The 57,671-nt window shown below is 30.2% G+C and carries 53 protein-coding genes, 3 tRNA genes and 3 rRNA genes (2 of these 59 only partly in view); 27 read left to right on the forward strand and 32 right to left on the reverse strand.

Features of this window, described 5'->3' with window-relative positions:
* On the reverse strand, nt 1-450 hold the 5' portion of the coding sequence (locus ACNI3D_RS16380; RefSeq protein WP_419767748.1) for a FlgO family outer membrane protein. It extends 132 nt beyond the left edge of the window; only the first 450 of its 582 coding nucleotides appear in the window; the start codon lies at nt 448-450; its stop codon lies beyond the left edge, outside the window.
* A 6-nt stretch (nt 451-456) separates the two neighbouring features.
* Nucleotides 457-1,125, reverse strand: a complete 669-nt coding sequence (locus ACNI3D_RS16385) for a FlgO family outer membrane protein (RefSeq protein ID WP_419767749.1) — start codon at nt 1,123-1,125, stop codon at nt 457-459.
* Nucleotides 1,126-1,319: 194 nt separating this feature from the next.
* On the opposite strand from ACNI3D_RS16385, the gene ACNI3D_RS16390 reads away from it, so the two are divergent.
* On the forward strand, nt 1,320-1,871 hold the full coding sequence (locus ACNI3D_RS16390) for a DJ-1 family glyoxalase III (protein ID WP_419767750.1): 552 nt from the start codon (nt 1,320-1,322) through the stop codon (nt 1,869-1,871).
* Between the two features lie 9 nt (nt 1,872-1,880).
* On the opposite strand, the gene ACNI3D_RS16395 is transcribed toward ACNI3D_RS16390, so the two are convergent.
* Nucleotides 1,881-2,453: a FecR family protein gene (locus ACNI3D_RS16395; protein WP_419767751.1), complete on the reverse strand. Its 573-nt coding sequence runs from the start codon at nt 2,451-2,453 to the stop codon at nt 1,881-1,883.
* Between the two features lie 47 nt (nt 2,454-2,500).
* Between ACNI3D_RS16395 and ACNI3D_RS16400 the strand changes: the two genes are divergently transcribed.
* Nucleotides 2,501-4,618 carry a CHASE2 domain-containing protein gene (locus ACNI3D_RS16400; RefSeq protein WP_419767752.1) on the forward strand — a complete coding sequence of 706 codons (2,118 nt, stop codon included), beginning with the start codon at nt 2,501-2,503 and terminating at the stop codon, nt 4,616-4,618.
* Here the strand turns inward: ACNI3D_RS16400 and ACNI3D_RS16405 are convergent.
* The gene (locus tag ACNI3D_RS16405) at nt 4,540-5,757 is read right to left on the reverse strand and encodes a glycosyltransferase (protein WP_419767753.1); all 1,218 of its coding nucleotides are present in this window, start codon (nt 5,755-5,757) and stop codon (nt 4,540-4,542) included. The two genes, ACNI3D_RS16400 and ACNI3D_RS16405, sit on opposite strands and share 79 nt — an antisense overlap.
* Nucleotides 5,758-5,839: 82 nt before the next feature.
* Between ACNI3D_RS16405 and ACNI3D_RS16410 the strand changes: the two genes are divergently transcribed.
* From ACNI3D_RS16410 to ACNI3D_RS16430, 5 genes are read left to right on the forward strand one after another with little or no spacing between them, the layout of a single operon-like run.
* Nucleotides 5,840-6,568, forward strand: coding sequence for a UDP-2,3-diacylglucosamine diphosphatase (locus ACNI3D_RS16410; RefSeq protein ID WP_013136829.1), 729 nt, complete (start codon nt 5,840-5,842; stop codon nt 6,566-6,568).
* Between the two features lie 5 nt (nt 6,569-6,573).
* A complete protein-coding gene (locus ACNI3D_RS16415; protein WP_419767754.1) occupies nt 6,574-7,329 on the forward strand; it encodes a patatin-like phospholipase family protein in 756 nt (251 codons plus the stop codon).
* A 51-nt stretch (nt 7,330-7,380) separates the two neighbouring features.
* The gene (gene dnaE / locus ACNI3D_RS16420; RefSeq protein WP_419767755.1) at nt 7,381-10,923 is read left to right on the forward strand and encodes a DNA polymerase III subunit alpha; all 3,543 of its coding nucleotides are present in this window, start codon (nt 7,381-7,383) and stop codon (nt 10,921-10,923) included.
* Entirely contained in the window at nt 10,923-11,711 is a 789-nt protein-coding gene (gene surE / locus ACNI3D_RS16425) for a 5'/3'-nucleotidase SurE (RefSeq protein ID WP_129100752.1), read from the forward strand. Before dnaE ends, surE begins: the two co-directional genes overlap by 1 nt.
* Before the next feature lie 5 nt (nt 11,712-11,716).
* Nucleotides 11,717-11,977, forward strand: a complete 261-nt coding sequence (locus ACNI3D_RS16430; RefSeq protein ID WP_013136833.1) for a hypothetical protein — start codon at nt 11,717-11,719, stop codon at nt 11,975-11,977.
* Nucleotides 11,978-11,981: 4 nt separating this feature from the next.
* On the opposite strand, the gene ACNI3D_RS16435 is transcribed toward ACNI3D_RS16430, so the two are convergent.
* Genes ACNI3D_RS16435 through moaC form a run of 4 tightly spaced genes read right to left on the reverse strand, consistent with a single transcriptional unit; the run spans nt 11,982 to nt 14,898 of the window.
* Nucleotides 11,982-13,346: a M99 family carboxypeptidase catalytic domain-containing protein gene (locus ACNI3D_RS16435; RefSeq protein ID WP_419767756.1), complete on the reverse strand. Its 1,365-nt coding sequence runs from the start codon at nt 13,344-13,346 to the stop codon at nt 11,982-11,984.
* Complete coding sequence (locus tag ACNI3D_RS16440; protein ID WP_129100750.1) at nt 13,330-14,157, reverse strand: M15 family metallopeptidase; 828 nt, start codon at nt 14,155-14,157, stop codon at nt 13,330-13,332. Before ACNI3D_RS16440 ends, ACNI3D_RS16435 begins: the two co-directional genes overlap by 17 nt.
* Before the next feature lie 10 nt (nt 14,158-14,167).
* Complete coding sequence (locus ACNI3D_RS16445) at nt 14,168-14,431, reverse strand: HP0495 family protein (protein WP_129100749.1); 264 nt, start codon at nt 14,429-14,431, stop codon at nt 14,168-14,170.
* Entirely contained in the window at nt 14,428-14,898 is a 471-nt protein-coding gene (moaC, locus tag ACNI3D_RS16450; protein ID WP_129100748.1) for a cyclic pyranopterin monophosphate synthase MoaC, read from the reverse strand. Before moaC ends, ACNI3D_RS16445 begins: the two co-directional genes overlap by 4 nt.
* A 115-nt stretch (nt 14,899-15,013) precedes the next feature.
* On the opposite strand from moaC, the gene rpsU reads away from it, so the two are divergent.
* The 4 genes from rpsU to ACNI3D_RS16470 all read left to right on the forward strand — a co-directional run bounded on the left by rpsU (nt 15,014) and on the right by ACNI3D_RS16470 (nt 17,851).
* Nucleotides 15,014-15,226 (forward strand): 30S ribosomal protein S21, encoded by a 213-nt coding sequence (rpsU, locus tag ACNI3D_RS16455; RefSeq protein ID WP_013136837.1) that lies wholly within the window; start codon nt 15,014-15,016, stop codon nt 15,224-15,226.
* 225 nt (nt 15,227-15,451) lie between these two features.
* Nucleotides 15,452-16,918 carry a cytochrome-c oxidase, cbb3-type subunit I gene (gene ccoN, locus ACNI3D_RS16460; protein ID WP_419767757.1) on the forward strand — a complete coding sequence of 489 codons (1,467 nt, stop codon included), beginning with the start codon at nt 15,452-15,454 and terminating at the stop codon, nt 16,916-16,918.
* Between the two features lie 15 nt (nt 16,919-16,933).
* Complete coding sequence (gene ccoO, locus ACNI3D_RS16465) at nt 16,934-17,617, forward strand: cytochrome-c oxidase, cbb3-type subunit II (RefSeq protein ID WP_129102122.1); 684 nt, start codon at nt 16,934-16,936, stop codon at nt 17,615-17,617.
* A 9-nt stretch (nt 17,618-17,626) separates the two neighbouring features.
* Entirely contained in the window at nt 17,627-17,851 is a 225-nt protein-coding gene (locus ACNI3D_RS16470; RefSeq protein ID WP_129102124.1) for a CcoQ/FixQ family Cbb3-type cytochrome c oxidase assembly chaperone, read from the forward strand.
* Between the two features lie 133 nt (nt 17,852-17,984).
* Here ACNI3D_RS16470 and ACNI3D_RS16475 read toward each other — a convergent pair.
* The 6 genes from ACNI3D_RS16475 to ACNI3D_RS16500 all read right to left on the reverse strand — a co-directional run bounded on the left by ACNI3D_RS16475 (nt 17,985) and on the right by ACNI3D_RS16500 (nt 23,503).
* Nucleotides 17,985-18,060, reverse strand: a tRNA-Thr gene (locus tag ACNI3D_RS16475).
* A 198-nt stretch (nt 18,061-18,258) separates the two neighbouring features.
* Nucleotides 18,259-18,374, reverse strand: a 5S ribosomal RNA gene (gene rrf, locus ACNI3D_RS16480).
* 132 nt (nt 18,375-18,506) lie between these two features.
* Nucleotides 18,507-21,423, reverse strand: a 23S ribosomal RNA gene (locus tag ACNI3D_RS16485).
* Between the two features lie 277 nt (nt 21,424-21,700).
* Nucleotides 21,701-21,776 (reverse strand) — tRNA-Ala (locus ACNI3D_RS16490).
* 22 nt (nt 21,777-21,798) lie between these two features.
* A tRNA-Ile gene (locus tag ACNI3D_RS16495) sits at nt 21,799-21,875 on the reverse strand.
* 111 nt (nt 21,876-21,986) lie between these two features.
* A 16S ribosomal RNA gene (locus ACNI3D_RS16500) occupies nt 21,987-23,503 on the reverse strand.
* The 16S, 23S and 5S rRNA genes sit together here with 3 tRNA genes alongside, the layout of an rRNA operon.
* A 461-nt stretch (nt 23,504-23,964) precedes the next feature.
* Between ACNI3D_RS16500 and ACNI3D_RS16505 the strand changes: the two genes are divergently transcribed.
* Together ACNI3D_RS16505 and ACNI3D_RS16510 are read left to right on the forward strand one after the other, a co-directional pair.
* Nucleotides 23,965-24,663, forward strand: a complete 699-nt coding sequence (locus ACNI3D_RS16505; protein WP_129101543.1) for a Bax inhibitor-1/YccA family protein — start codon at nt 23,965-23,967, stop codon at nt 24,661-24,663.
* A 37-nt stretch (nt 24,664-24,700) separates the two neighbouring features.
* Nucleotides 24,701-25,096: a thiamine-phosphate pyrophosphorylase gene (locus tag ACNI3D_RS16510; protein ID WP_419767758.1), complete on the forward strand. Its 396-nt coding sequence runs from the start codon at nt 24,701-24,703 to the stop codon at nt 25,094-25,096.
* Between the two features lie 252 nt (nt 25,097-25,348).
* Here the strand turns inward: ACNI3D_RS16510 and ACNI3D_RS16515 are convergent, their stop codons facing one another.
* A complete protein-coding gene (locus ACNI3D_RS16515) occupies nt 25,349-26,041 on the reverse strand; it encodes a methyltransferase domain-containing protein (protein ID WP_419767759.1) in 693 nt (230 codons plus the stop codon).
* A 70-nt stretch (nt 26,042-26,111) separates the two neighbouring features.
* Between ACNI3D_RS16515 and secG the strand changes: the two genes are divergently transcribed.
* The 6 genes from secG (at nt 26,112) to ACNI3D_RS16545 (ending at nt 32,023) form a co-directional block, all read left to right on the forward strand.
* A complete protein-coding gene (secG, locus tag ACNI3D_RS16520; protein ID WP_419767760.1) occupies nt 26,112-26,480 on the forward strand; it encodes a preprotein translocase subunit SecG in 369 nt (122 codons plus the stop codon).
* A gap of 187 nt (nt 26,481-26,667) precedes the next feature.
* The gene (frr, locus tag ACNI3D_RS16525; RefSeq protein WP_419767761.1) at nt 26,668-27,225 is read left to right on the forward strand and encodes a ribosome recycling factor; all 558 of its coding nucleotides are present in this window, start codon (nt 26,668-26,670) and stop codon (nt 27,223-27,225) included.
* Between the two features lie 2 nt (nt 27,226-27,227).
* Nucleotides 27,228-27,836 carry an orotate phosphoribosyltransferase gene (pyrE, locus tag ACNI3D_RS16530; RefSeq protein ID WP_129101538.1) on the forward strand — a complete coding sequence of 203 codons (609 nt, stop codon included), beginning with the start codon at nt 27,228-27,230 and terminating at the stop codon, nt 27,834-27,836.
* Nucleotides 27,837-27,842: 6 nt separating this feature from the next.
* Nucleotides 27,843-28,328, forward strand: a complete 486-nt coding sequence (locus ACNI3D_RS16535; RefSeq protein WP_419767762.1) for an RDD family protein — start codon at nt 27,843-27,845, stop codon at nt 28,326-28,328.
* Entirely contained in the window at nt 28,329-29,417 is a 1,089-nt protein-coding gene (locus ACNI3D_RS16540) for an MFS transporter (protein WP_129101536.1), read from the forward strand.
* Nucleotides 29,418-29,482: 65 nt separating this feature from the next.
* Nucleotides 29,483-32,023, forward strand: a complete 2,541-nt coding sequence (locus ACNI3D_RS16545) for a putative bifunctional diguanylate cyclase/phosphodiesterase (protein ID WP_419767763.1) — start codon at nt 29,483-29,485, stop codon at nt 32,021-32,023.
* Nucleotides 32,024-32,033: 10 nt separating this feature from the next.
* Here the strand turns inward: ACNI3D_RS16545 and ACNI3D_RS16550 are convergent, their stop codons facing one another.
* The 3 genes from ACNI3D_RS16550 to ACNI3D_RS16560 are packed head-to-tail and all read right to left on the reverse strand — an operon-like array spanning nt 32,034 to nt 33,579.
* On the reverse strand, nt 32,034-32,771 hold the full coding sequence (locus ACNI3D_RS16550) for a YaaA family protein (protein WP_419767764.1): 738 nt from the start codon (nt 32,769-32,771) through the stop codon (nt 32,034-32,036).
* Nucleotides 32,772-32,778: 7 nt separating this feature from the next.
* Nucleotides 32,779-33,195, reverse strand: a complete 417-nt coding sequence (locus tag ACNI3D_RS16555) for a YchJ family protein (protein WP_129101533.1) — start codon at nt 33,193-33,195, stop codon at nt 32,779-32,781.
* Between the two features lie 18 nt (nt 33,196-33,213).
* Nucleotides 33,214-33,579: a hypothetical protein gene (locus ACNI3D_RS16560; RefSeq protein WP_419767765.1), complete on the reverse strand. Its 366-nt coding sequence runs from the start codon at nt 33,577-33,579 to the stop codon at nt 33,214-33,216.
* A gap of 111 nt (nt 33,580-33,690) precedes the next feature.
* Here ACNI3D_RS16560 and ACNI3D_RS16565 point away from each other — a divergent pair, with 111 nt between their 5' ends.
* Nucleotides 33,691-34,083: a hypothetical protein gene (locus ACNI3D_RS16565; protein ID WP_419767766.1), complete on the forward strand. Its 393-nt coding sequence runs from the start codon at nt 33,691-33,693 to the stop codon at nt 34,081-34,083.
* The gene (locus ACNI3D_RS16570; RefSeq protein WP_419767767.1) at nt 34,080-35,252 is read left to right on the forward strand and encodes a YbfB/YjiJ family MFS transporter; all 1,173 of its coding nucleotides are present in this window, start codon (nt 34,080-34,082) and stop codon (nt 35,250-35,252) included. The genes ACNI3D_RS16565 and ACNI3D_RS16570 overlap by 4 nt, the downstream gene beginning before the upstream one ends.
* Before the next feature lie 61 nt (nt 35,253-35,313).
* Here the strand turns inward: ACNI3D_RS16570 and ACNI3D_RS16575 are convergent, their stop codons facing one another.
* From ACNI3D_RS16575 to ACNI3D_RS16610, 8 genes are all read right to left on the reverse strand, one after another.
* Nucleotides 35,314-36,708 (reverse strand): aldehyde dehydrogenase family protein, encoded by a 1,395-nt coding sequence (locus ACNI3D_RS16575; RefSeq protein ID WP_419767768.1) that lies wholly within the window; start codon nt 36,706-36,708, stop codon nt 35,314-35,316.
* 48 nt (nt 36,709-36,756) lie between these two features.
* Nucleotides 36,757-37,185: a universal stress protein gene (locus tag ACNI3D_RS16580; RefSeq protein WP_129101530.1), complete on the reverse strand. Its 429-nt coding sequence runs from the start codon at nt 37,183-37,185 to the stop codon at nt 36,757-36,759.
* A gap of 12 nt (nt 37,186-37,197) precedes the next feature.
* Nucleotides 37,198-38,520, reverse strand: a complete 1,323-nt coding sequence (locus ACNI3D_RS16585) for a TRAP transporter large permease (protein ID WP_129101529.1) — start codon at nt 38,518-38,520, stop codon at nt 37,198-37,200.
* Nucleotides 38,510-39,052, reverse strand: a complete 543-nt coding sequence (locus ACNI3D_RS16590) for a TRAP transporter small permease subunit (RefSeq protein ID WP_129101528.1) — start codon at nt 39,050-39,052, stop codon at nt 38,510-38,512. Before ACNI3D_RS16590 ends, ACNI3D_RS16585 begins: the two co-directional genes overlap by 11 nt.
* Nucleotides 39,053-39,078: 26 nt before the next feature.
* Complete coding sequence (locus tag ACNI3D_RS16595) at nt 39,079-40,095, reverse strand: TRAP transporter substrate-binding protein (protein ID WP_129101527.1); 1,017 nt, start codon at nt 40,093-40,095, stop codon at nt 39,079-39,081.
* A 146-nt stretch (nt 40,096-40,241) separates the two neighbouring features.
* Nucleotides 40,242-41,522 (reverse strand): 4-aminobutyrate--2-oxoglutarate transaminase, encoded by a 1,281-nt coding sequence (gabT, locus tag ACNI3D_RS16600; RefSeq protein ID WP_129101526.1) that lies wholly within the window; start codon nt 41,520-41,522, stop codon nt 40,242-40,244.
* A gap of 148 nt (nt 41,523-41,670) precedes the next feature.
* Nucleotides 41,671-44,184 (reverse strand): transporter substrate-binding domain-containing protein, encoded by a 2,514-nt coding sequence (locus ACNI3D_RS16605; RefSeq protein WP_419767769.1) that lies wholly within the window; start codon nt 44,182-44,184, stop codon nt 41,671-41,673.
* A gap of 26 nt (nt 44,185-44,210) precedes the next feature.
* Complete coding sequence (locus ACNI3D_RS16610; RefSeq protein WP_375725027.1) at nt 44,211-45,404, reverse strand: response regulator; 1,194 nt, start codon at nt 45,402-45,404, stop codon at nt 44,211-44,213.
* A 170-nt stretch (nt 45,405-45,574) separates the two neighbouring features.
* Here ACNI3D_RS16610 and ACNI3D_RS16615 point away from each other — a divergent pair, with 170 nt between their 5' ends.
* Nucleotides 45,575-46,306 (forward strand): response regulator transcription factor, encoded by a 732-nt coding sequence (locus tag ACNI3D_RS16615; RefSeq protein ID WP_419767770.1) that lies wholly within the window; start codon nt 45,575-45,577, stop codon nt 46,304-46,306.
* A 75-nt stretch (nt 46,307-46,381) separates the two neighbouring features.
* Here the strand turns inward: ACNI3D_RS16615 and ACNI3D_RS16620 are convergent, their stop codons facing one another.
* Both ACNI3D_RS16620 and ACNI3D_RS16625 read right to left on the reverse strand, forming a co-directional pair.
* Nucleotides 46,382-47,776: an aldehyde dehydrogenase family protein gene (locus ACNI3D_RS16620; protein WP_419767768.1), complete on the reverse strand. Its 1,395-nt coding sequence runs from the start codon at nt 47,774-47,776 to the stop codon at nt 46,382-46,384.
* The gene (locus ACNI3D_RS16625) at nt 47,769-49,433 is read right to left on the reverse strand and encodes an acetolactate synthase large subunit (protein ID WP_129101521.1); all 1,665 of its coding nucleotides are present in this window, start codon (nt 49,431-49,433) and stop codon (nt 47,769-47,771) included. The genes ACNI3D_RS16620 and ACNI3D_RS16625 overlap by 8 nt, the downstream gene beginning before the upstream one ends.
* A 295-nt stretch (nt 49,434-49,728) precedes the next feature.
* Here ACNI3D_RS16625 and ACNI3D_RS16630 point away from each other — a divergent pair, with 295 nt between their 5' ends.
* A complete protein-coding gene (locus ACNI3D_RS16630; protein WP_419767771.1) occupies nt 49,729-50,379 on the forward strand; it encodes an HAD family hydrolase in 651 nt (216 codons plus the stop codon).
* A 15-nt stretch (nt 50,380-50,394) separates the two neighbouring features.
* Here ACNI3D_RS16630 and ACNI3D_RS16635 read toward each other — a convergent pair whose 3' ends face one another.
* Nucleotides 50,395-50,778 (reverse strand): hypothetical protein, encoded by a 384-nt coding sequence (locus tag ACNI3D_RS16635; RefSeq protein ID WP_419767772.1) that lies wholly within the window; start codon nt 50,776-50,778, stop codon nt 50,395-50,397.
* Nucleotides 50,779-50,894: 116 nt separating this feature from the next.
* Between ACNI3D_RS16635 and ACNI3D_RS16640 the strand changes: the two genes are divergently transcribed.
* From ACNI3D_RS16640 to ACNI3D_RS16650, 3 genes are read left to right on the forward strand one after another with little or no spacing between them, the layout of a single operon-like run.
* Nucleotides 50,895-53,039 carry a transporter substrate-binding domain-containing diguanylate cyclase gene (locus tag ACNI3D_RS16640; RefSeq protein WP_419767773.1) on the forward strand — a complete coding sequence of 715 codons (2,145 nt, stop codon included), beginning with the start codon at nt 50,895-50,897 and terminating at the stop codon, nt 53,037-53,039.
* A 12-nt stretch (nt 53,040-53,051) separates the two neighbouring features.
* On the forward strand, nt 53,052-53,396 hold the full coding sequence (locus tag ACNI3D_RS16645; RefSeq protein WP_013136861.1) for an antibiotic biosynthesis monooxygenase family protein: 345 nt from the start codon (nt 53,052-53,054) through the stop codon (nt 53,394-53,396).
* Nucleotides 53,393-53,581, forward strand: coding sequence for a hypothetical protein (locus tag ACNI3D_RS16650; protein ID WP_419767774.1), 189 nt, complete (start codon nt 53,393-53,395; stop codon nt 53,579-53,581). The genes ACNI3D_RS16645 and ACNI3D_RS16650 overlap by 4 nt, the downstream gene beginning before the upstream one ends.
* On the opposite strand, the gene ACNI3D_RS16655 is transcribed toward ACNI3D_RS16650, so the two are convergent.
* From ACNI3D_RS16655 to ACNI3D_RS16665, 3 genes are all read right to left on the reverse strand, one after another.
* Entirely contained in the window at nt 53,578-54,264 is a 687-nt protein-coding gene (locus ACNI3D_RS16655) for a lysophospholipid acyltransferase family protein (RefSeq protein ID WP_419767775.1), read from the reverse strand. The two genes, ACNI3D_RS16650 and ACNI3D_RS16655, sit on opposite strands and share 4 nt — an antisense overlap.
* A gap of 376 nt (nt 54,265-54,640) precedes the next feature.
* Nucleotides 54,641-55,678 carry a hypothetical protein gene (locus ACNI3D_RS16660; RefSeq protein WP_419767776.1) on the reverse strand — a complete coding sequence of 346 codons (1,038 nt, stop codon included), beginning with the start codon at nt 55,676-55,678 and terminating at the stop codon, nt 54,641-54,643.
* Between the two features lie 137 nt (nt 55,679-55,815).
* Nucleotides 55,816-57,045 carry a BaiN/RdsA family NAD(P)/FAD-dependent oxidoreductase gene (locus tag ACNI3D_RS16665; protein WP_419767777.1) on the reverse strand — a complete coding sequence of 410 codons (1,230 nt, stop codon included), beginning with the start codon at nt 57,043-57,045 and terminating at the stop codon, nt 55,816-55,818.
* A gap of 263 nt (nt 57,046-57,308) precedes the next feature.
* Between ACNI3D_RS16665 and ACNI3D_RS16670 the strand changes: the two genes are divergently transcribed.
* A protein-coding gene (locus ACNI3D_RS16670; RefSeq protein ID WP_419767778.1) for an efflux RND transporter periplasmic adaptor subunit crosses the window boundary here: on the forward strand, nt 57,309-57,671 show its 5' portion. Its footprint extends 804 nt past the window's final position; the window shows 363 of its 1,167 coding nt (coding positions 1-363); the start codon lies at nt 57,309-57,311; the stop codon falls past the right edge of the window.

The raw sequence follows: 57,671 nt of genomic DNA on the forward strand, positions 1-57,671 counted from the left end.
AAAAACTATTAGTCTTTTTGTTGTAACACTATATGTACCTACAACTGCAAAATTTTCATCAATGACTTGATTATTGATTTTATTAGAATTTCGACTTAATACATTAAATCCACGCTTTCCAATTTGGAAATTATTACCTAATTCAACTTCTCGTACTAAAATATTTTTACTTAATAATGAATTTTTAAGAGTATCTGATAATAAAAAGCCTAATTTTGAGTGATTTTGAAGATTATCAAGATTTACAAAATCTGAAACTAAAACTGTTTCATCTTTAGAAATATTTTTATCAAGTTTAGTATATGAGTTTTCAACTAAAGCTCTTAACATAGCTTGAAAGTTATTGGCACCATCAATGTCTTTATATACACAAGAAGTGAAAAGAAGGGGAAGTAAAAGAGATGTTAAAAAGAGTTTTATCATCCCTTTACTAAAGAAGTTTAATTTCATAAATTATTATTCTTCTCTCATTATTTTAATAGTTCTTGGAGGTTTACAATCTTTAAAAATAACACAATCGTTTCTTAAGCCATGTTCATATGTAGATCTTGCACTTGTAATTATTTGACCATTTGCATTATCTATAACTCTAGCATTTAACATAATCTTCCCATATTGTCTTGAATAAGTACCAACTACTATAAAACTATTTTGAACATTTTCTTTCATTTTACTTGTATTTCTAGTAATAAAGTATTCACCTTGTGCATTTACAGAAACGCCTAACTGACCTCTAAACTCAATGATATTAAACCCTCTATTAGATAGTTCATTAATCAAACTCTCACTAATAACTCTTCCAAACTCAGTAGTCTTTTTGAAGTTATCTAATCTAACAAAAGATGTGATTAACACTGATTTGTTTGTATGCATCTTGTTATTTTGCATCATTTGAGTTGCAAGCGAAGAAATCGTAGCTTCTAAAGAATTTTGCGTAGTGACATTTTGTTGCATGTCTTCGGCAATTTTCATATGTTCTTTTGTAACTTGAACTTTTTCATTAGCTTTATCAATTCCTGCTTTTTCACTTGGATTCATAGTTACTTTCATAGCTGAATCTGAAGCACACGAAATTGTTAGTGTTGATAAAAGAATCAAACAAGAGTTTCTCAATAGCTTAAGCATGTATTACCCCTTTTTATAATTGATAAATTTTATTTAAACTTTACTTATATGTACTTGAATAGTTACCATTTTATCTCTTTGTAAGCATTGATTAAACTAATATTAATAAATGTAAATCAATGTATATTTTAGTAATGTAATTATTCACTTTTACATAAGAAATATGTTAAGATTAAACTAAAAAGGATTTCACAATGGCAAAACTATTAGTACCCATTTCGAATGGATTTGAAGAGATTGAAGCAGTAAGTATAATTGATATTTGTAGAAGAGGAAATATTGATGTAACGATAGCTTCTATTGAAGGAATAAATGTCCTAGGTGCCCATCAAATATCAATAAAAGCTGATAAATTATTATCTGACATTGATGAAAAAGATTTTGATATGATTGCATTGCCTGGTGGATTACCAAATGCTTTTAACCTAGCAGAAAACGAGCTTTTACAAAAAATACTTAAGCAATTTAAAGAAAATAACAAAAATATTGCTGCAATTTGTGCAGCTCCATTTGCTTTACATGTGGCTGGAGTATTAAATAAAAATTATACTTGTTATCCTGGCTTTGAAACTAAAATCAAAGAAGATGGATATATCCAAAATGAAAATATAGTAAGTGATGGAAAAGTATTGACTTCAAGGGGACCAGCTAGTGCTAAAGTTTTTGCTTTGGAAATTGTAAAGATTTTAAAAGGCAAAGAAGAGTACGAAATAGTAAAAGAAGGACTATTAGCAACTAATTGCTAATAGCTTTTACTACTTATCAAAGGGAGGAATTCTTCCTACCATTGATTCAAGTTCCCTAAGCTCATCATCATTATGATCTCTTAATTTTTTTGCAGGTTTTATTGTGCCATCTGCTAATACCCAAGCCATATTATGGTGTTTTGCTTCATATGACTTATGAGCTTTTGCTGTATTTAACTCTGTTTCTCCATAACATGTACAAAAATAAGACTTTCCATCAATATGCTCTACATAAACACCCGTACCTCTAATACCTGCTGTCATATTTTCTGTTTTAACTTCATGTTTACTACCACCTTTGCCAAAAACTGCTAGAACTCCACCTGTTACTACATTAAGAGTTTTTAAACCACCCTTTTCTTCTATTGAAAATTTTGTGTCAGCATTCGCTAAAAAAGCATCTTTTCCTATATTAAATTTTACTTTTGAGTTTTTACCTGTTTTTATAAAATCACCAAGTTTTACAACACTAGTTTTTGTAGCTTTTTGTCCATTTATATATACATCTCCACTACTTATTACACTATCTGCAAATATATTTAAAACAAAAAGAAAACAAAGTCCAATTATAATTTTTTTCATGTTTGCCTCTCAAACAATAATTTAGTACATTTATTATATCATAAGCGATGAAAATTTTTATTAAGCATAAGATATTATTCTTTTTCATATCTTTTATATTATTAACCTTTTGCTATTTAAATTTTAATAAAATAACTAGTAATTTTGATGAAAGAATTAGAGAAATATTTTTTGAAATAAGAGGAGAAATCCCCACTACAAATAAAGTAGTAATAATCGATATTGATGAAAAATCTATAAATGCACTTGGACAATGGCCTTTTAGTAGAGACTATATGGCTCAAGTTTTAGCAAACCTTACAAATGCAGGAGCTGGAATTATAGGTATTGATATTATATTTTCAGAATCAGATAGAAGTTCTCCTTCATATATGGCAAAAAAATTAAATATTCAAGGGGAGTTTAGAGATAATGATCAACTTTTAGCCGCTGTTATTTCCCAAACACCTACAGTTTTAGGATATTATTTTACAAAAGATTTATCAAAAAATACTAAGCCAGTTCCTGTTACAAAATTTACGCCTACAGCATCACCTCATCTTTTAAACTTTGAAAATGTAGTTACAAATATCTCTCCAATACAAGAAAATGCTTATTCATCTGGCTTTTTTAATGCTTTTAATGATCAACAAGGCAAGATTATAAAAATGCCCTTATTATTGCAATACAAAAACAAAACCTATCCCTCTTTGGTTTTTGAAATGATTAGTATTGCAAGTAATACTTCAAGTGTAAAGATAGTTCAAGATAACTATGCTATTTCTGGTGTAAAACTTTCAAATATTGATATACCAACAGATAATAGTGGTTTTATGAGAATAAATTTTAGAGGGGCAAAAGGAAGTTTTAAATATATCTCCTTTTTAGATATTTTAAATGGTGATTTTGATCCAAAAGATATAAATGGAAAATTTATTTTAATAGGAAGTTCGATTACAACTTTAGCAGATTTGCGTTCAACAGTATACGATTTAGCCCTACCAGGAGTTGAAATACATGCAAATATGATTGACAATATTTTAAAAGGTGACTTTTTATATGAACCAACATTTGGAAAAGCTATTGATATTTTAGTTATATTTCTTTTAACTGTAGTTTTAGGAACACTTTTACTTTTTCTATCATCTACTAACATTATTATTGTTATTCTTTTATTATCTACTATTCTTTATTCACTCTATTATTATTTGCTCTTCTCCCAAGGTCTTATTTTAAATCTTTTTTATCCAATAGTCTCAATTATTTTAACAAGCCTAAGTGCTTTTTATATCAATTATCAAAAAGAGCAAAAACAAAAAGAGTTTATAAAAGATAAATTTGCAAAAAAAGTCTCATTGGAAGTTGCCAATGATTTGTTATCAAATGATAATAATGATTTTAAAGCTAAAGAAAAAGAGCTAACTATTTTCTTTAGTGATATAAGAGGGTTTACAAATATCTCTGAAGAGTTTGAATCTCCACAAAAACTAATTGAAGTACTTAATAAGTATTTTGAACCAATGAGCGAAGTAATTATTCAGAGACATGGAACAATTGATAAGTTTATAGGTGATGCGATTATGGCATATTGGAATGCTCCCTGTGATGTGGAAAATCATGCGGATAAAGCAGTTCAAAGTGCCTTGAGTCAACTTGAAAAGTTAGAAGTACTTAATAATGAACTTAAAAAAGATTTTAATTTATCTATTCAAATAGGTATAGGAATTCACACAGGACTTGCAGTTGTTGGGGAGATGGGTTCATCTGGAAGAAGTGATTATACGATTATTGGAGACAATGTAAATCTATGCTCAAGAATTGAAGGACTTAGTAAATATTTTGCAGTTGAGTTACTAATCTCTGAATCTACAAAAATATTATTAAAAGACAATTACCATTTGAAATATTTAGCAAGTGTTATTGTAAAAGGGAAAAGTACCTCAATAAAACTTTATCAAGTCCTATTACCTAAAGAGTTTGAAGAGTTTGAGAATGTCCAAGAAGATTATGAAAAAGCTATTAAATGCTATCAAAATAAAAACTTCACTGATAGTAAAACTATTTTTGAGGAAATTGAAGATACTCATCCTTCTAAAATAAATAGGCTTTATATAAATAGATGTAAAGAGTATATAAGTTCAAAAGAAAACAACATTGTTTTAGATTTTGTTATGGAAGAGAAATAAGAGTTTTCACAGATTAATTTATTTTTATCACAAAAATCTTCAAAACTATTTTTTATATCTTTATCTTTCATAAATAAAACAGAATTTTGTGAGTATCTTTTATATAAATTTTTATTTTCATAAAGTATTTCAATAGTGTTAATCCACTCTTTATCATCATTGATATCCAAAATAAATCCACTATTGGAAGCCTTTACAATCTCTTTTGGTCCCCCTTTATTTGTAACAATCACAGGAAGAGCAGAACTCATACCTTCCATAACAACTTGTCCTAAAGTATCTGTAGTAGAAGGGAAAATAAAAACATCAGAACTAGCATATATATTTGATAACTCTTTTTCAAGTTTCATTCCTAAAAAATGAATATTATATTTCTTCAACTGTTCTTTATATTTTAAAAAATGTCCATTTCCCACAATGATTAAATCTATGTTTAATTTTAAAGAATATACCTTTTTAAAAAGTTCAATTAAAAACTCTATATTTTTCTCTTTTGTTGCTCTTCCCACATATAAGAACTTCATACTATTCATTCTTATTTTATAATCATCCCAGATATTTACATCTCTAAAAGAAAAAGAAAAGTTTTCTGTATTAATTCCTGATTTTAAAATAAATATTTTTGATTCATCTATTTTCAAATCATTCATTACAATACTTTTATACTCTTGGGTTCTAACAAAAATTGCCTCAAAATTACTATAAAAGAATCTTAAATAATATTTTGAGATATATCTAAAGATTTTTGAATTTGTATTTTTATATATGTATGCAGGAAAGTCAGTATGATATATTCCAGCTTTTGGTATTTTGTAAAGTCTGGCTAATATTGAGCCTATTATTCCAACTGGTCCAGGAGTGGAAATATGCACAAGATGAGGAGAGAATTTTTTTAATAATTTTGCCATTTTAAATGGATTGGGGAATACCAAATCTAACTCCTTATAAAAAGGCATAGATATTCTAAAAAAAGGTTTAACATTATAAATAGATTTTTTCTTAGGAAAAGAACTTTTTTTAGTAGATGTTATTATTTTAAATTCATCTTTTGAGATATTTGCAAAATCATTTAAAAATCTAGATACTCCATTTAAGTCATAAACTGTATCACTAAATAAAACTATATTTACATTCTTCATTCAAATATATTATCAAGTAATGGTTACAAAAATATTACTAAATTGATGCCATAATGTAACCATATATAATTAAAATCTATTTATGAAATACAAAACAATATTTATATCAGATATACATTTAGGTACAAGATTTTCTCAAGCAGAAAAACTAATTGACTTCTTAAAAGATAATGAAAGTGAAAATCTTTTTTTAGTGGGTGATATTATTGATGGTTGGTCAATAAGAAGAAAATTTATTTGGCCTCAAGCCCATTCTGATGTTATACAAAAAGTTCTAAGAAAAGCTAGAAAAGGTACAAATGTATACCTTATAACTGGCAATCATGATGAGTTTTTAAGACCTTTCGTTCCACTTGTTTTAGGAGATAATCTAGAAGTTTCCAATGAGTTTGAGTATATTTCTATTACAGGGAAAAGTTATTATGTTACACATGGTGATTTTTTTGATTCTATTACTATGACAAAAAAATGGTTAGCTATTTTAGGAGATTACGGATATGATTTTTTACTTTATATAAACTTTATATTAAATAGAATAAGAAAAACTTTTAAAATCAATTCAAAATGGTCACTATCAAAATATATAAAAGATAATGTAAAAAGTTCTGTTAATTTTATAAATGATTTTGAAAAAGTTTTAACTAACCATGCAAAACACAAAGGTTATGATGGTATCATTTGTGGACATATTCATAAAGCAGAACAAAGAAAGATTGAAGGAATTGAATATAAAAACTGTGGTGACTGGGTAGAATCATGCACTGCACTGGTGGAGACGTATGAAGGTAAATTTGAAATTATTACTTGGTAATATAAATGATTAACTTTGCACTTTGCCTAAGTGGTGGAGCAGCAAGAGGTGCTTTTCATTTAGGCGCATTAGCTTTTTTTGATGAACAAAATATTAAATTTGAAGCTTTTAGTGGAAGTTCAATTGGTTCAATAATTGCAGCTTCATATGCAAGTGGAGTCTCTCCTTTAGAACAATTAAAAATATTCAAATCAAAAGAACTAAGAAAATGTATAAAATTCAATCCTTATTTAAATGGTTTGCTTAAAATCGATACAACAAACCCCTTGATAAAAGAGTTATTACCAATACACAAAATCGAAGATATTCCAAAACCTTTATATATTTGTGTTTATGATTATAAAAATAAAGAGTTGGTCTATTATGATAAAGGTGATGTGATTAACTTATGTATAGCTTCTTCTGCTTTAATTCCACTATTTAAGCCTTTAAAATTTGAAAATAGAAAATTATTTGATGGGGGATTATTAAATAATATACCAATTGAACCATTATTAAACAAAAATTATAAAATATGTGCCATTGATCTTCTACCTAGAAAAGAGAGAACTCTACAAAAAAATTACAACCCAATAAATTTAGTAAAAAAAAGAATCTTTAAAACTTGGCATCAAAATATTGATTATGCTATTAAACATACAGATATTTATATAACAACCAATGAATTAAGAGAAACAAAAATGTTTACTTTTAATGGATTGGATGAACTATTTAAGCTAGGATATAAAGAAGCAAGTAATCATTTAAATTCATTTAGATAATAGATTCTTTAAGTTATAATCCCCTAATAAATATCCAAGAAAAGAATCATTATGTCACAAATACCAGAATTCACGCACTTACACCTACACACAGAATATTCGCTCTTAGATGGCGCTAATAAAATAAAAGATTTAGCAAAAAAAATCAAAGCTTTAGGAATGAAAAGTGTTGCCATGACAGACCATGGTAATATGTTTGGAGCTATTGATTTTTATAAAGCAATGAGAGCTGAAGGCATTAAACCAATTATTGGTATGGAAGCTTATATTCACAATTCTGAAGAATTAGATGATAAATCACATAGAAAAAGATTTCACCTATGCTTATATGCAAAAAATGAAAAAGGCTACAAAAACTTGATGTTTTTGACTAGTCAAGCTTATATGCATGGGTTCTATTATTACCCTAGAATTAATAAAAAAATATTAAGAGAAAATAGTGAAGGACTTGTGTGTAGTGCAGCTTGTTTACAAGGTGAAGTAAACTGGCACCTAAATACTCAAAGTGAGAGAAATGTAAAAAATGGTGCAAAAGGTTATGAAGAAGCAAAAAAAATTGCTTTAGAGTATAAAGAGATATTTGGTGATGATTTTTACTTAGAAATTATGAGACATGGTATTTCTGACCAACATTTTATTGATGACCAAATTTTAAGAATATCAAAAGAAACAGGTATAAAAGTTGTTGCCACAAATGATACTCATTACTTAAAACAAAAAGATGCCCAAGCACATGAAGCTTTTATGTGTATTGCTATGAATAAACTTTATGATGATCCAAATAGACTAAGACATAGTGTTCATGAGTTTTATTTAAAATCATCAGAGCAAATTTCAAAACTATATGCAGATATTCCAGAAACAATAGCTGCAACCCAAGAGATAGTTGAAAAATGTAACTTAGAGATAAAACTAGGAGACCCAACTCCTCCTAACTTCAAATTTACAAGGGAAAAATCACTTGAACAAGGCTTAACTTTACCCGAACCAGAATTAGAATACTCATTAGAAAATGATAAAATATTATTTGTACATGAGTGTTGGAAAGGTCTAGAAAAAAGACTTGAAATAGTCCCACAAGAGCGACATCAAGAGTATAAAGATAGATTACAAGTAGAAATAGACATTATCAATAGTATGAAGTTTCCAGGATACATGCTTATCGTTTGGGACTTCGTAATTGCTGCAAAACAAATGAGAATACCAGTTGGTCCAGGAAGAGGTTCTGCTGCTGGAAGTTTAGTGGCTTTTTCCCTTGCTATTACGGATATTGACCCTTTACCTTATGGTTTACTTTTTGAGAGATTTTTAAATCCAGAAAGGGTATCGATGCCAGATATCGATATGGATTTCTGCCAAGCTAGACGACAAGAGATTCTTGATTATGTAATTGAAAAATATGGAAGAGCCAATGTTGCACAAATCATTACCTTTGGTAAACTACTTGCAAAAGGGGTTATTAGAGATGTTGCTAGGGTTCTTGATATGCCCTATTCTCAAGCTGATGCAATGGCAAAACTTATTCCAGATGAACTTGGAATCAACTTAACATCTTCATATGAAAAAGAACCAAAGATAAAAGAACTTTGTGATTCAAATCCTCAAGCAAAAAGAGTTTGGGATTTTGCACTAGCTCTTGAAGGACTAAATAGAAATGCTGGAACTCACGCAGCGGGAGTTGTTATTTCAAATGAACCACTTTGGAATAAAACACCTCTTTTCAAACCCTCAGGAATGGAAACTCTAGCTACCCAATATAATGGTAAATATGTAGAAGATGTGGATTTGATTAAATTCGACTTCTTGGGTCTAAAGACCCTAACTGTTATTGAAGAGGCAAATAAACTAATAGAGCAAAGACATGGTAAAAGAGTAAATTTCTTAACCGTGGATGTAAATGACAAAGGTGTTTACGACTTAATTCAAACAGGAAATACAATTGGATTATTTCAAATAGAGTCAGATGGTATGCAAGATTTATGTAAAAGATTAAAACCATCAAACTTTGAGGATATTATCGCCGTTCTTGCACTTTATAGACCAGGACCAATGGAGTCAGGTATGCTTGATGACTTTATTGATAGGAAACATGGTCGTGAAGAGATTAACTATTTCTATGATGAGTTTGATGCGCCATTAAGACCAATACTTGAAACAACCTATGGGGTTATTGTTTATCAAGAGCAAGTTATGCAAATCGTACAATCAATTGGTGGATTTAGCCTTGGTGGTGCCGATTTAGTTAGACGGGCAATGGGTAAAAAGATTAAAGAAGAGATGGATAGACTAAAGGGTGAGTTTGCTATTGGTGGAGTAAAAAAAGGCTTTGTTAAAGAACATTGTGAAGAACTGTTCGACCTGATTGTAAAATTTGCCGGATATGGATTTAATAAATCTCACTCAGCGGCTTATGCACTTGTGACATTTTATACTTCTTATTTGAAAAAATATTATCCATCAGAATTTATGGCTGCACTTTTAACACTAGAAAAAGATAATACAGATAAAGTTGTAAAATATGTGGATGAAGTAAAAAGATTAAAACTAGACCTTTTCCCACCAGATATCAATAAATCAGACCTAGTATTTGCTCCTAAAAAGATTGATGGACAAGAAGTAGTAATGTTTGGAATGGGTGCCATTAAAGGTGCTGGAGATGTTGCTATTAAATCTATTTTAAAAGAGCGGAATGAAAATGGAAACTTTGAGGATTTTGCAGATTTCATCTCAAGAGTTGATGGAAGTAAAGTAAATAAAAGAGTATTTGAATCTTTAGCAAAAGCTGGTGGATTTGATACGTTTGGATATTCTAGACGATCAATTTTAGAACAAATTGAGACCATAAATGAAACTGTTGGAAAAGCAATGGCTGCTAAGAAAATGGCAACAGGGTCACTTTTTGGAGATTCTAAAGAACTTACAAAAGTTGAAGTTCAATTAGAAAAATTTGAAGAGTATGAATTAAAAGATCTTTTAGAATTAGAAAAACAATCTTTAGGATTTTATGTATCAGGGCATCCACTTGATGAATATAGGGAACAATTAGATGGAATAAACTATACCCTCTCTTCTGAAATAGAAGATTTAGGAGATGGAAGTGAAGCCCTTTTTATAGGAAAAGTTGAAACAATTAATGAAAGAATCTCTAAAAAAGGTAATAAATTTGCCATTTTAAACCTTATGGATTTACATGGAAATATAGAATTAATGCTATTTGAAGATAGATTAAAAGAGTTAAGAGAAGATTTTGACTTAACTGAACCTATTGCTTTTAAAGTACGAATTTCAAAAGATGATCAATTTACTAGAATCAGTTTAAGAAAAATAGAGACCTTAAAAGAAGCAAGAAAAGAAAAAATTAAAAGAAAACAAAAAGCAATAGAAGAGCCCCCAATAACAGTAGCAGTTAACTTTACAGATGATGATAAAATCATGTATGACCTTTTTGAAATTATTGCACATAATCAAGGTAAACGAGAATTAAAACTATTGGTAAAATCAAAACTAGCCGATATTGAACTTGATACTGGATTTAAAGTAACTTCAAACATAGAAGGTTTAATAAAATCACTAGATGGAGTTTTTATAGCATAATGAAACAAATACTTTTAACAAATGATGATGGATTTGATGCAGTAGGATTAAAAGCATTAATAAAAGCACTAAGTCCTTTAGCCAAACTAACTGTAGTTGCCCCTGCAAAAAATAAATCAGCTTGTGGTCACTCACTTACTCTTGATAGACCACTTAGAATGATTAATGTGGATGATGATTATTACAAAATTGATGATGGAACACCAACAGATTGTGTATTTATTTCTCTAAATAACTTATTTAAAGAAGGCTATAAACCTGATTTAGTAATAAGTGGAATAAACATTGGCTCTAACATGGGAGAAGATATTACATATAGTGGAACTGCAGCTGCTGCAATGGAAGCTACTTTGCAAGGGATTCCAGCAATTGCAATATCACAAGTATTTAATGACTTGCCAGGTGGTATTGATCCAAAAGAAGATTTTAACTTAGCAAAAAAAGCAATCGCTACAATTGTTAAAAAAATATTTAAGAAGGAATTTCCTTTAGAAGATAGAAAATTTTTAAATATTAATATTCCTCCAATACATGAGGATGATTGTCAAGGCTTTAAAATAACAAAAGCTGGATATAGAATATATGGGAATGACACCCACAGGCACCTTAGTCCAAGAGGTGAAGAGTTTTATTGGATAGGGCTTCATCCTTTGATTTGGGAAGAGAGTGAAAAATTAAATTGTGATTTTGAAGCCATAAAAGCAAATTTTATCTCTATTTCTCCTATAATGTTAGATATGACTTCATACGATGACATAACAAATTTAAATGATTGGATAAAGGAATAAAGTAAATGAATTTTAAGAAGGCTCTAATCTGCAATATAGAGAAACTTGTTGGAGAATTAAAAGATGAAACAGAGTTAAAAGAAATTTTAAAAAGAAAATTTACAAAAAAAGAGTATAAAGTTTTTGTAGCTTCCGAAGAAGGACAAGATTTTGAACAAATTTGTGAATTAATTGATGAGAAGATAGATAGAGTTGAAGAACTTTACAAATCTGCCATCAAAAAAATAAATCAAGAGAAAATAAAAAAAGAGCTAGTTGATCTATAATATTTTATAATGAAGCTGGTTTTACGCCAGCCTCATTTAAAACTACCTCTTCATAAAGCTTTTTTGGGAACTTCACCAATACCATTCCTGCGAACTTATTATCATCTTTATTATAGAATTCTACTCTATATATTTGACCTTTTACATCTAATGAAAATCTTTGTAAAATTTCATCTTTTTCAATTTCAAGGCCAGATTCATTTTTATGAGCTTTGTTAACATATCCAATAACATTTACCCTATAATCATTTGGATAAACTAAAAAACTATTTGAAACATCAACTAAAGAACCAATTTTTACTTGTTTTTCTTTACCATCAATTTTAAATTTTATATCTTCTTTTTTTTCACTTACATCCAAATAGTCTGGTTCTAAAATAGATAATCTTCTATTTCCATAATGTATTGAATAAGTAGAATTGCCATTTTTTATTACAGTCATTACGGGACTACTTGGTTTAAAATCTATCTTTCCATCTTTTTTTGTCGGGAAATAACTTATATAATTTCTTACATCTGATAAAGGTATTTTTATTTTATCATCGTAAAATGAGATATAAATATCATTATCTATTACATCTCTTAGGGCAAGTGGTTGTAAATCAAATTTTCTTTTAAACTCTATTCCCATAATATCCATATACTTTTCAAGAGCCAAAAGATGATAATAAGTTCGTTCATGAACAGGTAATTCTTTACTTGCTTCATTCCCAAAAGCTGCTTTACCATTGTTTATCGCATAATAAGTTAATGTTTTCTCCATTTCCTTATCACCAAGTTTTGTTTTTGTATTGTGAGTATGATAAATGTCTTCTTTTCTAATCAAATGTCCATTTACTTTTTCACAAACTTCTTTACTGATTTCAGCAAGATTTCCATATACTGGAACATTTACCTTAGATTGATCAATAATTGAACTTTGACCCCATCTATAAGGAGAATGATAATTATCTATAAATTTTTTTCTAAAATATCCACTTCCATCATGTAAATTTACTATTAGTTTTACTTCAGGCTTTTTTATTAACTCTTTTATTCTTTCCACATCAACATAATCAGGGTCTTCTTTAGAAATATATGCAAATTTTCTATTCATATCTCCAAAAGGACCTCGTGATCTTTCAATAATAGATGTAAAATTTAAATTAGGAACAATCCAAACAGAACCTTTTGTTATCTCATAATGTGTTGCGATTAAAGATGCAGCCATAAAACCACCAGGCTCATCACCTTGAATACCACCTACTATTAAAAGTGTATTATCATCTTGTACACCTTTTTTAATAAATTTAAAATTTAAATCGCTACTATGCGCATATAAATTCTGCAAAAATAAAAAAACTAATAAAACTCTAAATAACTTTAACATGCCAAGGTTCATACCTTACCCCATCCTTATTTCCAATTGTATATCTCATATCAATATATTTTAATGTTTTCATTTGTGAAAATTCACTTGTATATGAAAACTTTTCTGTAAAGTTTGCTGCTCCTAGACCTTTTTTTCCAACATCAAAATCTCCAACTGAGTGATATGTAAAGGCAGGTGGGGCAATTGATCGTGAAGCCATAGATAAATTAAGGTCCACAGAATCTAATTTATCCAAAAATAGTTTCATTTGTTTAACAACTGATCGTACTCCTGAAGTTAAATAAATAGTTGGTCCAATATCATTTTTCATTTTTAAATATGCTTCTTTAGGTTTTCCTTTGAAGATATAATGACCTGTATATGGGATTTTTTCTATCTCTTTTTTATTAATTGATGCAGTTAAGTCATTAGTTGTTCTATCGCCATAAAAACCATGATATGTTGGTTCATAATAAAAAATATGTTCAATAAAAGCTAACTCTTCTTTTGTAAAAATTGTATAATCTTTAGAATATCTCAAAATATTTATAGCTTCATCAAAAGATATTATATTAAAATTTCCATATCCAACATAGTGTTGAATATAATTAATCTTTTTTTGAACATTTCTAAAAGGTACATGGTATTTTTCTTCTAGAAAAACATCTTTTGATATATTATTAATACTATTAGTTATAGGTATCATATCTTTGGGAGAAAAGCTTTTCTCTTCAAAAATGTCAGTAGAATCTGCACTACCAATTATTGGATATATTGTTGAACAAATTGCTAAATTTTTTGCTTTGTCTAAGAACTCTCTTCTATTCATTTTTTCTTCTTTATAAAACCATTTTTACATCACTGTGATTGCCTAATAATTCATAAATCATCTTTCTATCATCTTCATTATGAACAAGTAAATCTAAAGTGTAACTTTTAAATTTTCCCTTTGAGCTAACTTTTGACTCAGTTAATTTATGTTCTCTTTCTGTTATAACTTCTTTTACAACTTTTTTTATATTAACAGTTTCAACAACAACAACTTTGTATATCCAATTGCATGGATAATCAAGTTCTAATTTATGTTCATTTAAATCAATCATCGCTTAAAATCCCCACTTTTCCCACCAGATTTACTCTCTAATTGAATATTTGAAATAACCATTGATTTATCAATAGCCTTTACCATATCATATATGGTAAGTAAACCTATACTTGTACCCGTTAGAGCTTCCATTTCTACACCAGTTTGTCCATTTAGTTTAGCAGTTACAATTAATTTGAAACCAGGTAAGCTAGGCAATTCTTCTACATCACAATTTATTCCACTTAATAATAAGGGATGACACATAGGAATTAATTCACTTGTCTTTTTTACACCCATAATTGAAGCAATAACAGCTGTTTGAAGAACTGGACCTTTTTTAGTATTATTACTTATAATTGCATTATAAGCTTCTTGGGACATAGATATTTGTCCAGAAGCAATTGCTACTCTTGTACTATCTTTTTTATCAGATACATCTACCATTTTAGGTCTATTATTTTCATCTAAATGTGTTAAATCCAAGGTTCTTCCTCATATTCTTTAATTAAGTGATTATATCAAAATATGGTTAAATTGAAATTAAGTATTATTTAAATATAATGCAACCCTAAATTTTAAAAGAAAGAGGGTGATTATAGTGCCAGGTATTAAAGTTAAAGATAGCGAATCATTCGACGAAGCTTATAGAAGATTTAAAAAGCAATGTGACAGAAACCTAATCGTTACTGAAACAAGAGCAAGAAGATTTTTTGAACCTATGACTGAAAAGAGAAAGAAACAAAAAATTAATGCTAAGAAAAAAATGCTTAAAAGATTGTATATGCTTAGAAGATACGAATCTAGACTGTAATAGTTCACTATTACCTAAAAGGGTCTCTATTTTAGAGACCCTTTTTTTATGTCCAAAATATCTCAATATAGTTAAATTATCAAAAAAAAATCATTATGCCACCAAATTGACACTAAATATATGTATAAGAAATTAAATACTTGGTGAATTCCAAATTTTGATTTACTATTCAAATAATAAGATTTCACAAATTAGAACTTGTATATTAATAAAAGGAGTAACTTGATGCAAAAGAATGCACGAGTTGAGTACGATTACTCAGTTGCAAAAGCCTTTACCTTTACCGCAATTTTATTTGGTATTTTAGGTATGATAGTTGGTGTTACCTTAGCCTTTCAAATGGCTTTCCCCCATTTAAGTAATTTAGCTGGAGAATATGGTACTTTTAGTAGATTAAGACCTTTACACACAAATACTGTTATATTTGGCTTTACCTTAAGCGGTATTTTTGCTGGATGGTATTATATGGCTCAAAGAATTTTAAAAGTTTCTTTGAGGGAATCACCATTTTTAATGTTTATTGGTAAATTACATTTTGTTCTTTACTTCATCACAATTCTTTTAGCAGTTGTTACACTAGTAGCTGGATACACAACTTCAAAAGAGTATGCTGAATTAGAGTGGCCTATAGATATAATTATAGTACTTTGGTGGGTATTATGGGGTGTTAGTATTTTTGGATTAATTGGTATTAGAAGGGAGAGAACACTATATGTTTCAATCTGGTATTTTATAGCTACTTTTATGGGTATTGCCATGTTATATTTATTTAATAACATGGAAATACCTACTGCTTTATATTCTGGTTATGGTTCATGGATGCACTCAGTATCTATGTATTCAGGTACAAATGATGCATTAGTGCAATGGTGGTATGGGCATAATGCAGTTGCATTTGTATTTACTGTTCCAATTATTGCTTTAATTTACTACTTTTTACCAAAAGAGTCAGGACAAAATGTTTATTCATATAAGTTGTCTATATTAGCTTTCTGGGGATTAATGTTTGTTTATTTATGGGCTGGTGGACACCACCTTATTTATGCAACTGTTCCAGATTGGCTCCAAACTATGGGTTCTGTAATGTCTATTGTTTTAATTTTACCATCATGGGGATCAGCTATTAATATGCTTTTAACAATGAAGGGTGAATGGCAACAATTACAATCTAATACATTAATTAAATTTATGATTTTAGCATCGACTTTTTATATGTTATCAACAATTGAAGGTCCAATCCAAGCAATTAAATCAGTTAATGCGATTGCTCACTTTACAGACTGGGTTCCAGGACATGTACATGATGGTACATTGGGTTGGGTTACATTTATGATTATGGCAGCTTTATATCATATGGCTCCAAGAATGTACGGTAGAGAGATTTATTCTAAATCGTTAATGGATACACAATTTTGGTTACAAACTACAGGTATCGTATTGTACTTTACATCTATGTGGATAGCTGGTATTACACAAGGTATGATGTGGAGAGCATATGATGAATATGGTTCATTAGTTTACTCTTTCATAGATACAGTAAATGTATTAAAACCATACTATACAATTAGAGCTGTTGGTGGATTATTGTACTTAATTGGTTTCTTTATGTTTGCATATAATATGTATAAAACGGCAACTGCAGGAAGAGTTCTTGATAAAGAACCAATCAACGCAACGCCAGTAGCTGCATAAGAAGGAGGAATTATTATGTTTCATTGGTTCGAACAAAGACCGTTTTTCTTTGCGGTATTAGTATTTATATTTATAGCATTTGCAGGTATAATAGAAGTTATACCAGACTTTGCAAAACAAAGTAGACCAACAGTTGGTACAAAACCATATTCAATTTTAGAGTTAACAGGTAGAAATGTTTATATTAAAGATTCATGTAATGCTTGTCACTCACAATTAATTAGACCATTTAAATCAGAGACAGATAGATATGGTATGTATTCACTGTCAGGTGAGTATGTATATGATAGACCATTTTTATGGGGATCAAAAAGAACTGGACCAGATTTAATGAGAGTTGGGAATTATAGAACAACAGATTGGCATGAGAATCATATGATGGATCCAGCATCAGTAGTACCAGGTTCAATAATGCCATCATATGCACATCAGTTTACAAATATGGCAGATGTAGAGACTGCATATGGAGAAGCTGTAACAGTAAAAGGTGTGTTTAATACTCCTTATGATGTAGATTTAGATGGAGATGGGAAAGTTGATGTTCCATTAGGGACTTTTGAAGAAGCGAAAGCAGAGGCTTTAAAAGAAGCGAAAGCTATTGCTGCTGATATGAAAAATCAAGCTGTAAAAGATGCCGTAGCAAACGGTCAGATTCCTGAGATTGTAGCGCTTATTGCGTATTTGAATTCTTTAAAATAAGAGGTTATTATGAGTTATCAAGAAATAGTTGACTTACAAGGTTATACAAAAATAATATTAATGTTTATTGCAGTAATAGTATTTTACTTTTGTGCTTATTCAATATATAAAAGAGATAAAAAAGGAGAAAGAAATTACGAAGAATATTCAAACTTAGTACATGATGATTCAATAAATTCTAAACCTCTTGAAGATAGAAATAAAAACACTGACAAAAACCAGAAAAATATTTAAAATATCCATCTTAAAAAAAAGGGAAAAGTTAATTCTTTTCCCTTTTTTTATGTCTTAATTATAATATTTAATGAAAAAGTTTTATTTTATGAAATATTATATATTAAATTGATTTGTTTTTATAAAAGATAAATGGTGCTCACAGTGGGAATCGAACCTACAACCTCTTGCTTACCATGCAATTGCTCTACCGTTGGAGCTATGCGAGCTAATTATAGTGAATAATTATACCTGACCGAAGGTAATAAATCGTGCTACAGGTAATAGTGAATAATATTGGCACCTAAAAGTAGAAAATAAATTTTAGCACGAATAATATTATAATATTCAGTAAAAAAGGTGCAAAAAAAAAGCTCAGTGCTAAAAAGACGATGTCTAAATAGAACTAAGCTTAAAAATTACTCAAGAGTTGGCGACGACTTACGTTTCCACAAGGGGACCCTGCAGTATTATCAGCGATGAAGTGCTTGACTTCCGGGTTCGGAATGGAGCCGGGTATTTCCACTTCTCAATAATCACCAACAAAGTTGAGTATTAAAAGCAAAGAATGCTCTTAATACTCAACTCAATTGTCTTGAGTGTATATTAATGTTAAAGTCTTTTACACAACTTTTATTAAGTATGTACTTAATAAGATAGTAAACCAAGAAATATATAAAATAAGCCAAACGATCTATTAGTACTAGTCAGCTAAATGAATTACTTCACTTACACATCTAGCCTATCAACCAGCTAGTCTTGCTGGGATCTTCAGGGAAAGTTCATCTTAGAGTTGGCTTCGAGCTTAGATGCTTTCAGCTCTTATCACATCCGTACGTAGCTACCCAACGATGCTCTTGGCAGAACAATTGGTACACCAGTGGTACGTTCATCCCGGTCCTCTCGTACTAGGGACAAATCTCTTCAACTTTCCTACGCCCACGGAAGATAGGGACCGAACTGTCTCACGACGTTCTGAACCCAGCTCGCGTACCGCTTTAAATGGCGAACAGCCATACCCTTGGGACCTGCTCCAGCCCCAGGATGCGATGAGCCGACATCGAGGTGCCAAACCTCCCCGTCGATGTGAGCTCTTGGGGGAGATCAGCCTGTTATCCCCGGCGTACCTTTTATCCTTTGAGCGATGGCCCTTCCACACAGAACCACCGGATCACTATGACCGACTTTCGTCTCTGCTCGAGTTGTATCTCTTACAGTCAGGCTGGCTTATGCCATTATACTCAACAAGCGATTTCCATCCGCTTTGAGCCAACCTTTGCAAGCCTCCGTTACTTTTTAGGAGGCGACCGCCCCAGTCAAACTACCCACCAGACATTGTCCTGAACGAGGATAACTCGTCCCAGTTAGTAACTCAAATATTCAAGGGTGGTATCTCAAGGGTGGCTCCCTATGTACTTGCGTCCATAGTTCATAGCCTCCCACCTATCCTGCACATGAATATCCAAGCTACAGTGTCAAGCTGTAGTAAAGGTGCACGGGGTCTTTCCGTCTTTCCGCGGGTAGGAGGAATTTTCACCTCCACTACAATTTCACTGGATCCCTGGTTGAGACAGCTCCCATCTCGTTACGCCATTCATGCAGGTCGGTATTTAACCGACAAGGAATTTCGCTACCTTAGGACCGTTATAGTTACGGCCGCCGTTTACTCGGGCTTCAATCAAATGCTTCGCTTACGCTGACATCATCAGTTAACCTTCGAGCACCGGGCAGGCGTCACACCTTATACATCCTCTTGCGAGTTAGCAAAGTGCTGTGTTTTTGGTAAACAGTCGGGAGGGACTCTTTGTTGCAACCTCTTCCGCTTTTGAGAGTAAATCTCTATACAGAAGTAGGCACACCTTATACCGAAGATACGGTGCTAGTTTGCAGAGTTCCTTAACCAGGGTTCTTCCACGCGCCTTAGAATACTCATCCCACCCACCTGTGTCGGTTTACGGTACGGGCAACAAATAATATACTTAGTGGCTTTTCTTGGCACGACAGTATCATCGATTCTGAATTGATTCCGAAAAATCGCAACAGCCTGTAAGATCTCGGTCGAATGTATCCCGGATTTGCCTAAGATACAACCTACATCCTTCGAGCCACTATTCCATCAGTGACCTCGATTAACTCTATGCGTCCCCACATCGCGCTTATTTGTTGGTATTGAAATATTAATCAATTTGCCATCGTCTACCCCTTTCGGACTCGACTTAGGTCCCGACTAACCCTACGATGACGAGCATCGCGTAGGAAACCTTGGGTTTTCGGCGTTGAGGATTCTCACCTCAATTATCGCTACTCATGCCTGCATGCTCACTTCTATCCGCTCCAGCACTCCTCGTCGGTATACCTTCAACGCTGAATAGAACGCTCTCCTACCACTTGTACAAGTACAAGTCTAAAGCTTCGGTGTACATCTTAGCCCCGTTATATTTTCCGCGCAAAATCACTAGACCAGTGAGCTGTTACGCTTTCTTTAAAGGGTGGCTGCTTCTAAGCCAACCTCCTGGTTGTCACAGTAACTTCACATCGTTTTCCACTTAGATGTAACTTTGGGACCTTAGCTGTTAGTCTGGGTTGTTCCCCTCTCGACGATGGATTTTATCACCCACCGCCTGACTCCTATGATTACGCATATAGTATTCGAAGTTTGATAGGGTTTGGTACCGCGGTAAGCAGCCCTAGCCCATTCAGTGCTCTACCCCTATATGTTACGACATAAGGCTATACCTAAATATATTTCGGAGAGAACCAGCTATCACGAAGTTTGATTGGCCTTTCACCCCTATCCACAAGTCATCCCAAGACTTTTCAACGTCAGCGGGTTCGGTCCTCCACTGGCTCTTACACCAGCTTCAACCTGCTCATGGATAGATCACTTCGTTTCGGGTCTGCAGCATCTGACTATGTCGCCCTATTAAGACTCGCTTTCGCTACGGCTCCGTACTTGACTTAACCTTGCCAGACACCACAACTCGCAGGCTCATTATGCAAAAGGCAGTCCGTCACCCTGTTGCAAGCAACATAGGGCTCCGAATGATTGTAAGCTAATGGTTTCAGGTTCTATTTCACTCTCCTCGCTGGAGTACTTTTCACCTTTCCCTCACGGTACTTGTTCACTATCGATCTGTAAGTAGTATTTAGGATTGGAGGGTGGTCCCCCCAGATTCAGACAAAATATCACGTGTTCCGTCCTACTCAGGATACCAATAGAGCTCTCAAGAGTTTCGTATACAGGAGTTTCACCTTCTATGCTATACCTTTCCAGATATTTCTACTACTCTTTTAAGTCTCACATTATGGTCCTACAACCCCCAATGCAAGCATTGGGTTTGTCCTAATCCGCGTTCGCTCGCCGCTACTTACGGAATCTCATTTGATTTCTCTTCCTCTGGCTACTGAGATGTTTCACTTCACCAGGTTAGCTCCCCGCAGGGTAACATATATCTCTATATGCTGGGTTGTCCCATTCGGAAATCCTCGGATCAAAGCTCTTTGGCAGCTCCCCGAGGCTTATCGCAGCCTAATACGTCCTTCATCGCCTCTTACAGTCTAGGCATCCACCATTAGCCCTTAATAGCTTATAATTTGTATAACTATATTTCTATAGTTACCTTTTTGATAATTATTCCTTGGCTACTATCTTATTAAATACAATATTTAATAAAACAGTAATTGTGTGTTTAAATTGTTTTCTATTTTGTATTAAAATAAATCTCTTTATTCTAATTCGAAAAAATTTTAAAGACTTTAACATTAAATTTTTAAATAACATTTAGGATAAATCCTAATATTAATACTTCTCTTAAGTACTAATATTAAAATTTACTAATTTCTATTCTACTTTGGTTTAGGTGCTAATGTTGGTGGAGAATAGCGGGATCGAACCGCTGACCTCCTGCGTGCAAGGCAGGCGCTCTCCCAGCTGAGCTAATTCCCCAACAAAGATTATCTTCTTCTCATGGTGGGCCTACCAGGACTTGAACCTGGGACCTCACGATTATCAGTCGAGCGCTCTAGCCAGCTGAGCTATAGGCCCATTCTTCACCTATTATTTTCAATAACCTTTACAAACCGAATATGATATTGGATATTTACCCATTTTATTTTATTTCTTGAGATTAGAAACGAATCTAATCTCATTACTCTGAAAGGAGGTGATCCAACCGCAGGTTCTCCTACGGTTACCTTGTTACGACTTCACCCCAGTCGCTAAATCCACTGTGGAAGGTAGCTATTTTAGCATCCCCGCTTCGAATGAATTCAACTCCCATGGTGTGACGGGCGGTGAGTACAAGACCCGGGAACGTATTCACCGTAGCATAGCTGATCTACGATTACTAGCGATTCCAACTTCATGTAGTCGAGTTGCAGACTACAATCCGAACTGGGAGGCATTTTTGAGATTCGCTCCACGTCACCGTATTGCTGCTCTTTGTATACCCCATTGTAGCACGTGTGTAGCCCTGGTCGTAAGGGCCATGATGACTTGACGTCGTCCTCACCTTCCTCCTACTTGCGTAGGCAGTCTCGTTAGAGTTCTCAGCCGAACTGTTAGCAACTAACGACGAGGGTTGCGCTCGTTGCGGGACTTAACCCAACATCTCACGACACGAGCTGACGACAGCCGTGCAGCACCTGTATGAAAGCTCCTGCAAGCAGGCACCAATTTATCTCTAAAAAGTTCTTTCTATGTCAAGACCAGGTAAGGTTCTTCGCGTATCGTCGAATTAAACCACATGCTCCACCGCTTGTGCGGGTCCCCGTCTATTCCTTTGAGTTTTAATCTTGCGACCGTACTCCCCAGGCGGTACACTTAATGTGTTAACTGCATTACTGCAAGGTCTAGCCTCACAACAACTAGTGTACATCGTTTAGGGCGTGGACTACCAGGGTATCTAATCCTGTTTGCTCCCCACGCTTTCGCGTCTCAGCGTCAATTGTGTTCCAGTAGATCGCCTTCGCAATCGGTATTCCTTCTGATATCTACGGATTTTACCCCTACACCAGAAATTCCATCTACCTCTCCCACATTCTAGGTTAACAGTTTTGGAAGCAGTTCTATGGTTGAGCCATAGGATTTCACTTCCAACTTATTTACCCGCCTACACGCTCTTTACGCCCAGTAATTCCGAGTAACGCTTGCACCCTCCGTATTACCGCGGCTGCTGGCACGGAGTTAGCCGGTGCTTATTCATATAGTACCGTCATTATCTTCCTATATAAAAGGAGTTTACGCACCGAAATGTGTCATCCTCCACGCGGCGTTGCTGCATCAGACTTTCGTCCATTGTGCAATATTCCCCACTGCTGCCTCCCGTAGGAGTCTGGACCGTGTCTCAGTTCCAGTGTGACTGATCATCCTCTCAAACCAGTTAGGTGTCATTGCCTTGGTGAGCCATTACCTCACCAACTAGCTGATACCGTACAGGCCAATCCTAGAGCCATAAATGTTTCCCTTGCAGACTTAGGTCTTAAAGGCATATGGGGTGTTAGCAGACGTTTCCATCTGTTATCCCCCTCTCTAGGGCATGTTACCTATATATTACTCACCCGTGCGCCACTTAGCTGACAGTTAAAGCAAGCTTTAACCCGTTCTCGTTCGACTTGCATGTGTTAAGCACGCCGCCAGCGTTCACTCTGAGCCAGGATCAAACTCTCCATAAATGTTTAGTTTAATCATGACTAGTGTCTAACTCTTTTATCTAATCTTCCTAAAAAGATTAATTGCAATTGTTTACTGACATTACTCATTGTTTTTTTAATAGACGAGAATTGTATAAATTCTCTTGTTTTATATCATATTCGGTTTATAAAAGTTACTTACTTCTTAAAACCGTAGTTTGTTAAAGAACATCAACCCTTTGCGACGTTTGTCACTCAAATTGGACGGGAATTATAATAGGTTTTTTTGCCTTTGTCAAGTGCTGGGAATTAAATTTAGCTTAAATTTTGAAATTTTTTAAATTTCTACTTTTTCTTAGTTTTTATATACATATATAAGATAATATAGTCATGTTAATCAACTATGTTTATAAAGTACATTTAATTATCATATTTAAAGATATTATTAAGCTTTACATATTAAAATATCAACTGTATATATAAAATACAAAAAGGAAGACATAATGTACAACAGAGATTATTTATCTCATAAAGATACAACGCAACAATATACACAAGAATCATCTAAAGTTGAATTAATGAGCTTTTTAAAAGCTACATATCAATTATTTGCAGGTTCATTACTTGCTGCAACTGCAGGAGCTTATATCGGGTTAGGTATGGTTTCAACTATTGCTAGTTGGTATTGGGGATTAGTTATTTTAGAATTTGCTTTATTATTTGGACTATTTGCAGTTAAAAATAAACCTGGTATTAACTTAGCAGTTTTATTTGGATTTACTTTTGTAAGTGGTTTAACAATTACTCCTTTATTAGCTTCAGTATTTGCAATGCCAGCAGGTGCTTCAATAGTAGCACAAGCATTTTTAATGACTTCAGTAGCTTTTGGTGGAATTTCAATGTTTGCCCTTACAACTAAAAGAGATTTTTCTGGTATGGGGAAAATGTTGTTTATTGCTCTTATTATATTAGTAGTAGGATCTATTTCTAATATTTTTATTCAAGCGCCATTATTACAACTTGGAATAGCGATGGTGGGAGCTGTTTTATTTTCTGCGTTTATTCTTTATGATACACAACAAATTATAAAAGGTGGGTTTTCAACTCCAATTGAAGCTGCTATTTCTTTATACTTAGATTTCTTTAATCTATTTATTTCATTATTACAAATACTTGGTATTTTTAATAGTAGTGACGACTAAATCATAACTCCTCGAGTTATGATTTACTTCTTATAATATGAATACTACAGAACTTAGACTTATTGATGCAAATTTGAATCGCCTAAGAGAAGGGATTAGAGTTGTAGAAGATATCTTTAGATACGTTTACAATAATAAAGATATCGCTTCAAAACTAAAAGAATTAAGACACAAATCAAGAATATCTATTTATGATGAACTTTTAGACTCAAGAGATATAAAAAATGATGTCTTAAAACAAAGCACTGCATCAGAAAAAAGTAGAGATGACTTAAACTCTATTCTAATAGCTAACTTTAAAAGAGCGCAAGAGAGTTCTAGAGTGCTAGAAGAAGTTTGTAAACTAGAAGAAAATAATAGTAGTGAAGTATTTAAATATATACGATATGAACTTTATGATTTAGAAAAAGAGATTAGAGTACTGCAAAAATGAATATCGTTCATTTAATATTATATTTATTTATTATAATGCCCATTATCCTTATCCAATTAAATATTGATAGAAACATCATATTATTTATAATAGTAATTATATTCGTTCTTAATCTTATTAGGTTACGGAATCCACAATATAGAAAAGAAGTTAAAGATTCTTTACCTAATGGTATCAATCGATTTCATATAACAGGATTTATTTTGATTGGCTTACCACTCATTCTTTTTTTAATTATAATATTATTTTCAGCTATTTCAAACTAATGCCTTTGACAAAGATAACTTCAAACTCTAAATAATTTAAACTATACTCTTTATATAATTTTTTAGCATCTTTAAATTCAAGAGTATTTCCACCACTTACACCTGATTTCTTAATATAATCAAATAATCTTTTCTTATTATCAAATTCTAAATTATAAGTTATAGTTTCAAATTCACAATCACAATATTGAGTAAAAGCTTTTTTTATTGATTGGTCATCTAATATTGGTGATTTTTTATTTGTTATTGTTTGTATTGTCTTAAAAGTATTTGATGTAAATAAAGCAGCATAAATCTTAGGAGAAATAGCACTAATAGCTTTAACTATCTTGCTTAAATCCTTTGACCACTGTAGGGCAGAAGAAGATATAACAACATCATATCTGTCATTTTTTATATTTTCAAAAAAAGCATCAGTATCAAAATCAAAACATTCCACTTGTATATTATTAGCTTTAGGATGAATATCACACATGTTTTGTGAAAAATCCATAGCCTTATAAAAATCATACTCCCAAGAAACATTTTTAATAACTTGCCCAGAGCCACAACCTAACTCTAATATTCTTTTAGGTTGACAATTTATATCTCTAATGATAGATTTTGCTGCAATTTGTTGTACAATATTGTATGAGTTATATTGATTTGCGTATTTTGAAAATTCGTTTTTTACGGACATAATCGAATCTTAACTTTTTTTTAATAAATTTTGGATAAAATACCTACCATTTTTTCAAAGGAATAAAATTATGACATCAACACTTTTAGTAGTTCAATTTATTTTAGCAGTACTATTAACAATTTGCATCTTACTTCAAAAAAGTTCAAGTATGGGATTAGGAGCTTACAGCGGAAGCAACGAATCTTTATTTGGAGCAAAAGGTCCTGGAAACTTTTTAACAAAAGCAACTATGATTTTAGGATTAATTTTTGTTTTAAATACTCTATTTTTAGGTTATTTTTATAATGAAAATAGACAAAAAAGTGCAGTAGACAATGTACAAACAGAAAGTTTAATTCCAAAAACTCCTGAAAAAACTCAAGCACCTACTGCTCCTGTAGCACCAGCTGTACCAACACAAAAAGCTGCAGCTACAGTACCAACTACTGAAAAATAGTTGATTTTCAAGAAGTAGTTCAAATGAAATATTTTCAAAGAGCTACTTCTCCATTTAATAAAAAAAGAAAATATGTTTTCTTTTAAATTTCAAAGAAAATATATTATCAAAAATTTATTTCAGTTAAGTATGCCAATTAATAAATGGTATAATATGCAAAATTTAATAATAAATCAAAGGAGAGAGAATGTTAAATGAGATTTATTCAGAAACAAAAGAGAAAATGGATAGTGCAATAGAAGCATTAAAAAGAGACTACAAAACACTAAGAACAGGTAAAGTAAGTACTACAATTTTAGATGGGATAAAAATTGATTATTATGGAACACCTACAGAATTAACTCAAGTTGGTTCAGTACTTGCACCTGATGCTACAACAATTGTAATAAACCCTTGGGAAAAACATCTTGTAGGTGATATTGAAAAAGCAATTCAAAATGCTAATATTGGTGTTAATCCAAATAATGATGGTGAAGTAATTAAACTATTTTTCCCTCCTATGACTGTTGACCAAAGAAAAGAGAGTGCAAAACAAGCAAAAGGTATGACTGATGATGCAAAAGTTGCTATTAGAAATATCAGAAAACATGCAAATGATAGAGTAAAAGTTCTTCATAAAGATAAAGAAATAACTGATGATGAAAACAAAAAAGCTCAAGATGAAATACAAAAAATTACAGATTCTTATGTAACAAAAGCTGATGATACTTTCAAGGCAAAAGAAGCTGAAATCTTAAAAGTATAATTATGGTAGTAGAACAAATATACAAAGATGCAAATGCTCTATTAGAAGGTCATTTTAAATTAAGTTCAGGTAATCACTCTAAATACTATTTACAATCAGCAAAAGTGCTAGAAGATCCTAAAACTGCAAAATTATTAGCTGAAGAATTAGCAAAGCAGATAAAAGAATCTGGACTAAAAGTTGATGCTGTTTGTTCACCTGCTCTTGGTGGATTAATTGCAGGATTTGCACTAGCAACTGCCCTTGATGTAAGATTTATCTTTGCAGAGAGAGTTGATGGTGAGATGACTATAAGAAGAGGTTTTGAAGTAACTCGTGGTGAAAAATATATTATCTGTGAAGATATTATTACTACGGGTGGTAGTGCTTTGGAAGCTGCTAAACAAATCGAAAAAGATGGTGGTGAGATACTTGCTTATGCAGCATTAGCTAATAGAGGTTTTTGTTCAAGAGTTGGAAGTGAAATAGAACCAAAAGATAATTGTAAATTACCACTTGATAAACCACTTTTTGCTTTAGATGATTTTACCTTTGAAATGTATGCTCCTGAAAATTGTCCTATGTGTAAAGAAGGATCAGTTGCATATAAACCTGGAAGTAGAGGAAACTAATCCATAATGAGTAGATGGAGAGATATAAAAGCTGGTAAAAAAGAACCACTTAATGAAGAGTCTAAAAACACTAATTTAAACTCTAATATCTGTACATCTATTCCTGCTAGAATTAAGGCCTTTATTGTAGACATGTTTATGATAATGATGCCCTTAGCTTATGTTACAACTTATGTTTTTATGAATGGGAAAGATGACTTCCAAGGCAGTGAAGAAGCAAGATGGAGTCTATCTATTATTTATGGTTTGATTATTATTGTTTTTTGGATAGCAAAAGGTCAAACACCAGGATTAAAAGCTTACAGTTTAAAACTAGTAGATGAAAAAACAAAAGAAAAAATATCCTTCCCAAAAGCTATTTTAAGATATTTATGCTTTTTATTTGCCTCAACTACTATAGTTCTTGCATTTTTACCATTTTTTAGAAAAGATAAAAAAACTTTTCAGGATCTAGTTGCTAATACACTTGTAATTAAAATTTTTAAAAAATAGATGCTTTTTTTTAACTTATCTGCATTTTATTTCTTTTATTTTGCAGCCGTTGCAGTATATGTTATATTTATGCCAAAAGTACTCCATGACATAGGGTACACTCCTTCACAAATTGGAGTAATATTTGCCCTAGCTCCATTGATGAGATTTGCTACTCCATTTTTATTTTTAAAGCATATTAAACTTGATAGAAATATTTTTAGATTAGCATTATTTACTTCAATACTTTGTTCAATTGGATTTTATTTTACACTACATAATTTTTATGCTTTTATGTTAAACAATGCTCTTTTAGGAGTTTGTCTAAGCCTTATATTACCTTATATTGAAGTTATTGCCTTAAAAGATTTGGGTAAAGATAAATATGGAAGATCTAGATTATATGGTTCAATTGGTTTTACGGTAATTGCTTTAGTTTTAGCAAAATTCTTGACTGAACCACAAATTGCATTACACTATTATTTAACTATAAATATTTTTATTGTATTTTTTTCACTTTTACTTTTAAAACATGATGTTGAGCATAAAGATACAATCAGTTCAAAACCCTTTTCTGTTCTTGAATATTGGCCATTTTGGTTAAGTCTATTTTTTATGCAAATAAGTTTTGGTGGCTTTTACAACTTTTTTACTATATATGAAACAGAACATGGAATATCATTAGAAATGACTTCTTATCTTTGGTCTTTTGGAGTGATTTGTGAAATATTAATGTTTTATTTCCAAGCTCCAATATTAAAAAATAATCTTTTAACTATAATAAAATTTTCTATTTTTTTGACTACAATTAGATGGTTATTACTCTATTTATATCCTGATAACTTATATGTGACTTTTTTCACACAATCAATACATGCCTTTTCTTTTGGACTATACCATAGTTCAGTAATTATATATTTGTATTCAATCTATGAAAATAAAAAACTTGCTCAGCAATTTATGTATGGAGTTGCTTATGGACTTGGTGGTTTTATAGGTGCTTTAGTCGCAGGATGGTTATATGGAGAGAATTTATTCTTATATTCTAGTATTTTTGCAGCGATTTCATTACTTTTTGTTAGTACTATAAAAACTGAAAGAAAAATTTAATTATATTTATAATAGTATTATATTATTTTATCTTTATTTACTTGCATTAAGAGAGACTTATCACTATGATTAAAACACTAAAGAATTATTTCCGGATTTCAATACTAGCCATTAGCTTATTACTTTTTCTTATCTTTTATTTTTTTTCTTCGACAATTCATACAAATTTAACAATTCAAGAAAATGAAAGAGTATCTCAATCATTATCAAAACAAATCTTTAACTCTATGTATCAAGTTATGAGAAAAGGCTGGACAAGAGAAGAAATAACTCAATTTATGGGAGATATTAAAAGTTCATTTAAAGAGTCTTCATATAGTATTGAAGTCTACCGTTCAAAAAAAGTTGAAGATCTCTTTGGTAAAATAAATCAAGGAGAAATCACAAAAAATCTACAATATGTCTTTGATACAAAAAAAGAATTTAACCTCTCAAAAGATAATAAAATTAGAAATATAACTCCAATATTGGCAAAACAAGAGTGTTTAGCCTGCCATACAAATTCGAAAGTCGGTGATATTTTAGGTGCTGTTGATATAGAATATGATTTTAATTATCTAATAAATGAAACTAAATACCAATACTTTTTATTGTCATTAATAATCTTACCATTTATGATATTTTGTGCATTTCTAATCTCTGGAAATCTACTAAAAAAAATAGATATTTCGATTAAAGGGTTTAAAGACAAAATAGAAAGTATAAATAGTGTAAAAGATTTTAAAACTTTAGACTTATCACCTCCTAAAAAAAGTTTCACCGAGTTTAACCACATAATGAATGGATTAACTGATTTAAGCAATAAGCTAAGAAATATAGCAGTTGATAAAGATATATTAGAGTTTGAAGTAAAATTACTAGATAAAATGATAATAACCTCTGATGTGATTAGGGACTGGAAAGAGTATATAAAAGATTTATTACATGACATAAATCTTGTATTGCCAGTTCATTGCCTTATTACTATATTTAAAGCAAATGATGAATTTTATGAGATTGAAATTTTTTGGTTAGGAAAACCAAATGATAAAGTAATTAAACACATTGAATCAGTATCATTTGAAATGATTAAATCTCACCACAAGTTGGATATTCTTGATTGTAGTATTAATCACAATTTTACAAATGAAAATTATTCTCTTATAGCTTTAGATATAAAAGATATAGAACATGAAGCAAAATCTATTCTTTTAGATGCTCCAAAAATTGGAGGAATTGTTGGACTTGGAATTCAATCAAATTTAGAAAAAGACTCAATTCATTCAATTGTTATAGACTCTATCTTAACAACTTTATTAAACCTTGTAGGTTCAATTAAAGCCATAAACAAATACACTGAAAACCTAGAATTTTATGCCACTAGAGATCCACTAACATCACTATTTACACAAAGAGTATTTAGAGATTTAATGGAATATGAGATTAAAAGAGCCGCTAGACATGACTACACTTTTGGACTATTAGTTATAGATTGTGATAACTTTAAACCAATAAATGATGCTCATGGCCATACCTTTGGGGATGAATTCTTAAAAGCACTTGGAAATATACTTGCTGATTCAAAAAGGGATGAAGATATACTTTCAAGATATGGAGGAGATGAATTTACCCTAATCTTACCAGAGTGCAATAAAGAAGAGGCCTTTACAGTTGCGCAAAGAATTTTAAATAATGTAAGTGATTTAGAACTAATAAGCCCTGATGGAACTAAATGTAGTATGACTGTTTCTATTGGTATGGCTATGTACCCTGAACACTCAACTTTACAAATTGAGTTATTTAACATAGCAGATGCAATGATGTATGAAGCAAAAACTATGGGTAAAAACTCAATTAAATTTCCAACTGAATATGATTTAGAAGAGATTCATAAGGAAGCTGAAGATAAATCCATGCTTGTTTTAAATGCTATTAAAAATGAAAATATTATTCCTCATTTTCAACCAATAGTAAATCTAAAAACAAACAAATGTGAGATAAATGAACTTTTAATGAGAATAGAAATAGATGGAGAGTATTTACCAGCTGCTAAATTTATAGAAACAGCAGAATCTCTAGGAATAGTTCATAAAATGGATTATATGGTAATAGAAAAAGCTTTTGCAAAAATCAATGAAACAAATTATCAAGGTCTTTTATTTATAAATCTTTCTCCAAAAGCTTTGATTATAAGTGAATTTATAAACAAAATAGTAGTACTTGCCCACAATTATAATATAAACAGAGATAATATAGTATTTGAAATTACAGAAAGAGAGACTGTTAAAAGTTTCTCTTTATTAGAAAGATTTGTTCAAAACCTTAAACTGCAAGGCTTTAGTTTTGCAATAGATGATTTTGGTTCAGGATTTTCTTCTTTTCATTATATTAAAAAGTTTCCAATTGATTATATTAAGATTGATGGAGATTTTATTATAAATATAACTAAAGATAAAAAAGATGTGGCTTTTGTGAAATCAATCGTTGCTTTAGCAAAAGAATTAAAAGTTAAAACAATTGCTGAATTTGTAGAAAATGAAGAGATTTTAGACTTTTTAAAAGATATTGATATTGATTATGTTCAAGGTTACCATATAGGAAAACCAAACAAAGAGATAAGAATGTAAAAATTGCTAATTATTTTATATTCATAATTAGTAATTTTATATTCTTTTTTTCTTGTATCTCCACTAATTCTAAGCCTGGGATTTCGGTATTCATAAACTCAGTTATTGACTGAACACTCTTTTTAGCAAGAGTATTTAAAACCATACCCCTATAATGCTTTGCCCAATGAGATACAACTTTACCATCTTTTAAAAACTTTATTGTTATAACTGTGGCATCTTTAGGTGTGTAAAATTTTTCGTAAAAACCTGCTCTTAAATCAATAATTTCATCGCCAATGTATTCATCTAAATCTTTTGAGAAATTATCTTTATAAAACTTTTCAATATTCATATTTGCTAGCTTAGCACCTTGTTTAAATTTATAATCAGGTATTTTATCACTAGCTTTTATAGGTCCAAATAAATTAGAAAATAAAATTACATTCTCATCAATATAATTTTGTTCTTCCTTTGTCAAGCTATTGTACTCTAAAGCATCAAAAGCTACACCGTTATATCTTTGTATTGCTTTCATAGAAGGTTTGTTTCTCAAGCTCTCTTGATACTTCTTTACATCATCTAGTTTTTTTATTCCAAACCAAGAAGATAGCTCTTGTAAACTTAAACTTTGTACATGCTTTTCATAAACTTCAAAAGCCTCTTGTCTCAAAGAGAATTTTTTTACTAAAAAGAAATTCTCTTTTGAGAAGAGAGTCTCTTCTCCTCCACTATTTTTTGTCTCAGCTGGAGCTAGTAATACCTTCATTTATTTCCTAATCATCTAAGAATTCGCCACTTCTATATAGCCATTTCCCATCTATTTTTAAAAATTTACTTTTCTCAGTAAATGAAACATCCAATCCTCTTTGTTTAATTCCTACTTTAAATGTCACATAAGACTCTTCATCTCCATCTATGAAATCAAGTATTTCAAGACTATAAAAATCATTTGAATTTATAACATCTTGGAGATCTTCTCTCCATTTACTTTTATTTTTCGAGTACTCAATATTATCTTCATGAGTTGTACTAATTATATAATCTATATTTCCTACTACAAAAGCTGAAAATCTAGATTTCATAAGTTCTACAGCAGTTTGTGGATATTCACCTTCATGAAAGATTTTACAACAATTTTTATAACTTTTTTTACTACCACATGGGCAAGCAGCATGTTCATTATAAGCCACATTCACTCCTATTTTTATTTAAGATATTAAATCTTTATACTCTCTTGTTCTAATTTTTCTATTTATTTCTCTTTTTATTATACCAAAGGCATATTTGCTATCTCCTCCACCAATTACAGCTTTTTGAGATTCACAAGAGGGGCATAAAAAATAGGTCTTATGTAATAAATAGTCATTTTCATAAACCAATGTTTCACCACAATCTAAGCAATGACATTTTAAATTTACAATTTCTTTTTTCTTCCATTCCCATCGCCAAGGAACTTCATATAAATTATCTTCTTTATATTTGTAAAAATCCTCTTTTGTCATAAAAAAAGCATAATATAAAACAAGACAAATTATAAACAATCCTATGCCTAAGGCTATATATGTATAATTCAAATAAATCCTTTATAAAAAGTTATTATACAAAAAATTCTATTTAATACAACACTATTTTTTTAGTTATATTTATAATGTTTAATGTATTATTATATAAAACAAAGGAATTAAATGCTTCAAAACTTCCCAATAGAAATTGTATCTAACATTGTATCTTTATTAATTATAATACTAATAATTATAAAATTTATTAATTACAAGAAAAAAGTTGCAGTAATAGATGGATTGTATAAATTAGAAGAGGAAAAAAAATTATCTACAGAGGACAAAGAATTTATCAAGAAAAACCTAAATGAATATCAAGTTTTACATGAGAAACAAATAGGTTTCAATAAACTTATGTATCCAGCTTTTATTTTGGTTGCTGGTATATTTTTTATTTTTTTCGACTTTGCAGAAGCAATGATTCATATTAATATACTTGTTGTTACTTTTATATATTTATATATCAAAAAGATTCATTACAAAAATTATATTGAACTATTAAAGGGTATAAAGATTTGATAAAATCTTTTTCAAAACTTTTTTTAGCTTCATTTTTAATTATCTTATCATGTATGGGTTTAGCTAGATTTGCATTTGGTATGGTTTTACCAAATATGCAAAGTGACTTACATATTTCAACGACAGTTGCAGGATTAATTGGAAGTGCAAACTTTGCTGGATACTTTGTAGGTATAATCTTTGCAAGTAAAATATATTCACACTTTAGAACTACACCTTTAATTTCAATATGTCTTTTTCTTCAAGGTCTTACTATGATATTAATGGCCTTAGCTGATAATTATTTTATTATATGTATTTTATATTTTTTAACTGGTTTTTTAGCTGCCATTTTAAATATTGCCATCATTGTTTATTTATCACATGCAATACCTAATAAGATACGAGGGAAAGCACTTGGAATAGCAGTAAGTGGGAATGGTGTTGGTATTATATTTTCAGGTCTTCTAGTCCCTTATTTAGAACAATTTTATCAAACAAATTCATGGAGAGTATCTTGGATTGTCTTTTCTTTAATTATTATTGTTATTTCCTTTTCAATAAAGTATTTACTAACTTATGATGTGGATCACAGTGTAAAATCAGATGTAAAATTTTATTCTTATATAAAAAATAAAAACTTTTGGAAGATAGGCTCACTTTACTTCTTTTTTGGCATCTCTTATGTCGTGTATGTAACTTTTTTTGTAAGTGCTGCTATTGATAAATGGAATTTGAGTTCACAAATATCTGGTATGTTTTGGTCAACTTTTGGATTTATTTGTATATTTGGAGGATTTTTATTTGGAATAATTGCAGATAAATATGGAACTTTTAAAACACTAATTTTAGTTTTTGGATTTCAAGCGTTCTCTATTTTTATACTTATTTTTAATACACCAAGCTTCGCACTATTTGTTTCTGTATTCTTTTTCGCAATATCAGTGTGGAGTGTACCCACAATGATTACCATGCTTTGTACTGAATTCTTTGGGCTAAAAAAAACGGCACAAGTATTTTCTTTGGTAACTCTTCTTTTTGCTATAGGACAAATTATAGGACCTTTAGCAGCTGGATATATCCATGATACTTTTAAATCTTATGATTATGTATTTTTCATGACTTTTGTATTAAGTTTTTTTGGATTTATTTCTTCTATTATTTTTTCATATAAAAAAATCACTATTTAAATCCATAAAAAAAGGGGGAAACAATAAAGCTTCCCCCTTTTAATTTAGATTAAATCTCTTCTTATAATACTGGTGATTTGATTACCATCATTTTTTGGTTTGTCATCTCTTCCATACTATAGTGTATTCCACCTAATCCTAATCCTGAAGCTTTCGCTCCTCCAAACGGCATCCAATCTACTCTAAATGCTGTATGGTCATTTACCATAATTGCTGTCCCATTTATTCTTTTTACTGCTTTTAATGCCGTATCTATATTTTTTGTAAACACTGCTGCTTGGAAAGAAACATCTAAAGAATTCGCTCTATCGAATGCTTCTTCTATATCTGAGTAAGAATAAATTACTACTACTGGTCCAAATATCTCTTTTTGAGAAATAATTGCATCATCAGATGGGTTTAAAATTACTGTTGGTTCAAAGCAAGAATCTGAAATTCTTTTACCACCAGTTAATATTTTCCCACCTTTTGCTACTGCATCATTTACCCATTCTTCTACTCTATTTACTTCATTATGGTTAATTAGTGGTCCTACTTCTGTTTTAGGGTCTAATTGATCACCAACTACTAATTTAGATGCATAATCAGAAAGTTTAGAAGATACTTCTTCACAAATTGATTCATGCACATATACTCTTTGCACAGAAACACAAACTTGACCTGCATGGTAGAATCCACCTTTACCCAAGTCTGGAATCATTGCATCGATATCTGCATCTGGTTCTACTATTACAGGGGCAACACCACCATGTTCTAGAGCAACTCTTGTTCCATTTGCCACTTTAGATTTTAAGTACCAACCAACTGCACCAGAACCTATAAATGTTAGGAAATCTACTTTAGGAGAAGTTGCAAGCAGTTCTCCTCCATGTCTATCACAAACTACTGCTTGTGCCCATCCTTTTGGAAGTCCTGCTTCTTCTAGAATTTCTACTAATCTTATTGCACTCATTGGAGTTTGAGTTGCTGGTTTGATTACTACTGGGCATCCTACTGCGATTGCTGGAATTACTTGGTGAACTGCTAGGTTAAATGGGTGATTAAATGCTGATATTGCTGCTACCACTCCTATTGGTTCTCTAAATGTGTAAGCCATTCTATTTGCACTTGAAGCTGTATGACCCATTGCCACTTCTTTTCCTTCTAGTGCTCCTAGGGCTTCAATAGATAGTTTTATACCGTTGATTGCTCTATTTATTTCAACTTTAGAATCTACATAAGGCTTCCCACCTTCACTTGCACAAAGTATTGTTAATTCTTCTATTTGAGAAGACATTATTTCTGCTACTTTCTCTAAAATCTCTATTCTTTTATATTTTGGTAAGGCATTCTTATGATCTAAAAAAGTATCACTTGCTAAATCTATCGCTGCTTGTACTTCTTCTTCACTATTAAACGGAACATTCCCTACTACTTTCCCATCATACGGTGATGTTACTTCTATTGTTTTACTCATTTTACTACTCTCCTAAAAAATATTTATATATAAAAAACTATTATTAAACTAACGATTTTCTAATCGTATTACAAATACAGAACAGTGAGCATGTCTAATTACACGCTCAGCTGTGCTACTAATAAAATAACTACTCAGTCCAGGTCTTGTTGCCATCATTACAATTGCATCAGCCTTTCTTCTTTTTGCTTCATCAAGAATCTCATCATGAACAATCCCATCTTTTACTAAAAAAGATACTTTATCCAATGGTAATGAATGTTTATTAGCAATCTCTTTTAATTTATCCAATGCCTCATGATCATAATTTGTTTGATTGTCATCATCTAAAACCACAGAACCATGTATACGATTTTGATTTGTAAATAACAAAGTCATTTTTCCATCATCATCTAAAACTTCCAAGGCACCTTTAAATAACTTTTCGTGATTCTTTGAATATGCAATATGAATCGGTACTAAAATATTTTTAAACATTAAAACTTTCCTTTATCCCATAATCAAATCGGGTAGCCAAACAACAATGTCTGGAAAAATCATACAAATAATTAATACAACTAAATTAATAAGTATAAAAGGAGTTACTGATTTATAAATTTCACCCATCCCTACATCAGGAGGAGTAATCCCTTTAAGATAAAACAGCGCAAATCCATAAGGTGGTGTTTGAACTGCAATTAAAATATTAATAATCATCAATACACCAAACCAAATTGGGTCATAACCCAATGAAACTGCAATAGGCGTAAATAACGGTGCACACATTAATACAATAACATAATCATCAAGTATAAATCCCAATAATATCATTATAACTTGGAACATCATAATAATAACAATTGGAGGTAAATCTAAACCTTGTGCAAAATTAGCAATCATACTTTGAATTCCCATAAGTAACTGGAAATTACTAAATAATGAAGCACCTAAAATAATCCACATAGCAACACTAATCAATGAAGCTGCTTGTAAACCTGCTTTTTTGAATATTTCAAATTTAAATCGTTTAAAAAACATTGCAAGAACAACTGCTCCTGCTACTCCTAGGGCACCTGATTCAGTTGGTGTAGCTATACCTAAAATAATACTACCTAAAACAACAAAAATCAAACCTATAGAAAAAAATCCATCTACAGCTATTTTAAATTTATCTTTTGCTTTTAAAACAGGTAAACCTATTGTTTCACTAAGCAAAGGAGCACGCTTTGGATTTAGTTTTGTACTAATTACGATATAAATTATTATAAGTGTAATCGTCAATAAAGCTGGCATAATTGCACCTATAAACATTCGTCCAACTGAATTGTGTGTTGAAGCTGCAAACATAACCATTGGAATACTTGGAGGAATTAATATTCCTAAAGCACCACCTGCCATAATTGTTCCAAGCGCTAACTTACGATCATATCCTGCATCTAGCATTGGTTTTAAAGCAATACTTCCAGAACTCATAATTCCAGCACCAATTATTCCAACCATAGCTCCAATCATAGAACAGATAAAAACAACACTAATCGCTAGTGAACCACGAACTTTACCAATCATTAATTGACTTGCTTTAAACATAGCATCGCCAATTCCCGTATGTGTTAACAGCTGTCCCATATAAATATAAAGAGGAATAGCCAGTAAAATATAACTAAAATATGTCGATTCTATTGTTGTTGGTATTACATTAAAGATTCCTGTTCCCCAAGAAAAATAACCAATTAACATGGCAATTCCACCTAGTGCTAGACCTACAGGAGATCCAATTATGAAGAAAAATAAAAGACAAAGTAATAAAACAATAGAAAGTGTCTCAATTCCCATTTTTATGCTCCTTTTCTAAAAGTGGTGTTCCTGTAAAAAGGAAATAAAGTTCTGTAATCAAATCTCTAAATAATTGAACTATAAAGAATCCACTTGCAATACAAAACATAAGCCAGAAATGCCACATTGGAGGAGCCCATTCCGTTTGACGACGATAGTTTAAAGCCATAGCTTCATTAAACTTAGTAAGACAAAGATAACAAACAATAATAAGAAAAAAGATACCTAAAGAATAAGTAATAAGATTAAAAATAGCCTTAACTCGAGGAGAAACTTTTATATAGAATATATCTACATTAATATGAGATCTTTTTTGTTGGGCATAAGCTCCACCTATCGCAGCAACATAACCAAATAGGAATAATGCCATATCAAATGTCCAAATAGGAGGGGAATCAAACATATATCGAGCTATTGTTCCATAAAAAACAACAAAAGCAAGCATGGGTACCATTACTGATACCCCCTTGCCTAACCACATAACCGATGTATCAATTGATACACAAAATAGTTGTAAAATCCTTTTAAACATGGTAATACTTGTTCAAAATTCAATTACTAGTTTTGTGTTTTTCTAAGAACATCAATTAATTGTTTACTATATGGACCTTTTTTAGAATATTCATCCCATAAACCAGCACCTGCTTTTTTCCAAGCTGCTTTATCAGCTTCTGAAGGTTCTGGACTCCATTTTAGACCTTTTTTAACCATTTCATCAACAGCTTCTTTTTCCCATTGTCTTGATTTAGTTAATTGTTCTTTTGCATGATCTACAGTTGCTTCATACACTTCTTTTTTTAATTTATCAGATAATTTATCCCAAGCTGATTTATTAACAAGAATAGGTAATACTTGTGCACCAGCTAATGGTAATTTATACATATATTTCGCAACTTCTACGTGATTTCCATCTCTGTGGTCAATCATATTTGAACCAATAGAACCATCAATAACACCTGTTGCTAAACTTGTATAAATTTCACTCCAAGCTAAAGATACAGGAGATGCTCCTAAGTTTCTTAAGAATTTACCATATGCACCTGGTGCTCTAATTTTAAGCCCTTGGAAATCTGCAATTGAATTAATTGGTTTTTTAGTAATAATATAAACTGGTGGTTGAATATAAGGCTCTAACCATACAAGTCCTTGAGCAGCGTAAGCTTTTTTAAGGATATCTCCAAAACCTTGTTCATGGAAAAGTTTATATAATTTATCAGTATCTGCTGTACCACCTGGTAAACCAAGTTCAACTATACCTGCTGGTAATTCTCCTGCATTAAGTGCTTGGAAAGGTGCAATCATTTGTACTAAACCTGATTTTGCAGCTCCTAATAATCCAGAACTACCAACACCTTCTCCTGAGAAAAGTACTTGAACTTTAATCTCTCCATTAGTTTTTGTTTCTATTCCTTTAGCAAGATCTTCATAGATTTTACCAAATGCTGTTCCTCGTCCGTATAAATTACCGAACCTCCAATTAAACTCTGCTGCAGAAGCAGTATCAACCATAGCCATAACACCTAATAATGCAATTATAGATGTCGCCATTATGTTCTTTTTTAACTTACTAAACATTTTATTCCTTTTTATTTTTATTTTTATTTTCTCAATTAAAACTTTTAATTAATGATTTACAAAAAAGTAAATCATTAGTATCCAGATTAGTTGTTTACACCTATTTTAATAATAAAAAGTCCCCCCTTTTCTTATAATTTAAATTTCTATTTTATTAAACTTCTAAATAACTCTGAGAATTTATCTAAACCTTCATTTGCAGTTTCATCACTTATTGTTAATGGAGGTAAAAATCTAATTACATTTCCGTTATATCCACAAGATAATAAAATCAATCCATACTCTACTGCTTTTGAAATAATTGCTTTAGTTAAGTCTGTATTTGGAACATTCGCATCACCATCAACCATTAATTCCATTGCAATCATAGAACCTTTATTTCGTACATGAGATATTAATGTTGGGAATTCATTTTGTAATTCAGTTAATCTTTTATTGAATAAATCTCCAATAATTACTGATCTATTTAATAAATCTTCTTCTTCCATAACTTTAAGTACTGCTAAACCTGCTGCACAACCTACTGGTGAACCACCATAAGTTCCCCCTAATCCACCAGGAACAGGAGCATCCATAATTTCTGATTTTCCAACAACTGCTGATAATGGATAACCACCAGCAATACCTTTTGCCATAGTCATTAAATCTGGTTCAACACCTGAATATTCACTATTAAACATTTTTCCAGTTCTACCAAATCCTGATTGAATCTCATCAAAAATTAATACAATTCCATTTTCATCACATATTTTTCTTAAAGCTTGTAATAGTTCAACTGGTGTTTGGTAAAATCCACCCTCACCTTGAACTGGTTCTACAATAATTGCTGCTACATCTTCTGCTACTACATCTGATTTAAATACATTTTTAATAGCTCTTAAAGAATCTTCAACAGTAGCACCATAAGCATCAGCTGGAAAAGGAACATGATAAATTTCACCAGGAAATGGTCCAAATCCAATTTTGTAAGGGGCTGTTTTACCTGTTAATGCCATTGTTAAACTAGTTCTTCCATGAAAAGCTCCATTAAATGCGATTACAGCTCTTCTTTTTGTATGTGCTCTTGCAATTTTTACACAGTTTTCAACTGCTTCTGCACCAGTTGTTACAAAAATTGCTTTTTTTGGAGTATCACCAGGAGCTAATGCAGTTAATTTTTCTGCTAATTCAACTGCTACTTCATAAGGATTTACCATTACACAAGTATGACTAAAATTTTCTATTTGTGTTTTTACAGCTTCAACAATTTTTGGATGACTATGCCCTGTATTACATACAGCTATCCCTGTTCCAAAATCAATAAATCTATTACCTTCAACATCCCAAACTTCTGCATTTTTTGCTTCTTTAACAAATACAGGATAAGTATTTCCTTGTCCTCTAGCAAATACTTTGTTTTTTCGTTCTTGTAATTTTTGATTTGTCATTTTTTTCCTCTTTTATTTTTAATAATTTTGCTTCATTTAATTATTACAGAAGAGAGTACTCAAATAGTATCATTATTGATTATTTTTAATGTTTTATTAAAGGATATTTATAGAAGATATTTTATGTATAAAGTGAATAAAAACAAGGCTATTTATTTTGATTCTTATTTTCTAGTGAAAAGTTATTCTTTATATTAATGGGAATAAAAATAGAAAATTTAACTCCATTGGGAATATTTTGAACACTTAATTCGCCTTTCATATTTTGTTCAATAATCATTTTACTCATATATAACCCAAGCCCTGTACCATTGTAGCTATCTTTTGTAGTAAAATAAGGTTCAAATATTTTATGAATAATAGATTCATTTATTCCACCTGCATTATCTGCAATTAATATTCTAATATGAGTTTCAGCTTTCTTAGTTGTTATCGTAATACATGGATTCTTTATTTTCAAATCTAAAAAAGCATCTTTTGAGTTTGTAAGGATATTTAATAAAACTTGAGAAAGTTCACTTTCAAATCCACATATAATGGCATCATATGAAATTCTATTTTCAATTTTAATATTATTACTTTTAAAACTATCATCAATAAGAAATATTGTTTGTTGCAAAGCATCCCCTATTGAAAATAATTGTTTTTCTTTATTTGGTTTAAAAAAGTTTTTAAAATCATCAATTGTTTTTGACATTTTATCTGTAAGTGCATTACTTAAAACTCTTTGTTTCTCCAAATACTCTTTATCTAGTTTTCCAAGAGAGTGTCTTAAATGTATATTTTGAATAACTGTACTTAATGCACTTAATGGTTGTCTCCATTGATGAGCAATCATACTTATCATCTCTCCCATTTCTGCAAGTTTAGATTGTTGAATCAATAGTTGTTCTTGTTTTTTTCTATTATTGATTTCTTCTTTTATTCTAGTATCCAAGGTATTATTTAGATGTTCAAGTTCGTGAGTTTTGATTTTTAGTTTTTTATTTGAAAGTTCTAATTCTTGAGTTCTACTTTGTACTTTCTTTTCTAAAGTACTATTTAACATCTCTATTTCTTCTTTCACATTTGTCAGTTTTTTAATGTAGTTGCGTTGAAGTATGTATGTATATAAAATTAAAAGTAAAATAAAAAATAAAAAAGATATAACACTCCAAAATAATTTATAATCAATACTTTTTTCATATTTAATAGATACCCATTTATTAATAATTCTTTGTTTTGTTTCATCACTTATAGAATCCACTACTTTCTCAAATATACTTAGAAGTACGGGATCATCATTTTTTACACCAACAGATAGATGCCATTTCTCGTCAAATTTACCTGATATTTGCAAACTTCCATAAAACTCTTCTTGAAAAGCATAAGCAACATTAAGATGTGTAGTTACTTGTCCAAAGAGTTCTCCTCTTTCAACTTTTTTCAACCCCATTCGTAAGTGATCCATATCTACAACTTTCAAATTAGGGTAATCTCGTCTTATTATTTCATTATATGCAAAGTTTTTTTGAATACCAATCTTTTTGTTTTTTAGCATTTTCAAATCACTAATAAAGCTTACATTTCTTTTTGTAACTAAAACCAAAGGAGCAGTTACATATGGTTTTGTAAAATTCATATAATGTTCTCTTGATTTTATATCTTGAACAAGGGAAAGAACATCACACTTCCTCTCTTCCATGTACTTTAAAGATTCTGTCCAGTTTTTTGTTTCTATAAGATGTAAAGGAATTCCAATTTTTTTCTCAAAAACTTTCATATAATCAGCAACAATACCAACATGTTTATGATTCTCTATTTTTTCATAGGGCATCCAATCTGGATCCACACACAAATTAATATTTGTTCTTCTTTGCAAATAATTAATTTGTTCTTTTGTAAACATAATAGGTAAGTTAGCCAAGTCTTTTAAAAACCATTTGTCAAAAAGTTTTTTAGTATCTTTTATTGAAATAGAGTTTAATCCTTTTTCTAAAATGGATTGGAGTTCTCTTTTATCTTTTCTAATAAAAAAATATAATTTTGAAGGATTAAAACTAATAAGTGGCATAGCTTTTAAATCAATAATTAAATTTTTTTCCAAATACTTTTGAATAAGAATAGGAGAAGCTATTAGTGCATCAACATTTCCTTCAAGAAGTTCTTGTGCAGATTCTTGCGCATTTTTTGTTTCTACTATTTTTATAAATGGATATTGTTTTTTAATATTTGATATTGCTCCTGCTTCATTAATAACAGCTACTCTTTTATTTTCCAAATCATCAATTGAATTAATATTAATTTGTTCTTTTTTTACAAATAAAATATTCTTAATTTCTAAGATATCAGAAGTGTATACACCATAATCACTTTTTACTTTTTTTTGATTTATCACAGGAGCTACATCTATTTCTTGATTTTCAAATGCAGATTCTACATCTCCTTGAGTAATATCAACTGATTTAGTTTTAATTTGGAATTTCTTTATTATGAGATTTAAAACATCATTTGCAAAGCCATTTCTTTGATAATCTCGGGTTAAGTAACTTAAGGGATATAAATCTGTAATACCTATTTTTATTTCATTGTTTTTAATCCACTTTTTCTCTTCTTTACTTAAATCCGTTGAGTTAGCATATAAAACACTAAAAAAGAAAAAAAGAAAAAAAATAAACTTCAAACAATTACCCCTAAATATTTTTCTGATTATAGCATACTAGGTATTATTATATAAAAAGAAATACCTTCTTTAATATTTTTTGCAAATAATTCTCCTTGATGGTGACTTTGCACTATAATTTTTGACATATAAAGACCTATTCCTGTACCATTTTTTTCTTTTTTAGTTGAAAAATATGGTTCAAAAATAATATCTAAATCTTCTTCTGCAATTCCTCCACCATTGTCATGTATTTCTATTTGGACACTATCTTCTAAATCTAAAGTTTTAATTTCTATTTTTGCATCTTTTGTCTTTTTTTCTATAAACTTATCTTGAGCATTTTTTAGTATATTTAAAAACACATGAATAATTTCATTTTCATAAATATTGATTTGATTTTGACTTTCAAATTTTTGTATTAATTCAATATTATTAGATTCTAAATCTCTTTGTATTATCTTTAGTGACTTTTTAATAGAATTTTCAATAGTTGTATTAACAAGCTCTTTATCTGTCTTAAAAAAATTCCTAAAATCATCTATGGTAGTAGTTAAATTTTGTACATAAAATTCTATTTCATCAAGCTTATTAGTGAAAAATTTAGTTTGTTCTGTTCGACCTTCTTGTGTATCTAAATCAAATTTTTCAGATAGTAATTTATATTTTAAATTAAAAGATGCTGTTCCAATTGAAGATAAGGGTTGTCTCCATTGATGAGCTATCATACTTATCATTTCACCCATTGCGGCAAATCTTGATTGACTTTCTATAATATGTTGTTTTTCTTCATTCTTTTTAATTTCTATTTCTAGTTTTATGTTCTTTTTTATTAGCTCTTCTTTAAGAACTTTTGCCTGTATTGCTTTTGTTAGATTTTCTTTTAATTTATAAATATCAATAGGTTTTAATACATAAGCATCAATGTTTAATTCAATAGATTGTAAAAGAAAACTTGTTTCATGGTGGGCAGTAGTAATAACTATAGGAATATCTTTATCAATTTCTCTAATCTTTTCAATCATACCAAGTCCATCTAATTTGGGCATTTTGATGTCGGTTAGGATTAAATCTATTTTTTTATTAGAAGATTTAAAAATAGATAAACCTTCTTGCCCATTTTGAGCACAAATAACATTTATTCCAAAAAGATTTAGAGTTTCTGTTATTCCTTCTTGTATTATAGATTCATCTTCTGCATAAAGAACCGTTATATTTTTAAGGACTTGATTATCTGTCATAAAATCTCTTTTAAATTTTTAAATAGTTTAGCAATAAATAGTATTCAAATAGTATTCAATTACTATTTAAATATTATCATAATTTATATATTAGTACTCTATCTTGGAAAGCTTTTTTATACACAAATATAAGAAACAAAATGCTACTATAACTTTTTAAAAGGATTCTAATGGATTATGGATTGTTGAAAAAATATACTAAAGATTTTAATGTACTTTTTGTTGAAGATGACATTGACTTTAGAAAAGAATTTTTTGAATTACTCCAAGATATTTTTCCAAAAGTTACAATAGCAGTTGATGGATTAGATGCCTTAAACAAGTATAAAGAATTTTATGCACAAACAAATAAATTTTATGATTTGATAATTTCAGATATAAAAATGCCAAATTTTGATGGTACCCAATTAGTTGAGGCAATATATAAAATAAAAGATGATCAAACTATTGTAATCTTATCTGCAAGAAATGAATTCAAATATCTTTTGCCTTTAGTCAATCTAGGAATACATCAGTTTTTCACTAAACCAATAAATTATTCTACTTTTTTGGATGATATTTTTAAACTAACTAATCAAATTTATCACCTAAAATTAAATGATAATAAAAATGTATTAAGAATTGATGAGTCTTTAGTTTGGGATATAGAAAATAAAAGACTAATGCAAAATAATGCAGAAATAAAACTAACAAAAAAAGAGATTATCTTTGTAGATACAATACTAAGTAATAATGGGAGAATATGCACAGTAGATGAACTGATTGATATTATTTGGTTTGAAGAGTTTGATGTTAATGCAGATATTAGAAATCTTAAAAATATCATTTCTCGTTTACGAAAAAAAGTACCCCAATTACATGTAAAAAATATTTATGGGATGGGATATAAAGCTGATTATTGATAAGTGATATTTAAATCCATAAAAAAAGGGGGAAACAATAAAGCTTCCCCCTTTTAATTTAGATTAAATCTCTTCTTATAATACTGGTGATTTGATTACCATCATTTTTTGGTTTGTCATCTCTTCCATACTATAGTGTATTCCACCTAATCCTAATCCTGAAGCTTTCGCTCCTCCAAACGGCATCCAATCTACTCTAAATGCTGTATGGTCATTTACCATAATTGCTGTCCCATTTATTCTTTTTACTGCTTTTAATGCCGTATCTATATTTTTTGTAAACACTGCTGCTTGGAAAGAAACATCTAAAGAATTCGCTCTATCGAATGCTTCTTCTATATCTGAGTAAGAATAAATTACTACTACTGGTCCAAATATCTCTTTTTGAGAAATAATTGCATCATCAGATGGGTTTAAAATTACTGTTGGTTCAAAGCAAGAATCTGAAATTCTTTTACCACCAGTTAATATTTTCCCACCTTTTGCTACTGCATCATTTACCCATTCTTCTACTCTATTTACTTCATTATGGTTAATTAGTGGTCCTACTTCTGTTTTAGGGTCTAATTGATCACCAACTACTAATTTAGATGCATAATCAGAAAGTTTAGAAGATACTTCTTCACAAATTGATTCATGCACATATACTCTTTGCACAGAAACACAAACTTGACCTGCATGGTAGAATCCACCTTTACCCAAGTCTGGAATCATTGCATCGATATCTGCATCTGGTTCTACTATTACAGGGGCAACACCACCATGTTCTAGAGCAACTCTTGTTCCATTTGCCACTTTAGATTTTAAGTACCAACCAACTGCACCAGAACCTATAAATGTTAGGAAATCTACTTTAGGAGAAGTTGCAAGCAGTTCTCCTCCATGTCTATCACAAACTACTGCTTGTGCCCATCCTTTTGGAAGTCCTGCTTCTTCTAGAATTTCTACTAATCTTATTGCACTCATTGGAGTTTGAGTTGCTGGTTTGATTACTACTGGGCATCCTACTGCGATTGCTGGAATTACTTGGTGAACTGCTAGGTTAAATGGGTGATTAAATGCTGATATTGCTGCTACCACTCCTATTGGTTCTCTAAATGTGTAAGCCATTCTATTTGCACTTGAAGCTGTATGACCCATTGCCACTTCTTTTCCTTCTAGTGCTCCTAGGGCTTCAATAGATAGTTTTATACCGTTGATTGCTCTATTTATTTCAACTTTAGAATCTACATAAGGCTTCCCACCTTCACTTGCACAAAGTATTGTTAATTCTTCTATTTGAGAAGACATTATTTCTGCTACTTTCTCTAAAATCTCTATTCTTTTATATTTTGGTAAGGCATTCTTATGATCTAAAAAAGTATCACTTGCTAAATCTATCGCTGCTTGTACTTCTTCTTCACTATTAAACGGAACATTCCCTACTACTTTCCCATCATACGGTGATGTTACTTCTATTGTTTTACTCATTTTCTTCTCCTTCTAATAATGTTTCAGCATTTTTCACAAGGTCATTTAAGATAGCGTGATTTAATGAATAATCAACAGCTAAATCTATTAAATGTACACCTTTAGAATTTACACATTTTTCTAATGTTTCTGTAAACTCTTCACAAGATGCAGGTCTGTGTCCAATTGCACCATAACTTTCTGCATATTTAACAAAATCTGGATTATTATAGTCAAGTCCAAATGTATCAAATCCCATACCAGTTTGTTTCCATTTAATCATTCCAAATGCATTATCATTTAGAATTACTACAGTAATATCAAGACCAAGTCTTACTGCTGTTTCTAGTTCTTGTGAATTCATCATAAACCCACCATCACCACAAACTGCTACAACTTTTCTATCAGGATAAACCATTTTAGCTGTCATTGCTGATGGAAGACCAGCACCCATAGTAGCTAGTGCATTATCTAGTAATACAGTATTTGGTCTAGCTGCTTTATAGTTTCTAGCAAACCAGATTTTATATACACCATTATCTAGTGTTAAAATATCTTCAGGTGCTAAAATATCTCTAATAGTTTTTACAGCTCTTTGAGGTAAAATAGGGAATCTCATATCACCAAAATATTTAGTCAATCTTTTGTTAATAGTTCTAATAACTGTTTTATAAAATTCAAAATCCCAATGAGCTTGAGGAGATAATGCTCTATTTAAATCTGTAATACTTCCTGCGATATCACCAACAACATCTAAGTGTGGGAAATAAGTATCATCAACTTCTGATGGAGAGAAGTTCAAGTGAATAACTTTACAAGCATCAGGACCTTCTTCCATGAAAAATGGTGGTTTTTCAATAACATCATGACCAACATTGATAATTAAATCGGCTGTTGAAATAGCAGCATGAATAAAGTCATCAGCAGAAAGAGCAGCTGTTCCTAAACATAACTTATGATTATCATCAATCACACCTTTACCCATTTGAGTAGTAAAGAATGGAATTCCTGTGTCATTAACAAAATCAGTTAAAGCATCACCAATTCTATTTCTATTAGCTCCTGCCCCAATTAGAATTAATGGTTTTTTTGATTCTTCAATCATTCTAACTGCTTGTAAGATTGTAGCTTTCTCAGCAAATGGATATCTTACATTTCTTACTGGATAAACATGATCCCCAGCTTCTTCTTCTGCAATATCTTCAGGTAATTCAATATGAACTGCACCTGGTCTTTCTGCTGTTGCTACTTTAAATGCTTCTCTTACCATTGATGGAATGTTATTTCCATTTACAACTTGTTTAGCATATTTAGTCATTGGTCTCATCATACCAACAACATCAATAATTTGAAATCTTCCCTGTTTAGATTTTTTAATTGGTTTTTGTCCAGTAATCATCATCATTGGCATTCCACCAAGTTGTGCATAAGCAGCAGCTGTTGCAAAGTTAGTAGCTCCAGGCCCAAGAGTAGAGATACAAACTCCAACTTTTCCTGTTAGTCTTCCATAAGTTGCAGCCATGAAACCTGCCCCTTGTTCATGCCTTGTTAAAATCAATTTAATTTTAGATTTTCTTAATGATTCTAAAAAATCTAAGTTTTCTTCACCAGGTATTCCAAATATGTACTCAACGCCTTCATTTTCTAAGGCTTTTACAAATAAATCAGATGCCTTCATTTTTTTTCCCTTTGTTTTGTTTATTAAAAATTTTATTTTGATAAGTTTCTCACAACTTACGTTTGAAATGTCTTAAAATCAAGTTTTCCCTATGTTGAATAAAAAAAAATTTGTTTTAGTTCTATTATTACACACTTTTTCAAAAAACCAATATTATAGTTACATTAAAATAAATAATTAAATTTAAATCTCTGCATAAATTAAGGTTTTAAACCTTCATATTTTAATATTTTATCCTTATTTTTTATTTAGTTTTTTAATGTAAAATCATTAAAAAAGATTAGGAAAATAATATATGAAATCTCTTATTTTTGATTTGGATGGAACATTAATAAACTCTCTTTTAGACATTGCTCTTAGCATGAATAAAGTATTGGAAAAACATGGCTATGAAACACATGAAATTGACAAATATAACTATTTTGTGGGAGATGGTGCTTTAGTTTTAGTGAAAAATGCTTTACCACAAGATACAACAAAAGAAGATGTTCAATTAGTATTAAAAAGTTTTATTGAAATTTATGAACAAAATACTCACAATAATACTTTTGCATATGAAGGTATTTATGAGATGTTAGAAAAATTAGAAAAGTTAAAAATCAAAAAAGCAATATTATCAAATAAACCACACCTATTTACTCTAAAATATATGGGAAAATTATTTAATAATTTTAATTTTCAAGAAATTCATGGACAAAAAAGTGATGTTCCTAAAAAACCAGATCCAACCATGGCTATACAAATTGCTACAAAACTAAACACTCCTTGTAATCAAATCGTATTTATTGGTGACACTTCAACTGATATAAAAACAGCTAAAAATGCGAATATGTTAAGTATTGGCGTAGCTTGGGGATTTAGACCCATTGAAGAATTAAAAGAAGCAGGAGCTGATTTTATTGCATATAAGCCTATGGATATAGTTGATTATGTAACATCATTGTAAAATAGCTTTGCTATTTTACAACTCTACTTCAAAAAATTTTTCATCAATCTTTTTATATTCAGCTACTGAACAAGTTATTTTAAGAGCATTTTTATAATCTGCAAACTCTTTTGTAAATAATTTTTGAAGATCACTAATATTTGCCGTTCTAAAAATAAAATAACCCAATATTTGCTTACCCCTAGAACCTGTTTTTTCTATTCCAAAACTATCAAATTTCCACTCAACACCTTTTGAAAATAAAAACACTTCCCCTAATCTTTTTTCTAATTCATCTCTTACTGAATTATTGTATTCTTTTAAATGCACATAAAAAGCAACATTTATATTATATTCATCTTGAGCTAGTTTAGTCTCATATTGTGTTTGTGGTTTTTGTACTATTTTTGTTTTATCCATAAAATAATCCTCTATAAAATATAACTGTATTATAATATGTTTTACTTTTTTTTCTATAAAAGTAAAACTCCTTCAAAACTTTTAATCGCTATAATAATTTCAATATAAGGACTAAAATGAGATTTTTATTTATTCAGCTACTTGTTTTATTTTGTTTTTCAACAAATATTATGGCTCAAACTATTAAATTCACTAAAGAAGAAAAAGCTTATATTGCCTCAAGTCCCATTATAAAAGTTGGTATGATGCCAGACTTTACACCATTTACTTATTATATAAAAAATACACCCGTTGGGTTTGAACATGATTTATTAAATATGATTTCCAAAAGAACAGGCTTAATATTTGAAAGAAAAATAGATAACTGGACAAAAGTATATTCTGCTTTTAAAGATAAAAATATAGATATGGTTACTAGTATTTCATATAAAAAATATCGAGAACCTTTTACTATTTTTACAAGTGCATATTATGAAATACCTATTATGATATTTGTAAGGGATGACTTTGGAGAATATAAGGGGATTAAAAGTCTTAAAGGGAAGAAAGTAGGAGTTTTAAAAGATGTCTTTTATGTCAAAGAATTAGAAGATATGAAGACAATGGACTTAGTCTATTATGACAACTATACTGATTTATTAAATGATTTAGTCTTTGGCAAAATCGATGCCTTGATTCAAAATCTTACAAATATTAATTATCTTATAAAAAAATATTTATACTCTAATGTGAAACTAGCAAGTGAATTAATTCTTCCAAATACAAAAAAAGAGGATTTAAGGTTTGGTGTTCAACCTGAAAAACCACTTTTAGCTTCTATTTTAGAAAAAGCTCTTGATTCTTTAAGTAAAAAAGAAAAAGAAGATTTAGTCACTAAGTGGATTGGTTCCATAAAAGAGTACAAAGGCGGACATATTGAACTCAACAAAGAACAAAAAGCTTACCTTAATACAAAAATTATCAAATATTGTATAAATCCTGATGGTATGCCATTTGAAGGACTTAATGAAAAAGGTGAACATACAGGAATGAGTTCAGATTATTATACTTTATTTGAAAAAATGCTATCAGCAAAATTTGAACTTGTTAAAACAAATAACTGGAATGAATCAATCACTTTTATAAAGCAAAAGAAGTGTGACATGTTGGCTCTTGGAATGGAAACTCCTGAAAGAAAAAGAAATCTAAACTTTACAAGTAGTTATTTAGAAGTTCCCCTAGTAGTAGCAACAAGAGTTGATGTGCCATTTATAAATCAAATACTAGACTTAGAAAATGAAAAAATTGGTATCATAAAAGGAGATGCTTTTGTAAAAATACTTCGACAGAAGTACCCTTCTTTAAATCTAATAGAAGTAACTGATATAAAAGAAGGTCTAGACAAAGTTAAAGATGGAGAACTATTTGGATATATAGATACCTTGGCTAGTATAGGGTATGAATTTCAACAAAAGTATTTTGGAGAACTTAAAATTGCAGGAAAGATATCTGAAAATTTGAAACTATCAATTGCTATTGTAAAAGAAGATAAAATCTTATTGGATGTTTTACAAAAAGCTGTCAATAAAATAACAAATGAGATGCACAGAGAAATCTTTAGTAAATGGGTTCCTATAAAATATCAAAAAGGTATAGACTATGATTTAGTTTGGAAAATATCTATTGGTGCCATATTATTTATTATTCTTGTTATTTATTGGAATAGAAAAATAATAAAAACAAATAGGTTATTACAAGAAGCAAAAAAAGACATTGAAGTAAAAAATAAAGAGTTAGAAAAACTTGCAATAACAGACAAATTAACAAATTTGTATAATAGAAGAAAATTAGATGAGTTGTTACAACATGAACTAAATAGAAGTGAAAGATTTAACCATACCTTTGGTATAGCCATTTTAGATATTGACTACTTTAAAAAAGTTAATGACACTTTTGGACATCAAGCAGGAGATAAAGTTTTAATAGAGCTTTCAAATATATTAAAAACTCATATAAGAACAACAGATTTTGTGGGTAGATTTGGGGGAGAAGAGTTTGTAATAATCTGCCCCGAGTCACAAAAAGATGGAGTATATAATTTGATGGAAAGTATACGATTAGATATAGAGAATTATACTTTTAAAGATATAGGGAAGATAACTACTAGTTTTGGTGTTACCTTATCTAAAGAAAATGACACTTCTGAATCCCTTCTAAAAAGGGCAGATATAGCGCTATATGAGGCGAAAAGTCTTGGAAGAAATAGAGTTGTTATTAATTAAAAAGGAGTATCTATGTACGCAGTAATATTTGAAGTTTGGCCAAATAGAAATGGCAAAGAAGAGTATTTAAACATAGCCTCACAGTTAAAACTGTTTTTAGAAGAGCAAAAAGGTTTTATCTCAATAGAGAGGTTTCAAAGTCTAACAAACCAAGATAAACTCCTGAGTCTATCTTTTTGGGAAGATGAAGGGGCTATTACTATCTGGAGAAACTTATTAGAACATAGAATCGCTCAAAAAAAAGGACGAAATGAACTTTTTGATGACTATCGTATTAGAGTTTCTGAAGTTGTTAGAGATTATAGTATGAGTCAAAGAAATGAAATTCCCGAAGATTCAAAAGATATAAATGTATGAATATTGAGCAAAAGTTTTTACTAAAAGCTATGGAAGATAGAAATTTTGTCTGCTTTACTTATGAAAATAAAAGTTTTAAAGATGTTAAAATTTTAAAATTTGAAGAGGGTATTATTCATACTGACTGTGGTATTTTTCAATTTGAAAAAATTAAAAAAATTGTAGTCTTAAAAAATAAATTTTAAGACTCTTTTATAAACTGTTTTCTATAGTTTTCTTCTAAAGATGTTTTATCTTTATACTCGATAATATGACCTATCTCAATCTGAACTTTCAAACCTTTTGTTCTATTGTTAATAGCATCATTTAAAACCTCATTTGCATTTGATTTTATATACACAGGTAAAATAGGTAATCTATTTTTTAAAGCAACTATTCTAGAACCCTCTTTAAAAGAGGATAAAGGAGTATTTTCTTTATTTCTAGTTCCTTCAGGAAAAATATACAAAGAGTGTCCTTGCTTTACTACTTCTTTTGTATCTTTAAAAAATGATGCCATATTTGAAGCGTCCCTATCTAATAAAACTGTTCCAGCATTTTTGGTAAATGTTCCAAAGAAAAAAGAGTTATATAACTCTTTTTTAGCTACCCAAAAGCCATTGATTTTACTTTTTTCTAAAGCAATTTCAATAATCAAAGGGTCAATAATACTTCTATGATTTGACACCACTAAATATTGTCCATCTTGGGGTATTTTTTCTTTATTTATTACTTCAACGCTTATGTTTAATTTTCCTAATAATTGTTTGGCATATTCTAATCGTAAATCAAATATTTCTTGAGAGTTTTTTACTTTTTTGAGTCTAAATCCATATTTATTTGTAAGGTATGTGGCATAAATGGCTATTTTTATCTGTTTGAGGTTCAATAATATCCTAATTTTTTTTCCTAGTATATCCAGATGAACTTAGGTGGAGTATTGATTTAAAATTTACATTTGACTATTAAATTAGAAGTGTGTTTTGTTAGTTTTAATATTAGATTGTTTTTAGTGTTTGGCTTTTGCTCTTGAAAACTTTAAGTTTCCGCTTTTTCACTTTTTAGTGGTAAAAAGTAAAACAAAAAGCCACCAGCCGAGTTGTTAAAGGCAAAGCTCCCCTCCCACTTCACTTTTTAAAGCTAGCCTGCAAAACTCGTCGAAAAAGTACATTTAGCACTTTTCTCTCCTCAAACAGTTTCGGCTTTTTCCGCTTAAAAAAGCAAAGCACTCGGCTTTAACAAAGGCTGGATTTTCCTTGTTTTTCTTATTTTTCCTTAGTTAAATTAATTTTCTCTTCCCATCTTTTTTCAATTTCTTCAAATAAATCTTTATAATAATCAATCAATGGTCTTTCTTCATTTATTTTTAATATTTTTAAAATACATTGTCTTACATATTCATACAATTCTAAAAGTTTTTCAATTAACTCCATTTCAGATAAATATTCATCTCCATGTACTATAGAATTTCGCACTGCAATAAAATACTTTTTAAATTCTTTTTGATTCTCATTCTCTTTAAACTTATAAAGAATTTTATCATGTTGTGCTAAATCAGACGCCAAAAGTTTTGCCAATTTATTTATATCCTTATAAAGATGTCTAGATGACTTAAACATCGCCTCAATCGCTATCATTAAAATTGCAAAAGTTTGTTCATTATTTAAAAAAGTTTTTGCAAGTATATGATAATCAATTGCTTGTTTTAAAATTCTTGAATATTGACTATTTTCTTTTTCATATAAATTGTATAATATATAAAAAGTTGTATCAAAGTGGTCTAATTCAGACTTTTTTATATATGTATTTCCACCAACAAAAGGTGAAAAGCTATATGGCTCTTGATGTGGTGTATGAATATCTAATCCATTTTCAATAGAACTGCTTCCTGAATAAGTATTAAAATAACTTTTTTGATAAAAACTTCTATTTATATATCTATGATAAACAATCCCATCTTTTAATAATAAATGAAATGTTGATAAAATAATATTCAATAATTTTAAATCCCTATTCTCTGCTTTTTTAAAAAAATCTACAACTAAAAATACTTTGCAATCATCTTGTATCAATTTTTCATCAAGCATAATAGCCTTATAAAAACTATCGAATAATTTAGTATCTCTACTCTCAAATATTTTTTCAAATTCTTCTAATGATATAAAAAAACCCATATCATTTTCTGAATAAATTTTTAATGATATTTCAATTATTGTATCTTCTATTTCTATTTTATGGTTAAACTCATCTAAATAATAAATATTATAAATCGGTATAATATACCTATCTCTTAATTTTTTCATGACTTTCCTTTAATATCATCAAAAAAATAACTAATTTTATTCAAGTTCAAGGCAGATAGAATTTTTTGGGCGGAGCATACTAGAAGTATGTGACAACTAAAAAATTCGTATCGAACGCAGAAATTGGATGAAAGTAGTTATTTTTTAGCAAGGCTGATGCCTGCTAAATAACCACTTGCCCATGCGAAATGTAGATTATATCCACCCCTATTGCCCACTATATCTAAAACCTCTCCTGCTAAATACAACCCTTCTACTTTCTTACTTTCAAAAGTCTTATTATCCACCTCATCTGTTCTCACTCCTCCACCACTTGCTTCTGCGTGTTTGAAGCCTTGTGTGTCTGTGATTTTGAATCTCCAGTTTGTGAGAGTATTTATTAGACTTCTTATTTGTTTGGCGTTTATGTCTTTTGCTTTTGTCTCTTTATCTATGTCGTTTATTTGACATATTACTGGAGAGAGCTTATTTGATACTATTCCTGTTAGTAGTAAAACTGCATTTGAGTTTGGTAAGGTTTTAAATAGATTTTCTATTTGTCCTAAAAGTTCATTTCGGCTTATATTTGGGAAAAGATTTATTGAAACTTGAACATCTTGGTAAAGGCTTAGCGGATATACTGCATGTTGTGAAATATCTAGAATAGCAAAACCTGATAAACCGTATTTTGTAAAAAGTACATCACCGTATATTTCACACTCTTTTTTTCCATCAAGATATAAAGATACATTTGCCTCTTTTTTTACCCCTTGTATTCTTGAAGCTTGTTCAAAATCTGTATGAAGTCCTACAAGTGAGGGGTAAGTTAGGTTATATGTGTGTCCGAAATTTTGGGCGATATTCATACCCTCTTCTGTGGCATTTAGTTGGGGTGCTGCTCCTAGCCCTGAGCTTATAAGTACTTTGTCATAATCTTTAAACTCATTGTGTGTACTTTTTACTATAAATTTATTTGCTTGTTTTTTTATGTCAATTACTTTTGTCTCTAGGATTAGGTTTATTCCTAGATTTTCAAGTTCATTTTCTAATAGGTTTACTACTGATTTTGCTTCATTTGATAGTGGATATACTTTGTTCGTCTCTTTTATATCTAGTAACAAGCCAATACTTTTACAAAACTTTTCAAAGGCTTTATAGTCAAACTCTTTTAAGGCATATCTTGTAAACTCTGGTTTTTCACCTATGAAGTTTTCTACTCTTGCTTGGGTATTTGAGATATTACATCTTCCATTTCCACTTGCCAGTATTTTTTTACCTATTGCGTTATTGTTATCAAAGAGGTCTATTTTTATATTTTTATTTAATCTTTTAGCAGTGATAGCAGATATTATTCCTGCTGCCCCTGCTCCTATTATTGCTATTTTCAAAGTATGCCTTTATCTTTATGCTTTGGATTATACACTTTTTATGTTTTGATTTTATTCAAGCAAAGAGCATAGTTCTTACAAAGTCTTTCTTATATACAAAGTGGAGTTATTTGTATTTCTTTTAAAATAAGAATAAGCTACCATTTTAAAGCCCTTTACTTATTTCGTAATTATATGCATTGTAATTAAGTTTACTTTTTGTTAATATAATATTAATAATATATGCTAATATATAAGCCCATATAAAGTGAAGGAATAAACCATTGAATAATTATAAAACAAGAAATTACTTATTTATTAGTGTACTTACATTAGTCATTATTTTTAATGGATGTACAGAACAAAATGAAAAGAAATCACCTACTAAAAGAGTAACAGAAGTTGGAACTTATATAATAAATGAAAAAGAAATTACACTACAAAAAGAACTTCCAGGAAGAACGGTTATTGCTTTAAACTCAGAAATTCGTCCTCAAATTGATGGAATAATTGAGCATCAACTATTTAAAGAAGGTTCAACTGTAAAAAAAGGTGATGTTTTATATAAAGTAGTTTCATCAAGTTATAAAGCAACATATAATCAAACAAAAGCAGCATATGAAAATGTCTTAGCAAATGTTAAAGCA

This window comes from Arcobacter siniprincipis (SeqCode) (genome assembly GCF_048571125.1).
Lineage (GTDB): Bacteria > Campylobacterota > Campylobacteria > Campylobacterales > Arcobacteraceae > Arcobacter > Arcobacter siniprincipis.

Coding starts and splice junctions, on each gene's coding strand:
- ACNI3D_RS16400 (WP_419767752.1), top strand. CDS start 2,501: ATGAAAATTTTTATTAAGCATAAGATATTATTCTTTTTCATATCTTTT.
- ACNI3D_RS16430 (WP_013136833.1), top strand. CDS start 11,717: ATGAATTTTAAGAAGGCTCTAATCTGCAATATAGAGAAACTTGTTGGA.
- ACNI3D_RS16575 (WP_419767768.1), bottom strand. CDS start 36,708: ATGAGTAAAACAATAGAAGTAACATCACCGTATGATGGGAAAGTAGTA.
- ACNI3D_RS16385 (WP_419767749.1), bottom strand. CDS start 1,125: ATGCTTAAGCTATTGAGAAACTCTTGTTTGATTCTTTTATCAACACTA.
- ACNI3D_RS16635 (WP_419767772.1), bottom strand. CDS start 50,778: ATGGATAAAACAAAAATAGTACAAAAACCACAAACACAATATGAGACT.
- ACNI3D_RS16565 (WP_419767766.1), top strand. CDS start 33,691: ATGCTTCAAAACTTCCCAATAGAAATTGTATCTAACATTGTATCTTTA.
- ACNI3D_RS16535 (WP_419767762.1), top strand. CDS start 27,843: ATGAGTAGATGGAGAGATATAAAAGCTGGTAAAAAAGAACCACTTAAT.
- ACNI3D_RS16505 (WP_129101543.1), top strand. CDS start 23,965: ATGTACAACAGAGATTATTTATCTCATAAAGATACAACGCAACAATAT.
- ACNI3D_RS16390 (WP_419767750.1), top strand. CDS start 1,320: ATGGCAAAACTATTAGTACCCATTTCGAATGGATTTGAAGAGATTGAA.
- ACNI3D_RS16630 (WP_419767771.1), top strand. CDS start 49,729: ATGAAATCTCTTATTTTTGATTTGGATGGAACATTAATAAACTCTCTT.
- ACNI3D_RS16445 (WP_129100749.1), bottom strand. CDS start 14,431: ATGATTGATTTAAATGAACATAAATTAGAACTTGATTATCCATGCAAT.
- ACNI3D_RS16650 (WP_419767774.1), top strand. CDS start 53,393: ATGAATATTGAGCAAAAGTTTTTACTAAAAGCTATGGAAGATAGAAAT.
- ACNI3D_RS16410 (WP_013136829.1), top strand. CDS start 5,840: ATGAAATACAAAACAATATTTATATCAGATATACATTTAGGTACAAGA.
- ACNI3D_RS16595 (WP_129101527.1), bottom strand. CDS start 40,095: ATGTTTAGTAAGTTAAAAAAGAACATAATGGCGACATCTATAATTGCA.
- surE (WP_129100752.1), top strand. CDS start 10,923: ATGAAACAAATACTTTTAACAAATGATGATGGATTTGATGCAGTAGGA.
- ACNI3D_RS16580 (WP_129101530.1), bottom strand. CDS start 37,185: ATGTTTAAAAATATTTTAGTACCGATTCATATTGCATATTCAAAGAAT.
- ACNI3D_RS16440 (WP_129100750.1), bottom strand. CDS start 14,157: ATGAATAGAAGAGAGTTCTTAGACAAAGCAAAAAATTTAGCAATTTGT.
- secG (WP_419767760.1), top strand. CDS start 26,112: ATGACATCAACACTTTTAGTAGTTCAATTTATTTTAGCAGTACTATTA.
- ACNI3D_RS16435 (WP_419767756.1), bottom strand. CDS start 13,346: ATGTTAAAGTTATTTAGAGTTTTATTAGTTTTTTTATTTTTGCAGAAT.
- ACNI3D_RS16545 (WP_419767763.1), top strand. CDS start 29,483: ATGATTAAAACACTAAAGAATTATTTCCGGATTTCAATACTAGCCATT.
- ACNI3D_RS16610 (WP_375725027.1), bottom strand. CDS start 45,404: ATGACAGATAATCAAGTCCTTAAAAATATAACGGTTCTTTATGCAGAA.
- pyrE (WP_129101538.1), top strand. CDS start 27,228: ATGGTAGTAGAACAAATATACAAAGATGCAAATGCTCTATTAGAAGGT.
- ACNI3D_RS16540 (WP_129101536.1), top strand. CDS start 28,329: ATGCTTTTTTTTAACTTATCTGCATTTTATTTCTTTTATTTTGCAGCC.
- ACNI3D_RS16405 (WP_419767753.1), bottom strand. CDS start 5,757: ATGAAGAATGTAAATATAGTTTTATTTAGTGATACAGTTTATGACTTA.
- ACNI3D_RS16625 (WP_129101521.1), bottom strand. CDS start 49,433: ATGAAGGCATCTGATTTATTTGTAAAAGCCTTAGAAAATGAAGGCGTT.
- ACNI3D_RS16395 (WP_419767751.1), bottom strand. CDS start 2,453: ATGAAAAAAATTATAATTGGACTTTGTTTTCTTTTTGTTTTAAATATA.
- ACNI3D_RS16615 (WP_419767770.1), top strand. CDS start 45,575: ATGGATTATGGATTGTTGAAAAAATATACTAAAGATTTTAATGTACTT.
- ACNI3D_RS16515 (WP_419767759.1), bottom strand. CDS start 26,041: ATGTCCGTAAAAAACGAATTTTCAAAATACGCAAATCAATATAACTCA.
- gabT (WP_129101526.1), bottom strand. CDS start 41,522: ATGACAAATCAAAAATTACAAGAACGAAAAAACAAAGTATTTGCTAGA.
- ACNI3D_RS16510 (WP_419767758.1), top strand. CDS start 24,701: ATGAATACTACAGAACTTAGACTTATTGATGCAAATTTGAATCGCCTA.
- ccoO (WP_129102122.1), top strand. CDS start 16,934: ATGTTTCATTGGTTCGAACAAAGACCGTTTTTCTTTGCGGTATTAGTA.
- frr (WP_419767761.1), top strand. CDS start 26,668: ATGTTAAATGAGATTTATTCAGAAACAAAAGAGAAAATGGATAGTGCA.
- ACNI3D_RS16620 (WP_419767768.1), bottom strand. CDS start 47,776: ATGAGTAAAACAATAGAAGTAACATCACCGTATGATGGGAAAGTAGTA.
- ACNI3D_RS16590 (WP_129101528.1), bottom strand. CDS start 39,052: ATGTTTAAAAGGATTTTACAACTATTTTGTGTATCAATTGATACATCG.
- ACNI3D_RS16415 (WP_419767754.1), top strand. CDS start 6,574: ATGATTAACTTTGCACTTTGCCTAAGTGGTGGAGCAGCAAGAGGTGCT.
- ACNI3D_RS16470 (WP_129102124.1), top strand. CDS start 17,627: ATGAGTTATCAAGAAATAGTTGACTTACAAGGTTATACAAAAATAATA.
- ACNI3D_RS16660 (WP_419767776.1), bottom strand. CDS start 55,678: ATGAAAAAATTAAGAGATAGGTATATTATACCGATTTATAATATTTAT.
- ACNI3D_RS16550 (WP_419767764.1), bottom strand. CDS start 32,771: ATGAAGGTATTACTAGCTCCAGCTGAGACAAAAAATAGTGGAGGAGAA.
- ccoN (WP_419767757.1), top strand. CDS start 15,452: ATGCAAAAGAATGCACGAGTTGAGTACGATTACTCAGTTGCAAAAGCC.
- ACNI3D_RS16585 (WP_129101529.1), bottom strand. CDS start 38,520: ATGGGAATTGAGACACTTTCTATTGTTTTATTACTTTGTCTTTTATTT.
- ACNI3D_RS16640 (WP_419767773.1), top strand. CDS start 50,895: ATGAGATTTTTATTTATTCAGCTACTTGTTTTATTTTGTTTTTCAACA.
- dnaE (WP_419767755.1), top strand. CDS start 7,381: ATGTCACAAATACCAGAATTCACGCACTTACACCTACACACAGAATAT.
- ACNI3D_RS16645 (WP_013136861.1), top strand. CDS start 53,052: ATGTACGCAGTAATATTTGAAGTTTGGCCAAATAGAAATGGCAAAGAA.